This is a genomic window from Trichococcus flocculiformis (assembly GCF_900113645.1).
GTDB lineage: Bacteria > Bacillota > Bacilli > Lactobacillales > Aerococcaceae > Trichococcus > Trichococcus flocculiformis.
Map to the genome: position 1 here is coordinate 57672 of NZ_FOQC01000001.1, position 57671 is coordinate 115342.

Annotated in this window: 55 protein-coding genes (2 of these 55 cut by a window edge); 54 read left to right on the forward strand and 1 reads right to left on the reverse strand. The window is 46.0% G+C overall.

Annotated features, from left to right (window positions below; genetic code table 11):
* The 15 genes from BMZ71_RS00255 to BMZ71_RS00325 form a co-directional block, all read left to right on the forward strand.
* Window positions 1-167, forward strand: partial view of a V-type ATPase subunit gene (locus BMZ71_RS00255; RefSeq protein WP_086988407.1) — the 3' end only. Its footprint begins 841 nt before the window's first position; 167 of the gene's 1008 nt are visible here — the last part of the coding sequence; the start codon falls outside the window, past its left edge; its stop codon occupies window positions 165-167.
* Entirely contained in the window at window positions 157-468 is a 312-nt protein-coding gene (locus tag BMZ71_RS00260) for a V-type ATP synthase subunit F (protein WP_068562168.1), read from the forward strand. The genes BMZ71_RS00255 and BMZ71_RS00260 overlap by 11 nt, the downstream gene beginning before the upstream one ends.
* Before the next feature lie 16 nt (window positions 469-484).
* Window positions 485-2269, forward strand: coding sequence for a V-type ATP synthase subunit A (locus BMZ71_RS00265; protein ID WP_068562167.1), 1785 nt, complete (start codon window positions 485-487; stop codon window positions 2267-2269).
* Entirely contained in the window at window positions 2262-3638 is a 1377-nt protein-coding gene (locus BMZ71_RS00270) for a V-type ATP synthase subunit B (protein WP_086988408.1), read from the forward strand. Before BMZ71_RS00265 ends, BMZ71_RS00270 begins: the two co-directional genes overlap by 8 nt.
* Window positions 3639-3644: 6 nt before the next feature.
* Window positions 3645-4280, forward strand: a complete 636-nt coding sequence (locus BMZ71_RS00275) for a V-type ATP synthase subunit D (RefSeq protein WP_068562165.1) — start codon at window positions 3645-3647, stop codon at window positions 4278-4280.
* Between the two features lie 591 nt (window positions 4281-4871).
* Window positions 4872-5483: a guanylate kinase gene (gmk, locus tag BMZ71_RS00280; protein WP_068562164.1), complete on the forward strand. Its 612-nt coding sequence runs from the start codon at window positions 4872-4874 to the stop codon at window positions 5481-5483.
* Between the two features lie 6 nt (window positions 5484-5489).
* A complete protein-coding gene (gene rpoZ, locus BMZ71_RS00285) occupies window positions 5490-5705 on the forward strand; it encodes a DNA-directed RNA polymerase subunit omega (RefSeq protein ID WP_068562163.1) in 216 nt (71 codons plus the stop codon).
* 127 nt (window positions 5706-5832) lie between these two features.
* Complete coding sequence (gene priA / locus BMZ71_RS00290; protein ID WP_086988409.1) at window positions 5833-8253, forward strand: primosomal protein N'; 2421 nt, start codon at window positions 5833-5835, stop codon at window positions 8251-8253.
* 11 nt (window positions 8254-8264) lie between these two features.
* Window positions 8265-9218 (forward strand): methionyl-tRNA formyltransferase, encoded by a 954-nt coding sequence (gene fmt / locus BMZ71_RS00295; RefSeq protein WP_086988410.1) that lies wholly within the window; start codon window positions 8265-8267, stop codon window positions 9216-9218.
* Complete coding sequence (rsmB, locus tag BMZ71_RS00300; protein ID WP_068562193.1) at window positions 9208-10572, forward strand: 16S rRNA (cytosine(967)-C(5))-methyltransferase RsmB; 1365 nt, start codon at window positions 9208-9210, stop codon at window positions 10570-10572. The genes fmt and rsmB overlap by 11 nt, the downstream gene beginning before the upstream one ends.
* Before the next feature lie 27 nt (window positions 10573-10599).
* On the forward strand, window positions 10600-11367 hold the full coding sequence (locus BMZ71_RS00305) for a Stp1/IreP family PP2C-type Ser/Thr phosphatase (protein ID WP_068562160.1): 768 nt from the start codon (window positions 10600-10602) through the stop codon (window positions 11365-11367).
* The gene (gene pknB, locus BMZ71_RS00310; RefSeq protein ID WP_086988411.1) at window positions 11346-13388 is read left to right on the forward strand and encodes a Stk1 family PASTA domain-containing Ser/Thr kinase; all 2043 of its coding nucleotides are present in this window, start codon (window positions 11346-11348) and stop codon (window positions 13386-13388) included. The genes BMZ71_RS00305 and pknB overlap by 22 nt, the downstream gene beginning before the upstream one ends.
* Window positions 13389-13493: 105 nt before the next feature.
* Window positions 13494-14396, forward strand: coding sequence for a ribosome small subunit-dependent GTPase A (rsgA, locus tag BMZ71_RS00315; RefSeq protein ID WP_086988412.1), 903 nt, complete (start codon window positions 13494-13496; stop codon window positions 14394-14396).
* Between the two features lie 13 nt (window positions 14397-14409).
* Window positions 14410-15069 (forward strand): ribulose-phosphate 3-epimerase, encoded by a 660-nt coding sequence (gene rpe / locus BMZ71_RS00320; RefSeq protein ID WP_068562157.1) that lies wholly within the window; start codon window positions 14410-14412, stop codon window positions 15067-15069.
* A complete protein-coding gene (locus BMZ71_RS00325; protein ID WP_177187438.1) occupies window positions 15059-15721 on the forward strand; it encodes a thiamine diphosphokinase in 663 nt (220 codons plus the stop codon). The genes rpe and BMZ71_RS00325 overlap by 11 nt, the downstream gene beginning before the upstream one ends.
* A 103-nt stretch (window positions 15722-15824) precedes the next feature.
* On the opposite strand, the gene rpmB is transcribed toward BMZ71_RS00325, so the two are convergent.
* A complete protein-coding gene (gene rpmB, locus BMZ71_RS00330) occupies window positions 15825-16013 on the reverse strand; it encodes a 50S ribosomal protein L28 (protein WP_068562155.1) in 189 nt (62 codons plus the stop codon).
* A 339-nt stretch (window positions 16014-16352) separates the two neighbouring features.
* On the opposite strand from rpmB, the gene BMZ71_RS00335 reads away from it, so the two are divergent.
* From BMZ71_RS00335 to BMZ71_RS00525, 39 genes are all read left to right on the forward strand, one after another.
* Complete coding sequence (locus BMZ71_RS00335; protein WP_068562154.1) at window positions 16353-16715, forward strand: Asp23/Gls24 family envelope stress response protein; 363 nt, start codon at window positions 16353-16355, stop codon at window positions 16713-16715.
* Between the two features lie 45 nt (window positions 16716-16760).
* Entirely contained in the window at window positions 16761-18431 is a 1671-nt protein-coding gene (locus BMZ71_RS00340; protein WP_086988414.1) for a DAK2 domain-containing protein, read from the forward strand.
* 98 nt (window positions 18432-18529) lie between these two features.
* Complete coding sequence (gene recG / locus BMZ71_RS00345; RefSeq protein WP_086988415.1) at window positions 18530-20590, forward strand: ATP-dependent DNA helicase RecG; 2061 nt, start codon at window positions 18530-18532, stop codon at window positions 20588-20590.
* A gap of 27 nt (window positions 20591-20617) precedes the next feature.
* Window positions 20618-21658: a phosphate acyltransferase PlsX gene (plsX, locus tag BMZ71_RS00350; RefSeq protein ID WP_086988416.1), complete on the forward strand. Its 1041-nt coding sequence runs from the start codon at window positions 20618-20620 to the stop codon at window positions 21656-21658.
* Between the two features lie 111 nt (window positions 21659-21769).
* The gene (gene acpP / locus BMZ71_RS00355; RefSeq protein WP_068562150.1) at window positions 21770-22009 is read left to right on the forward strand and encodes an acyl carrier protein; all 240 of its coding nucleotides are present in this window, start codon (window positions 21770-21772) and stop codon (window positions 22007-22009) included.
* 209 nt (window positions 22010-22218) lie between these two features.
* Complete coding sequence (locus tag BMZ71_RS00360) at window positions 22219-23232, forward strand: ABC transporter ATP-binding protein (RefSeq protein WP_086988417.1); 1014 nt, start codon at window positions 22219-22221, stop codon at window positions 23230-23232.
* 1 nt (window position 23233) lies between these two features.
* A complete protein-coding gene (locus BMZ71_RS00365) occupies window positions 23234-24175 on the forward strand; it encodes an ATP-binding cassette domain-containing protein (RefSeq protein ID WP_068562148.1) in 942 nt (313 codons plus the stop codon).
* A gap of 2 nt (window positions 24176-24177) precedes the next feature.
* Window positions 24178-25125 (forward strand): ABC transporter permease, encoded by a 948-nt coding sequence (locus BMZ71_RS00370; protein ID WP_086988418.1) that lies wholly within the window; start codon window positions 24178-24180, stop codon window positions 25123-25125.
* A 119-nt stretch (window positions 25126-25244) separates the two neighbouring features.
* Entirely contained in the window at window positions 25245-26120 is an 876-nt protein-coding gene (locus BMZ71_RS00375) for an ABC transporter permease (protein ID WP_086988444.1), read from the forward strand.
* A gap of 14 nt (window positions 26121-26134) precedes the next feature.
* Entirely contained in the window at window positions 26135-27907 is a 1773-nt protein-coding gene (locus BMZ71_RS00380) for an oligopeptide ABC transporter substrate-binding protein (RefSeq protein WP_177187439.1), read from the forward strand.
* Between the two features lie 675 nt (window positions 27908-28582).
* Window positions 28583-29272 (forward strand): ribonuclease III, encoded by a 690-nt coding sequence (gene rnc / locus BMZ71_RS00385; protein ID WP_068562145.1) that lies wholly within the window; start codon window positions 28583-28585, stop codon window positions 29270-29272.
* A gap of 22 nt (window positions 29273-29294) precedes the next feature.
* On the forward strand, window positions 29295-32864 hold the full coding sequence (gene smc / locus BMZ71_RS00390) for a chromosome segregation protein SMC (protein ID WP_086988420.1): 3570 nt from the start codon (window positions 29295-29297) through the stop codon (window positions 32862-32864).
* Between the two features lie 14 nt (window positions 32865-32878).
* Window positions 32879-33691: a sugar-phosphatase gene (gene yidA, locus BMZ71_RS00395; protein ID WP_086988421.1), complete on the forward strand. Its 813-nt coding sequence runs from the start codon at window positions 32879-32881 to the stop codon at window positions 33689-33691.
* 32 nt (window positions 33692-33723) lie between these two features.
* Window positions 33724-34737 (forward strand): signal recognition particle-docking protein FtsY, encoded by a 1014-nt coding sequence (gene ftsY, locus BMZ71_RS00400; protein WP_086988422.1) that lies wholly within the window; start codon window positions 33724-33726, stop codon window positions 34735-34737.
* A gap of 222 nt (window positions 34738-34959) precedes the next feature.
* Entirely contained in the window at window positions 34960-35307 is a 348-nt protein-coding gene (locus BMZ71_RS00405) for a putative DNA-binding protein (RefSeq protein ID WP_068562141.1), read from the forward strand.
* Between the two features lie 20 nt (window positions 35308-35327).
* Complete coding sequence (gene ffh / locus BMZ71_RS00410; protein ID WP_068562140.1) at window positions 35328-36740, forward strand: signal recognition particle protein; 1413 nt, start codon at window positions 35328-35330, stop codon at window positions 36738-36740.
* A 92-nt stretch (window positions 36741-36832) separates the two neighbouring features.
* A complete protein-coding gene (rpsP, locus tag BMZ71_RS00415; RefSeq protein WP_068560440.1) occupies window positions 36833-37105 on the forward strand; it encodes a 30S ribosomal protein S16 in 273 nt (90 codons plus the stop codon).
* Window positions 37106-37118: 13 nt separating this feature from the next.
* On the forward strand, window positions 37119-37364 hold the full coding sequence (locus BMZ71_RS00420; protein ID WP_086988423.1) for a KH domain-containing protein: 246 nt from the start codon (window positions 37119-37121) through the stop codon (window positions 37362-37364).
* A 159-nt stretch (window positions 37365-37523) separates the two neighbouring features.
* Window positions 37524-38039 (forward strand): ribosome maturation factor RimM, encoded by a 516-nt coding sequence (gene rimM / locus BMZ71_RS00425; protein ID WP_086988424.1) that lies wholly within the window; start codon window positions 37524-37526, stop codon window positions 38037-38039.
* Entirely contained in the window at window positions 38039-38785 is a 747-nt protein-coding gene (trmD, locus tag BMZ71_RS00430) for a tRNA (guanosine(37)-N1)-methyltransferase TrmD (protein WP_068560449.1), read from the forward strand. The genes rimM and trmD overlap by 1 nt, the downstream gene beginning before the upstream one ends.
* Before the next feature lie 166 nt (window positions 38786-38951).
* Window positions 38952-39305 carry a 50S ribosomal protein L19 gene (rplS, locus tag BMZ71_RS00435; protein WP_068560452.1) on the forward strand — a complete coding sequence of 118 codons (354 nt, stop codon included), beginning with the start codon at window positions 38952-38954 and terminating at the stop codon, window positions 39303-39305.
* Window positions 39306-39431: 126 nt separating this feature from the next.
* Window positions 39432-39866: a hypothetical protein gene (locus tag BMZ71_RS00440; protein ID WP_232309292.1), complete on the forward strand. Its 435-nt coding sequence runs from the start codon at window positions 39432-39434 to the stop codon at window positions 39864-39866.
* A 40-nt stretch (window positions 39867-39906) separates the two neighbouring features.
* Window positions 39907-40716, forward strand: a complete 810-nt coding sequence (locus BMZ71_RS00445) for a Cof-type HAD-IIB family hydrolase (RefSeq protein ID WP_086988425.1) — start codon at window positions 39907-39909, stop codon at window positions 40714-40716.
* Between the two features lie 32 nt (window positions 40717-40748).
* Window positions 40749-41513 (forward strand): prolyl oligopeptidase family serine peptidase, encoded by a 765-nt coding sequence (locus BMZ71_RS00450; protein WP_086988426.1) that lies wholly within the window; start codon window positions 40749-40751, stop codon window positions 41511-41513.
* A gap of 58 nt (window positions 41514-41571) precedes the next feature.
* Window positions 41572-41916 (forward strand): metal-sulfur cluster assembly factor, encoded by a 345-nt coding sequence (locus tag BMZ71_RS00455; protein WP_086988427.1) that lies wholly within the window; start codon window positions 41572-41574, stop codon window positions 41914-41916.
* A gap of 129 nt (window positions 41917-42045) precedes the next feature.
* Window positions 42046-44667 carry an ATP-dependent chaperone ClpB gene (gene clpB / locus BMZ71_RS00460; protein WP_086988428.1) on the forward strand — a complete coding sequence of 874 codons (2622 nt, stop codon included), beginning with the start codon at window positions 42046-42048 and terminating at the stop codon, window positions 44665-44667.
* A gap of 153 nt (window positions 44668-44820) precedes the next feature.
* Window positions 44821-45423: an NfeD family protein gene (locus BMZ71_RS00465; RefSeq protein WP_068560468.1), complete on the forward strand. Its 603-nt coding sequence runs from the start codon at window positions 44821-44823 to the stop codon at window positions 45421-45423.
* Window positions 45420-46406, forward strand: a complete 987-nt coding sequence (gene floA, locus BMZ71_RS00470) for a flotillin-like protein FloA (protein WP_086988429.1) — start codon at window positions 45420-45422, stop codon at window positions 46404-46406. Before BMZ71_RS00465 ends, floA begins: the two co-directional genes overlap by 4 nt.
* A complete protein-coding gene (locus BMZ71_RS00475) occupies window positions 46403-47053 on the forward strand; it encodes a hypothetical protein (protein WP_086988430.1) in 651 nt (216 codons plus the stop codon). The genes floA and BMZ71_RS00475 overlap by 4 nt, the downstream gene beginning before the upstream one ends.
* Window positions 47054-47077: 24 nt before the next feature.
* Window positions 47078-47833, forward strand: a complete 756-nt coding sequence (locus BMZ71_RS00480; protein ID WP_086988431.1) for a sugar phosphate isomerase/epimerase family protein — start codon at window positions 47078-47080, stop codon at window positions 47831-47833.
* A gap of 185 nt (window positions 47834-48018) precedes the next feature.
* Window positions 48019-49164, forward strand: coding sequence for a tRNA guanosine(34) transglycosylase Tgt (gene tgt / locus BMZ71_RS00485; protein ID WP_068560477.1), 1146 nt, complete (start codon window positions 48019-48021; stop codon window positions 49162-49164).
* Window positions 49165-49241: 77 nt separating this feature from the next.
* Complete coding sequence (gene yajC, locus BMZ71_RS00490) at window positions 49242-49589, forward strand: preprotein translocase subunit YajC (protein ID WP_068560480.1); 348 nt, start codon at window positions 49242-49244, stop codon at window positions 49587-49589.
* A 34-nt stretch (window positions 49590-49623) separates the two neighbouring features.
* Complete coding sequence (locus tag BMZ71_RS00495) at window positions 49624-49905, forward strand: post-transcriptional regulator (RefSeq protein WP_086988432.1); 282 nt, start codon at window positions 49624-49626, stop codon at window positions 49903-49905.
* Between the two features lie 622 nt (window positions 49906-50527).
* Window positions 50528-53131, forward strand: a complete 2604-nt coding sequence (gene adhE / locus BMZ71_RS00500) for a bifunctional acetaldehyde-CoA/alcohol dehydrogenase (protein WP_086988433.1) — start codon at window positions 50528-50530, stop codon at window positions 53129-53131.
* A 266-nt stretch (window positions 53132-53397) separates the two neighbouring features.
* A complete protein-coding gene (locus tag BMZ71_RS00505; protein ID WP_086988434.1) occupies window positions 53398-54042 on the forward strand; it encodes a metal-dependent transcriptional regulator in 645 nt (214 codons plus the stop codon).
* 25 nt (window positions 54043-54067) lie between these two features.
* Entirely contained in the window at window positions 54068-55198 is a 1131-nt protein-coding gene (dinB, locus tag BMZ71_RS00510) for a DNA polymerase IV (RefSeq protein ID WP_086988435.1), read from the forward strand.
* 40 nt (window positions 55199-55238) lie between these two features.
* Entirely contained in the window at window positions 55239-56060 is an 822-nt protein-coding gene (locus BMZ71_RS00515) for a ZIP family metal transporter (RefSeq protein ID WP_086988436.1), read from the forward strand.
* A gap of 167 nt (window positions 56061-56227) precedes the next feature.
* Entirely contained in the window at window positions 56228-56908 is a 681-nt protein-coding gene (locus BMZ71_RS00520; RefSeq protein WP_086988437.1) for a metal-dependent hydrolase, read from the forward strand.
* A gap of 23 nt (window positions 56909-56931) precedes the next feature.
* Window positions 56932-57671, forward strand: the 5' portion of a protein-coding gene (locus tag BMZ71_RS00525) for a DRTGG domain-containing protein (RefSeq protein ID WP_068560499.1). 583 nt of this gene lie beyond the right edge of the window; 740 of the gene's 1323 nt are visible here — the first part of the coding sequence; it begins with the start codon at window positions 56932-56934; the stop codon falls past the right edge of the window.

A 57671-nucleotide genomic window follows, 5' to 3' on the forward strand; every position in this document is an offset into this window, starting at 1 on the left:
TGATTGCGGAAGGCTTGTACCAACCGTTCGGTCCGATTCCTTTGTTGGGTTATCTGTTTGCCAAAGAGAAGGAAGTCACTAATATCCGCTTGATTTTGGTAGGCAAAGACAATCAGATAGAGGAACAAATATTGAGAGAAAGGATGCGACCTATATATGGCTCATAATATTGCAGTTGTGGGAGACAAAGATTCCATCCTTCCTTTTAAGATTTTGGGTTTCGCTGTATTTGCATGCCATAATGCCCAGACTGCCCGTGAAACGGTAGATCGTCTGGCGATGGAGAATTATGGGATCATTTATCTGACGGAAGAAATGGCAAAAGAAATACCTGAGACAGTGAGCAGGTATGACAGCAGAGTCCAACCAGCCATCATTCTGATTCCGAACCATAAAGGTACGTTGAATATCGGAAAAACCCGCATTCAGGAGAATGTAGAAAAAGCAGTTGGACAGAATATCTTATAATTTGGAGGGGACTTTTTTGAAAAATGGAAATATAATAAAAGTTTCCGGACCTTTAGTTATGGCGGAAGGAATGGAAGAAGCGAATATCCAAGATATTTGCCGCGTCGGCGAATTAGGATTGATCGGTGAAATCATCGAGATGCGCAATGATGTTGCATCTATTCAAGTTTACGAGGAGACTTCCGGTATTGGTCCAGGAGAACCGGTAATCACGACAGGAGAGGCTTTATCTGTTGAATTGGGACCAGGTATCCTGTCGCAGATGTTTGACGGGATTCAGCGTCCTTTGGATACGTTCCGGGAAATCACCCAAAGTAATTATTTGGTGCGTGGAACGGATATTCCATCACTGAAAAGAGAGAACGTCTGGGAATTCAAAGCTACGAAGAAAGTCGGCGATTATGTCGTAGCAGGGGATATTGTCGGTACCGTGCAAGAAACGAAAGTGATCGAGCACCGAATCATGGTTCCGTATGGCGTCTCCGGTAAGCTGACTGCCATTCAGGACGGCAGTTACACGTTGGATGAAACGGCTTATGTCGTTGAAACCGAAAATGGCCCGAAAGAAATGACTATGCTGCAAAGATGGCCGGTACGACGCGGCCGTCCTTTCAAACAAAAAATGAATCCACACACACCAATGGTTACCGGACAACGGGTCATCGACACCTTTTTCCCGATCACTAAGGGTGGAGCAGCAGCTGTTCCAGGGCCTTTCGGAGCAGGAAAAACCGTTGTACAGCACCAAATCGCAAAATACAGTGATGTGGATATCGTCATTTACGTCGGCTGCGGTGAACGCGGTAATGAGATGACGGACGTATTGAATGAATTTCCGGAATTGATCGATCCGAACACAGGTGAGTCATTGATGGAACGAACAATCCTTATCGCCAACACCTCCAATATGCCAGTTGCGGCGCGTGAAGCATCGATTTATACAGGCATTACGATCGCGGAATATTTCCGTGATATGGGTTACAGTGTAGCGATCATGGCTGATTCGACATCCCGTTGGGCGGAGGCCTTGCGTGAAATGTCAGGCCGTCTGGAAGAGATGCCTGGTGACGAAGGGTATCCAGCCTACTTAGGAAGCCGAGTAGCTGAGTATTATGAACGGGCAGGGCGAGTATTGGCTTTAGGATCGGAAGATCGTGAAGGAAGCATTACGGCCATTGGAGCGGTATCGCCTCCTGGTGGTGACACCTCTGAGCCGGTAACGCAAAATACATTGCGCGTCGTCAAAGTATTCTGGGCGCTCGATGCCACTTTAGCACAAAAAAGACATTTCCCATCCATGAACTGGTTGACTTCCTATTCCCTTTACAATACCGAAGTCGGGGAATACCTGAATAATGCCTTACAGACAAAATGGTCTGAAATGGTTCAGCATGCGATGAACCTTCTGCAGGAAGAGTCGGAATTGGAAGAAATCGTCCGCCTGGTCGGTATCGAATCCTTGTCCGAGAAAGACCGTATGACGATGGCAATTGCGGAATCGTTGCGTGAGGATTACCTCCAGCAGAACGCTTTCGATGATGTGGATACGTATACTTCCCGCGAGAAACAATTGGCGATGCTGGATATGATTCTGAGCTTCGAAACAGAAGCACGTGAAGCAATGCGTTTAGGCGCGTACTTCAATGAAATCATTGAAGGTACAGTTGAATTGCGTGATCGGATTGCTAGAAGTAAATACATCAAGGAAGATAATCTTGCCGAAATGGAAAACATCAAGGCGGATATCAAAAAAAGATTGCATGAAATTGTTGCGGAAGGAGGGATGACGCGCCATGCTTAAGGAATATAAAACAGTAACCGAAGTTGTAGGCCCGTTGATGGTTGTTGAGCAGATCGAGGGAGTCAAATTCGACGAGTTGGTTGAAATACAAATGCAAGACGGCGAAATCCGTCATGGTCAAGTTTTGGAAGTCAGCAAAGATAAAGCGATGGTGCAAATCTTTGAAGGCCCAAGCGGTATCAACATTAAAGACACGAAAGTCCGTTTCCGTGGAAAACCTCTTTCCATAGCTGTTTCTGAGGATATGGTAGGTCGGGTCTTCGATGGAATGGGGAATCCGATTGATGGCGGTCCGGAAATCATTCCGGAAATGAGCCTGGACATCAATGGTCAGGCGATCAACCCCGTTGCGCGTGATTATCCGGATGAGTTCATCCAAACGGGAATTTCGGCCATCGACCATCTGAACACACTCGTAAGAGGTCAGAAACTTCCTGTGTTCTCCGGTTCAGGTTTGCCACATAAAGAATTGGCTGCTCAAATCGCTCGTCAAGCGACGGTGTTGAACAGCGATGAAAAATTTGCGGTTGTATTTGCAGCAATGGGGATCACTTTTGAAGAAAAAGAATATTTCATGGAAGATTTCCGCAAGACAGGAGCGATCGATCGTTCCGTCATGTTCATCAATTTGGCGAACGATCCAGCCATCGAACGGATTGCCACACCTAAAATGGCTCTGACAGTCGCGGAATATCTGGCCTACGAAAAAGACATGCACGTTTTGGTCATCATGACTGACATGACCAACTATTGTGAGGCTTTGCGTGAAATTTCGGCAGCACGTCGTGAAGTGCCGGGTCGCCGTGGTTATCCCGGATACCTGTATACGAACCTTTCCACCTTGTACGAGCGTGCAGGCCGTATCATCGGCAAAAAAGGTTCGGTGACTCAAATCCCGATTCTTTCCATGCCGGAGGATGACATTACGCATCCAATCCCGGATTTGACGGGTTACATTACGGAAGGCCAAATCATTCTTTCACGTGAATTGAACAACTCAGGCATCAAGCCGCCGATCAACGTGTTGCCTTCGCTTTCACGTCTGAAAGACAAAGGTACGGGTGAAGGCAAGACAAGAAAAGACCATGCTCCAACCATGAACCAGTTGTTTGCGGCTTACGCAAAAGGAAAACAAGCTAAAGAATTGGCTGTCATCCTTGGAGAGTCCGCCTTGTCCAAGACGGACAAACTGTATGTGCAGTTCACAAAGCGTTTCGAAGAAGAATACATCAGTCAAGGGTTCTATACGAACCGCACAATTGAAGAGACTTTGGCTTTGGGCTGGGAACTGTTGTCCATCCTGCCGGTAACGGAACTTAAGAGAATCAAGAGCGATATGATCGATGAGTTTATGCCGAAGGGAGAGTGATCGTCCATGGCAAGATTGAATGTAAAGCCCACCCGGATGGAACTGTCCAACTTGAAATCGCGTCTGGTGCTATCCACCCGCGGCCATAAACTGCTGAAGGATAAGCAAGATGAATTGATGCGTCAATTCATCAATCTGATTCGCGAAAACAACATTCTGAGGGATGAAGTCGAAAAAGAATTGACCGCCTCGATGCGTTCTTTCGTGGTAGCGAAGTCGCTTCTGAATGAGGCTTTCATTGAAGAACTGTTCGCTGTACCCGCTACGGCGGTTGAGTTGGACATTCAAGAAAACAACATCATGAGCGTCGTCGTTCCCCAAATGAATTTTTCAATGGTTGATCAAGACGATAAATCCACAGATTTACAGTACGGTTACGTCAACTCGAACGGTGAACTGGATGATGCGATCAAAAAGATTGAAGACATCCTTCCGAAATTACTTAAATTAACGGAAATCGAAAAAACATGCCAACTTCTTGCCGATGAGATCGAAAAAACAAGAAGGCGTGTAAATGCATTGGAATACAAAATGATTCCGCAATTGCAGGAGACGATCCGTTACATCCAAATGAAGCTCGAGGAGAACGAACGGTCGAGTATCGTCCGCATGATGAAAGTCAAAGACATGGGCGTTTCTTGATGCTTCCAGAACAAGACAGGGATACCCTTGTCTTGTTCTTTTTTGACATATAGGAATTTATAAAATTTTCCAGAGTGAAAAGTGCATCACTGTAGGTGTTTCACAATTTTGTAAAATGTTTCATGCATCTAAAATGATGTCCAGCTTCACGGGTTAGCCCTTCGGAAAAAAGAATAAGGAACCTCTTGTCTCTGCGAGCCAAGACATACTGTTCGACTAATCTGCTGACGCAGAAAGTCTCTCAGCAATTGCGCTCTACGATGCTCATTTGCATGGGACTCTTAGGGATTCATCCCTTAGAGTCCCAGTACAAGGTGACCGTAGGGAACGTTGCGAGGCCAGATTTCCTAAATTTCTTTCAGGGCTGAACGAACCCGTTCAGCTTTTCTTGTCTTTCCGGCGCTTGTGAGAGGCGAGCGCATTCCATCCAAGGGGTGCAGTTGTTGGAAACGGTAACTAATAAAATGTTGGCGGAAGACTCCGGTAAAGGTTTTAACCTTGATGAAATTGTGTTAAACTATGAAATAATAAACAGAACGCCGCATTAGGCTGTACGATGCTATAATAATATAATTGGATGGTGGGCATTAAATGACAGAAAAAGGATTGTTGATTGTCTTATCCGGACCTTCGGGAGTAGGCAAAGGGACTGTGAGACAAGCAATTTTTTCTCGTGGTGAACGGGAGTTCATCTATTCGATTTCCGCTACGACCCGCAAAGCGCGTGAAGGGGAAGTGGATGGCAAAGATTACTTCTTCAAGGAAAGAGAAGAATTCGAGAGAATGATCGCCGATAATGAACTGTTGGAATATACCGAGTATGTGGGGAATTACTATGGTACGCCAATCGACTATGTAAGAAGAACATTGGACACAGGAAAAGATATTTTTCTGGAGATCGAAGTTCAAGGCGCCATGCAAGTGAAGGAACGGATGCCGGAAGGGATATTCATCTTTTTGACGCCTCCTGATATGACGGAATTGGAGTCACGGATCGTAAATCGTGGTACGGATGAATCGCCGATCATCAAACAAAGAATGGAAAAGGCTATTGAAGAGCTCAGTTTGATGCGGTATTATGATTATGCGGTAGAAAACGACACAGTAGAGAACGCGGTCCAGAAAGTGCTTGGCATCATCCAAAGCGAACACTTGAAAGTCTCACGGATTCTGGATACCATCTGTGCGGATGAAAGGGAGTAAAATAATATGATGTTATATCCTTCGATCGATAAATTGTTGGAGCAAGTGGATTCAAAATATTCAATGGTCATTCTTTCAAGCAAAAGAGCGCATGAATTGCATGGTCGCTCAGAACCTTTATTGGATCATTACCAGTCATACAAGAATGTCGGACGTGCGCTGGAAGAAGTAGTTGCCGGCGAGTTGGAAATCGATCCGAATTCCATCATCCCTGAAAGATAACCGAATAGGAATGAAAAAAGACTACTGTTTTTGAACTTCAAAATCAGTAGTTTTATTTTTTTGATGCCGAAAAAATCCGAGAAGACTTTATCGGTATAATTTAGTAAGATAGTGGTTAGAAAAAGGAATGGGAGGGTTTTACGTGCAAATTGCAAAAGTGATTGTGGATATACCTGCCATGCAGACCAATCGTCCCTTTGATTATGCGATCCCTCCTGCTATGGAACAAAAGTTGGGCAAAGGGATGCGCGTTGAAGTGCCTTTCAACACTCGCGTCATCCAAGGGTTCATAACGGAAATTTCTGATCACACCGATTTTGAAGGGGAACTGAAAGAAATCATCCAACCATTGGATATCGAGCCGGCATTGACCGAAGAGTTGCTGCTGTTGGGCGAGGAAATGGCGGAAACCGTTTATGCCTATCGGATCCATTGTTACCAGACGATGTTGCCGCCTTTGATGAAGGCGAAGTACGAAAAAGAAATTGAGGTTGTCGATGAATTGGACGAGGAGACTTTCTACGGACTTTTTCAAGGGAAAAGCAAAATGAGTTGGGAAGATGCCGTCGACCGCGGCATTTTGCCGCAACTGATCGAATTGAAGCGAGCCGGGAAGATTGAAGTCAATTACATCCTCAAAAACCAGGCGAAGGCAAAAACGGTGCAGGTTTATTATTCCGATCTGGAAATGGGCAGTCTGGAAGATGCATACCACAGCCTGAAAAAATCAGCCAAGCAACAGCAAGCCCTGTTGGCGGCAATCATGTCCATGAACGGAACTCCGCTGACATCGAAAGAATACAAGGAACAATTCGATATCGGGCCAAGCACGATCCGGACAGGAGTGGAAAAGGGGTGGCTTAAATCAGCGGACCGGGAAATTCTCCGGGATCCATTTAAGAATAGACAGTTCAAGCAAACGGGAGCGTTGCCCCTATCCGATGAACAAACGGCAGCTTTCCGGATGATGGCTGCCAGCATCAGAGAAGAACGGCACGAAGTTTTTTTGTTGCAAGGCGTTACGGGAAGCGGTAAGACCGAAGTCTATCTTCAACTGATTGCTGAAGTGATCAACCAAGGCAAGACGGCCCTGATGCTTGTGCCCGAAATTGCTTTGACTCCGCAGATGGTCAACCATTTCAAGAGCCGCTTCGGAAACCGCGTGGCCGTGATGCACAGTGCGTTGTCATCGGGAGAGAAGTACGATGAGTGGCGCAAAATTCACCGCGGTGATGCCGATGTCGTTGTCGGCGCGCGTTCTTCCATTTTCGCCCCGGTTCAGAATCTTGGCATCATCATTATGGACGAGGAACACGAGAGCACCTACAAACAGGACGAAAACCCGAAGTACCATGCCCGGAATGTAGCGATTTGGCGTGGGCAGCATAACCGTTGTCCGGTTGTTCTGGGTAGTGCGACGCCTTCATTAGAGTCGCGGGCCAGGGCACAAAAAAAGGTATACACCTTGGTCGAATTGAGAGGGCGTTTCAACCAACGCGCATTGCCTCAAGTCGAAATTGTCGATATGCGTGATGAGTTCAAAGCGAACAACCGCAGCAGCTTTTCCATGCTGCTGCAGGAAAAGATTACGGATCGGCTACAGAAAAAACAGCAGATTGTGCTGATGCTGAACAAAAGAGGTTATTCCTCTTTCATCATGTGCCGAGATTGCGGCTTTGTCCTTGAGTGCCCGAATTGTGACATCAGTCTGACTTTGCATATGGACAGCAAAACGATGAAATGCCATTACTGCGGCCACGAAGAAGCAATCCCCAACACCTGTCCGAAATGCAAAGGCCACAATTTTCGTTATTACGGAACAGGAACCCAGAAAATCGAGGAAGAACTGCAGACGCTCTTTCCGGAGGCGCGCATTTTGCGCATGGATGTGGACACCACCCGCAAGAAAGGCGGCCATGAGGCTATCCTCTCGGCTTTCGGGAGAGGCGAGGCCGACATCCTGCTAGGTACGCAGATGATTGCGAAAGGATTGGACTTTCCGAACATCACGTTGGTTGGTGTCATCAACGCGGATACTTCATTAGGATTACCTGATTTCCGGTCTTCGGAAAGGACGTTCCAACTGTTGACTCAAGTCAGCGGTCGTGCGGGCCGCGCCGAATTGTCCGGGGAAGTAATCGTACAGTCGTTTAATCCGGATCATTACGCCATTCTGTTTGCCCAACAGCACAACTACGAAGGCTTTTACCGTACTGAGATGTCGCTTCGTCATAAAGCAGGGTATCCACCGTATTTTTATACGGCGCTCATAACTGTCAGCAACCCCGACGAAAAGAAAGCGCAGAAGAAAATTTATGAAATCCATGAGATCCTTCAAAAAAAACTTGAGCCTGACACGATCATGCTTGGGCCATCAAAGAGATCGATCGCGCGAGTGAACAATCGGTATTATTTTCAGATATTAGTGAAATATAAACAGGAAACTAAACTACATCCGGCATTGAAACAGATTTTGGATGAGTCACAAAAAGAAAATGCACGCGGTCTCTATATTTCGATCGATTCAGAGCCGGTCAATTTCTTCTAGGAGGTATACAAATGGAAAAAATCATTTTTATGGGCACCCCGGAATTTTCAGTGCCCATTTTAGAGGCCTTATTGCAGCATGAGTATGATGTGATCGCAGTTGTCACACAACCGGACCGCCCGGTAGGCAGAAAGAAAATATTGACACCGTCTCCGGTGAAGGAAGCCGCGCTGAAGCATGGCCTGCCGGTTTATCAGCCAGAAAAAATTTCTGGCTCGCCAGAAATGGAAGAGCTGATCGCCTTGAATCCTGACCTGATTGTGACGGCGGCTTATGGGCAGTTTCTCCCGGTCAAACTGCTGAACGCTCCGCGTTTCCGCTCCATCAATGTGCATGCTTCTTTATTGCCGAAATATCGCGGCGGCGCACCGGTCCATTACGCCATCATCAACGGGGAAATAGAGACCGGAGTCTCCATCATGTACATGGAGAAGAAAATGGATGCAGGGGCTGTGTTGGCGCAGAGAGCCATCCCCATCACCGAGCAGGATGATGTCGGGACGATGTTTTTGAAGTTGAGCGAACTCGGCAAGAATCTTTTGATCGAAACGTTACCTGATTTTTTCCAAGGCAATCTCGTGCCGCAAGAGCAGGATGAATCCACAGCCACTTTTTCGCCGAACATCAAGCGCGAAGAGGAACGCATCGATTGGTCCAAAACGGCTGCACAAGTGGCCTTCCAAGTCCGTGGCATGCGTCCGTGGCCAGTGGCGCATACGCTTTTGGATGGGCAAAGGATCAAAGTATGGGCTGGACAAGCTGTCGAAAATAGTACGACCCATGACTCGGGAACAGTATTCGCAACAGACAAGGAAGCTCTCTATGTGGCATGTGGGGAAGGCACCGTCTTCAAAATGACGGAACTCCAACCTGCCGGGAAAAAACGCATGTCAGCGGCAGACTACCTGCGGGGCAGCGCCTGCGAAATTCATGAAGGCACAAGGTTTGAAACGGATGGACAATAAACTGAAAAATAAAATCAAACACACAGTCCGTTACCTGGCTGTCGATATATTGGAGAGCGTGGAGAATGAGGGTGCGTATTCCAATCTTCTGCTGAATAAAGTCATTCTATCCGAAAAGTTGTCGCCTAAGGATGCCGGCCTGTTGACCGAGATTGTCTACGGCGTCATCCAGCGGAAAATGACCTTGGATTATGGTCTTTCGTCATACATCAAAGATCCCAAAAAACAGCTTTCTTGGCTCAACAACTTACTGCGTGTCTCCGCCTATCAAATGGTCTATTTGACGAAGATTCCGGATCACGCTGTCCTTTTCGATGCCGTAGAAATAGCGAAAGTTAAGGGCCATGCCGGCATCGCCAGTTATGTGAACGGCGTGCTGCGGAATGTGCAACGCAATGGGCTTCGCGACTGGAAAACAATCAGCAACGCCAAGAAGCGCATCAGCGTAGGGGCCAGCATGCCGAAATGGCTCGTCGCTTATTTCATCGAAAGGATCGGTATCGAGGAAACCGAAAAGATGGCGTTCTCCTTATTGGAGGATCCGTTTGTCTCACTCAGGTTGCAGTCAAATGAAATCTCACGGGAAGAGGCTATAGGACTGCTCAAAGCGGAAGGTTATGATGTGGTCGCGAGTCCTGTTTCTCCTGTGGGCATCCGGATCCACGGTGGGAAAATCGTTGACTCCCCGCTATTCAAAGACGGCATGCTTACGATTCAGGACGAATCTAGCCAATTGGTCGCACCGGTCGGGGAACTGGAAAAGGATTTTCTGGTTTTGGACAGCTGTGCCGCACCGGGTGGAAAAACGACGCACATGGCCAGTTACCTCTCGGCTTCGGAAAACGGCAAAGTCATCGCTTTGGATATGTATGAGCATAAGATAAGCTTGATCAACCAAAATGCCGAGCGTCTGCATGTGTCCGATCGCATCGAAACCCATGTTCTGGATGCGAAAGAAGCAGTTCACGCATTCGCACCAGAATCCTTTGATGTCATTTATGTTGATGCACCTTGTTCGGGGCTGGGATTGATGCGCCGGAAGCCGGAAATCAAATATGTGAAAAATGCACAGGACTTTTTGGATTTGCATCAAGAACAAATTCTGATTCTGAACTCGGTCAGTTCGTTGTTGAAAAAAGGTGGACGTTTAGTATACAGTACATGTACACTGACTACAGAAGAAAATCAAATGTCTGTACGGACATTCCTTGAAAATCATGCTGAATTTGCAATTGTCCCGATACGCTCCGAATATTTGGATAAAAAATCTTTCACTGCTGAAGGATTCGTGCAAATTTATCCGCATGATTATGGAACTGATGGATTTTTCATCAGCTGTATGGTAAAAAGGTAAATGATAAGAAAGAATTGAGGGGAAAGAATGCAGATAGCCTTCAAAAGTGATAGAGGCCTAAATAGAGCAATCAATCAAGACTATGTTAGTTATTTCATGAATGAAGCCGGACAACCGCTCATGATCGTATGTGATGGTATGGGTGGCCATAAGGCTGGTGACGTCGCCAGTGAAATGGGGGTATCCCATCTGGGAGCAGCCTGGAAAGGGTCCCGTTTCACGAACAGCGAAGAATTGTCCCGTTGGTTGATTGCCAACATTCAGCGGGTAAATGATCTTGTTTTTCAAAAATCATTGGATTACAGCGATCTGGACGGGATGGGAACGACTTTGGTAGCCGCAGCCATCGTAGGCAAGGAAATCGTTTTTGCTAATATCGGGGATAGCCGGGCTTATGTCTACAGAAATTATAAACTCCGCCAAATTACAGAAGACCATTCTTTGGTGAATGAGTTCATCAAATCAGGTGAAATAACCCCGGAAGAAGCGCAGCATCATCCAAGAAAGAACATTTTGACGCGATCGTTGGGTGTTTCCAGGAAACTGGATATCGATATCATCGCCATGCCGCTTGTGCAGGGGGACCTGTTATTGCTATGTTCCGATGGACTGACCAACATGATGGATGATGAAGAGATCGCCCAAATGCTGAAGGAATGGCTTCCTCTTGAAGAAAAAGTCCTTTCCTTGGTCGATAAAGCGAATGCTGCTGGCGGCCTGGACAACATCACAGTGCTTTTGGCTGATTTTACGGATAGAGAGGGGGAACCGTTGTGGAGGCAGGAAAGAAATTAGGCGGCCGCTACAAAATTGTCAGGCATATCGGAAGCGGTGGGATGGCAAACGTTTATCTGGGACACGATCTGATTCTGGATCGGCCAGTAGCCATCAAAGTGTTGCGATTTGACTTCCGTAACAACACGGACGCTCTACGTCGTTTCCAGCGTGAAGCTCTCTCGGCCACGCAATTGATTCATCCGAATATTGTAGGTGTATATGACGTAGATGAAGAAGATGAATTGCAGTACATCGTGATGGAATTTATCGATGGCACGGATCTGAAAAAATACATCGACATCCAAGGACGTGTTTTGCCGGAAAAAGCGATCCATATCATGCACCAAGTTTTGTCGGCTGTGGCGTTGGCACATAAAAATCGGATTATTCACAGGGACATCAAGCCACAAAATATTCTGATCGATAATCAGGATCGCATCAAAATTACTGATTTTGGTATTGCGGTCGCGTTGTCGGAAACATCAATCACTCAGACGAATACGCTGTTGGGATCCGTTCATTACTTGTCCCCGGAGCAGGCCAGAGGCAGTATGGCCACTTCCAAATCGGACATATACGCTTTGGGCGTGGTGTTGTATGAATTGCTCAGCGGATCAGTTCCTTTCGATGGAGAGTCGGCTGTCAGTGTCGCTCTGAAGCATTTTCAAGAACCGATGCCATCCATCAGGGAAAGTCATCCGGAAATACCGCAGAGCCTTGAAAATGTTATCCTGAAGGCCACAGCCAAAGAACCGCTCGATCGTTACGCAACTTGTGAAGAAATGATGGCGGACCTTGATACCTGTTTGAGAGAGGAGCGTAGAAATGAAGCACCTTTTATGCCGGTATCGCTGTTGCAGGAAACCAAAGTGCTTACGCCTTTATCAGCTGAAGTAGTGGCTAAAGCGGATATCGAAAAAACGATCATTTCGCCACCACAGAGCGTTAAAACTGAAGCAATCCACGAATTCGAGCCAGGGCGAGAAGCAGCTGGAGGCAAGAAAAAACGAAAGAAGTGGCTATTTTTTCTTTTTACGGTGTTCCTCTTGAGCCTGATCGGCAGTTTTTTCCTTTTCTTTTACAATAACCAGGAAGCAGATGCCGTGACTGTGCCGGATGTGTCAAACATGGACCAAGCTAGTGCGCGCCTTGCTTTGGAAGATGTCGGGTTGGTATTAGGAAATATAACGGAAGAATACAATGAAGAAATAGAAGAAGATGCTGTCATTGAAACATCACCAAAAATCGGTTCATCCGTTGCAGCCGGTGATGAGATCGATCTTATCATCAGTCTGGGCGAGGAATTGTTCACTCTTCTCGATTATGAGGGCCAAGAATATGAACGTGTATTCGAAGACTTGCGTAAAGAAGGCTTTACGATCGAAAGGACTCATGAATTCAGCAGCGAAGTAGCAGAAGGCAATATCATCAGCCAAAACATTGAGCCTGGCACGGAGGTAAAACCCGGTGAAACTACGCTGTCATTTCTGGTGAGCGATGGAAATGAATCCTATACGATGCGCGATTTATCGGGATACACGAGAAAAAGCGTCGAGGATTATGCAGGGCAATACGGGCTTTCGTTGACGATCACGGAAGCTTATTCAGACACGATTGCAGCAGGTCTGGTTGTAAGTCAAAGTCTTGCCGGCGGATCTGCGTTTGTATCCGGTGATGCCTTGAGTGTGGTGATTTCAAAAGGCCCTGAAGAACCACAAGTGGTTTCCTTCAGCCGTACCATCACAATTCCCTACCTTCCGGCAGCCGTATCGGAATCCGCTTCTGAGAGCAACAATGGTCAAGGTAGTGAAAATGCCAACAGCAATGCGAATGTCAGCAGTACTTCCAACGAGCCGAACCATATAGTCATTTATGTGCAGGATGAAGATCATACACTCAGTGACGTATTCCGTGAGTTCGATATTTCAGCAGATGAAGTTGTGACATTAAACTTCCGCATTCTGGAAGGCAGCTCCGCTTCCTACCGGATCGAAAGAGATGGCGAAGTCATCAGCGAAGCTTCTGAATTGACGCAATAGAATTGTATAGGTTACAAAAAATGACAAACATCAAAATGGTTTGTCATTTTTTTGTAGAACAGTGTAGAATAGAGAGAAAGAATCAAACTAGGAGGCGTTGTCGATTTGCAAAAAGGACAAGTCAGGAAAGCAATAAGCGGATTTTATTATGTGTATGTGGATGGTCAAACGTATCAGACGAGAGGGAGAGGAAACTTCCGCGTAAAAAACATGGCTCCGCTTATTGGGGATTTTGTCGATTTCGAAAGTGACAACTTAACGGAGGGCGTTCTGTTGGATATCTACCCCAGGAAAAATGAATTGGTTCGTCCGACGGTGGCGAATGTCGATTGCGGTGTCATTGTGATGTCGGCGATCGAACCCGATTTTTCTTCCTATTTGGTGGATCGTTTCTTGGTTTACCTGGAAGCAAATAATATCATTCCCATCATCTACGTTACAAAAATAGATCTGTTGGACGACAAGGCTAAAGCTGACATGCTTCAGTATAAAACCTATTATGAAGCAATCGGCTATACGATGATTCTATCGGATTATCCGGATGCATCTTCTTCTTTGGATGAACTGGTCCAGACCATGGGTAAAGGGATGGCTGTTTTTATGGGCCAATCAGGCGCCGGGAAATCAACTTTGTTGAACCAACTGATGCCCGAATTGGATTTGTTGACAGGTGAAATCTCGACCGCTTTGGGCAGGGGCCGCCATACGACGCGGCATGTCGAGTTGCATCCGGTTGGGGAAGCGCTGATTGCCGATACCCCTGGTTTCAGTACAATCGACTTGATCGACATTGAAGCGGTCGATCTGCCTTCTTTTTTCCCGGACTTTGAAGCGCTGCGCGATCAATGCCGATTCGCCGGCTGCATGCACATCAACGAGCCGAATTGCCGGGTGAAAGAGGCTGTTGCATCCGGAGAAGTGGCTCCGTACAGATACGAACACTATCTGCAGTTCCATGAGGAAATTGTAGGCCGCAAACCGATGTACATAAAAAAAAATAAGAGATAAGGTGCGTGTGAACATGAAAATTGCTCCATCCATATTAAGTGCTGATTTTGCGAATTTAGAAAGAGATGTCAAGTTAGTCGAACAAGCGGGTGCCGATTACATTCATATTGATGCAATGGACGGTCAATTTGTCGCCAACTTAACTTTGGGTCCAAATATTGTACAGGCAATCCGACCGCATACAAAATTACCGTTGGATTGTCATTTGATGGTGAGTACACCTGAAAAATTGATACCGGCTTTCGCCAGAGCCGGTGCCGATATCATAACGATCCACGTGGAAGCTACTGACCATATCCATGGCGCAATCCAGATGATCAAAAATGAAAATATAGCAGCTGGTGTCGTCATCAATCCGGGAACAAGCGTAGAAGTCATAAAACCCGTTTTGGGCGATGTTGATATGGTGCTCGTCATGACTGTCAACCCGGGCTTCGGTGGCCAAAGCTTCATCGAAAGCACCTTGGGTAAAATTGAAGAGTTAGCTACCTTGCGCGAAAAACATGGCTATCATTACGAAATCGAAGTCGACGGCGGGATTACCCACGAGACGATCGTCAAATGCATCAAAGCAGGGGCTGATGTATTCGTAGCGGGTTCTTACATCTATGACGATGAAAATCCATCCGCTGCCATCAGTAGACTAAAGGATGCCTGCCACAATGCAGTCTGAGAAAGTTGTGATCGTGGTCGGTGGTGACCTGACGGATGTCGCAGCTTTGGTCCGCCGTTATGCGACAAGTCATCGGATGGTGGGCGCAGACCGCGGAGCTTTGAAGCTTGCCGAACTGCTCCCGCATTTTGATGCGGCAATCGGTGATTTTGATTCTGTTACCCCTTCAGAAATGGAAGACATCAAAAAGAAAAGTCTTGTCTGCCGTGTACTCCCGGCACAAAAAGATGAGACGGATACTGAGGCGGCTATTGCTTATGCGATTGAAATGTTCAATCCGGAGGAAATCATTCTTTTGGGAGCTTTCGGAGGGCGTCTGGACCATCTGATGAGTAATTTGTGGTTGGCATTCCATCCACTTGTGAAACAGATGACGGGTAAGGTCAGTTTAATCGACCGCCATAATACGCTGCGATTTTATCTGCCGGGTAATTATGTGCTAAAGAAAGAAGAGGGGAAAAAATACTTGTCGTTCATCGGCATGACTCCGATCAAAGCACTGAAGCTGACTGGAGTTGCCTATCCGTTGAACGGAAAAGATTACGAGTACCCGATAGCTTTGGTCAGTAATGAATTCAAGGACACAGAGATGACGTTTTCTTTTGGATCTGGCCTATTGGCGGTCATCCAAAGCTCTGATAAGCGCGAATAAGGAAAGTGGCCACAACAATTGCGGCCACTTTCCTTAATTTTAGGATGGGAAATAAAAAAAGATGAGCTGGAATCATGACATGGTCCCGGGCTCATCTATATTTTTATACTCTTTCAACTTTACCAGATTTCAAAGCTCGAGCAGAAACCCAAACTTTTTTAGGTTTTCCATCGACTAAGATACGAACTTTTTGTAAGTTTGGTTTGAAAGTACGTTTTGTGTAGTTCATAGCGTGGGAACGGTTATTACCTGAACGGCTTTTACGTCCTGTTACGAAACATTCTTTTGACATTTTCTTTCCTCCTTTGCTGTTACAGAAGCAAAGCTTCTTTCCAATTCATACACTTGATTAATTTATCATAATTTAAAAGTGAATGCAACTGTTTTAAAGGAAAAATACTTGACAGCTGTTTTTTTAATGATGTCATCACCAAATGTCTGTACTATGTTGTCATTGAAAAGGCACTAGTGCTGGATAAGAAAATTGGAAAACAGTGGGAAATCAATAAGAATTGCCGCAAATCGACCGTAAATGAGAAATTTAATCGCAAAAAGTTATTTCTTTTGTATAAAATATGCTATCATAATTTATAATTACGATTGTGTGCATACATTAAGGAGGCTATTATAAATGGCAGTTAAAATCCAAACACAATATGGAATGGTTGACTTATCGAACGACGTGATCGCTACGGTAGTGGGCGGAGCCGCGACAGATAATTATGGAGTTGTCGGCATGGCGAGTAAAAATCAAATCAGAGATAATATCAGTGAAATATTGAAAAAAGAGAACTACTCACGCGGTGTCGTTATTCGTCAAGAAGATAATGGAGTTGCTGTTGATGTTTATATCATTGTACTCTACGGCACTAAAATTTCAGAAATTTGCCGGAATGTGCAAACGCAGGTCAAGTACAACCTTGAAATGATGTTGGGATTTTCCGCAAATACAGTGAATGTGTTCGTCCAAGGCGTAAGAGTTTTAAAGGACTAAAGATTACAGATCACCATTTGTTATATGGTGAAGGAGGATTATAAGGTGAAGAGAACTGAATTAACAGCGGAAGACTTTAAGGCGATGGTCGCAATCGGCGCCGAACGCCTTAGCGAGAATGCAGAATATGTGAATTCTTTGAATGTGTTCCCTGTTCCGGACGGAGACACAGGCACAAACATGAATCTATCATTCACATCTGGAGCTGAACGCGTAAGGCTGTCGAATGCTGCGACAATTGATCAATTAGGAGCGGACTTGGCTAAAGGTTTATTGATGGGGGCGAGAGGGAACTCAGGCGTCATTTTATCTCAGCTATTCCGAGGATTTTCAAAAGCGATCGAAGGCAAAAAAACTTTGAGTACAATTGATTTTGCGGAGGCCTTTTCCCACGGCGTCGAGACAGCTTATAAAGCGGTCATGAAACCTGTGGAAGGCACCATTTTGACGGTTGCGCGCGAATCCGCAAAAGCCGGTATGAAAAAAGCAGAACATACGGATGACATCATCGAATTGATGGGAACAGTCCTCAAGGTGGCGCAGATTGCGTTGGATAAGACACCCGATCTGTTGCCTATACTGAAAGAAGTAGGCGTGGTCGACAGTGGCGGACAAGGGCTGGTGTACATTTACGAAGGATTTATGGAATCGTTGACCGGAGAAAAAGTGAAGTCAGCTGAAAAGGTTGTCTCACAAGCGGATGTCACCGAAATCGCTCACCAAGAAAATTATCATAACGTTTCGCACGCAATTGCGTCAGAAGATATTCAATTCGGTTATTGTACAGAAATCATGGTCAAATTAGGCGAAGGTGAAACCGTTACGGACACTTTTGATTATGACACATTCCGTAATCATCTGAACGAACTTGGAGATTCCTTATTGGTCGTAGCAGACGAAGAAATCGTGAAGGTTCATGTACATACCGAATACCCTGGGGAAGTCATGAACTACGGCCAAAAATTCGGCTCACTGATGAAAATAAAAGTGGACAATATGCGCATGCAACATGATGCAGTCCTTGAAAAAGCCGATACGCCTGCCAAAAAACTTGAAAAAATTCCTTATGGCGTGATAGCTGTTGCTGCCGGCGAAGGTGTGCATGCCCTGTTCAAGAGCATGGGTGTCACCACAATCATCAATGGCGGACAAACGATGAACCCAAGCACGGAAGATATCCTCAAGGCGATCGAAAGTACAAATGCCGAAAAAACAATCATTTTGCCGAACAATAAAAATATTTTCATGGCTGCAGATCAGGCTGCCGAAGTTTCTGATGCGGATGTTGTAGTAGTGGCTTCAAAAACGATCTCGCAAGGTCTGACAGCTATGCTTGCCTTCAATGAATCAGAAGACTTGGAAACCAATAAAGCCAACATGACTGCCGAACTGGAAAATGTTGTCAGCGGGCAGATCACGAATGCCGTGCGCGACACAGTCATAGATGGATTGGCCATCACCAAGGACGACTTCATGGGAATCGTCGACGGGAAAATCCTGACGGCCGACAAGGACAGAAAAGCCGCAACGATAGCAACCCTGAAAAAAATGATCACGGATGACAGCGAAATCGTGACCATCATTTTCGGGGCAGACAGCGATGAGAACGAAAGCAAAGAGATTGCAGCGGTCATCGAAGCGGAATATGACTTCTTGGAAGTCGAAGTGCAAGAAGGAAATCAACCGGTATACAGTTATCTTCTTTCTGTAGAATAATCTGAAAAAGCTGAACGAGTTTCTCTGTTCGGCTTTTCTTTTTCAAAAAACGGTTGATCTGAGAAATGTCCTGCTCCCAGAAGAAAGGAGGCGAACGGATGGAAGCGGAAGACAACAAGCAATTGGATATTTATGATCCAGTCGGGGAGTTGCCCCATGTAGGACCGAAGAGGGTTGAGGCGCTGCATTCGTTGGGCATTGATACGATCTATGATCTGATCACACACTTTCCTTTCCGTTATGAGGACATAAAAGTCAAAACATTGGACGAAATCGAAGATTCGGACAAAGTGACGCTGAAAGGACAAGTCGTGACGGCTCCGGTCGTCCACCATTACGGTTTTAAAAAAAGCAGGCTATCATTCAAATTAGCCATCGAAGATGCCATCATATCGGTTACCTTCTTTAATCAGCCTTACCTGAAACAAAAAATCATGCTTGAGGATGAGGTTGCGATTTTCGGTAAATGGGAACGCGCACGCCAAACTTTGGCAGGGATGAAGATCCTCGGCAGTTCGAACGGACAGGATGATTATGCCGCCATTTATCATGTCAACAAGACGATCAAACAGCAGACCATCCTGAATCTGATCAAACAGGCGATCGAACTTTATTCCTCGGTCATTCCCGAGATACTTCCGCAGCATTTGCAGCAGACTTATCACCTGATGACCCACAGGGAAGCCATCCGGGCGATGCACTTTCCCAAAAATGATGAAGAATCCGAGCAAGCGAGACGGCAAATCATCTATCAAGAGTTTTTCCTTTACCAAGTGCGCCTGCAGATGCTGCAGCGGAGCCGCAAAACGAATAACCGAGGCATTCCGATCCTTTATGACGTGGACAAGCTCAAGGGATTCATAGCGACTTTGCCGTTCGAACTTACGGATGGGCAAAAGAAGGTCGTCAACGAAATATGCCGGGATCTGCGCAAACCTTATGAAATGAACCGTCTGTTGCAAGGGGATGTCGGCAGCGGCAAGACGATCGTAGCGGTAATCGCCCTGATGGCTACCGTCCTGGGCGGATACCAAGGGGCTTTCATGGTTCCCACTGAGATTTTGGCGGAACAGCATTATCGCACCTTGCAGAGTCTGTTCGAATATACTGATGTCTCCGTCGCCCTGCTTACCGGCAGCACGAAGGCAAAGGACCGAAAAGAATTGTTGAACCGGCTTGTATCAGGGGACTTGCATATCCTCATCGGGACGCACGCACTGATCCAAGAAGATGTCGTTTTTGCCGACCTGGGCCTGGTCATCACCGATGAGCAGCATCGTTTCGGTGTCCAGCAAAGGCACAAGCTGAATGAAAAAGGGAACAACCCGAATGTTTTGTATATGACTGCTACGCCGATCCCGAGGACGTTGGCGATAACCACGATGGGCGAAATGGATGTTTCAGTGCTTGACCAGATGCCTGACGGCAGAAAACCGATCAAAACGATCTGGAACAAATCGGACAAGATCGAAAATGTACTTGAGTTCATTCGAAAACAGATGGATAATGGACAACAGGCGTACATCATCACGCCTCTGATCGAGAAATCCGAATCGCTGGATGTCAAGAATGCGGAAGATGTGCATCAAGCCGTGACGGCCTATTACAAAGGAACATACCAAATCGGTCTGTTGCACGGCCGTCTCAAGTCCGAAGAAAAGGATCAGATCATGCGCAGTTTCCAAAACAACGAGCTGCAGATCCTGGTATCGACAACAGTCATCGAGGTCGGCCTGAACGTGCCGAATGCGACAGTGATGGTCATCCAAGATGCCGACCGATTCGGATTATCGCAACTCCACCAATTGCGTGGTCGAGTGGGCCGGGGAGACAAAGAATCCTATTGCGTGTTGGTTGCCGATCCGAAAACCGATAACGGCAAGGAGCGCATGCGCATCATGGTGGAGTCGACTGACGGTTTCTACCTGAGCCAACGGGATTTGGAACTGCGCGGACCGGGTGATCTTTTCGGAAACAAACAATCAGGCTTGCCCGATTTCAAATCCGGAGATATTGTACGTGATGCCGTCATCCTGGATATTGCGCATAATGACGCTATCCAAATCACACGCGAACCAGACTTTGAAAGCAATCCAAACTACTTAAGTTTGCGGGAAGCAGTCGAACGCGAAAAAGAGAAGTTGAAGAGACTACAGTGAAACTAACAAAAGTGAGGGATACGATTTATGAAAATCGCTGTCGATGCGATGGGCGGGGATTTTGCGCCACAAGCAATAGTAGAGGGCATTTTAATGGCCAGCAAAGAATTTAATGATCTGGAGTTTTTGCTTTTTGGCGACGAAGCCAAAATACGTAAGGCTTTAGGGGATCAATATGCCGAAGGTGGAAAAATCACAATCGTGCATACGACCGAAAAGATCGAGAGCGATGACGAACCCGTCAAAGCAATCCGTAGAAAAAAACAAGCTTCGATGGTGCTTGCTGCTCAAGCAGTCAAGAACAAGGAGGCCGACGCTTTATTTTCGGCAGGGAATACCGGTGCGCTTTTGGCAGCCGGATTATTGATCATCGGCCGCATCAAAGGGATCGACAGACCTGGCTTGATGCCGATTCTGCCAGTCATCGGGAAAGAAAATGGACAATTCCTTTTGATGGATGCTGGCGCAAACGCTGACTGCAAACCGGAGAATATCTACCAGTTCGGCCTTTTGGGCTCGTATTATGCCAAGTTTGTGCAAGGCATCGAAAATCCAAGAATCGCTTTGTTGAACAATGGTGCCGAAGCAACGAAGGGCAGCGAACTATCCAAAAAAGCCTATGTATTGTTGGAAGAGGACTCTGAACTCAATTTCACAGGTAATATCGAGGCACGGGAAATTTTGCTTGGCGCTGCGGATGTTGTCGTGACGGACGGATTTACAGGGAATGCAGTTCTAAAAACAATGGAAGGTACGGCAATGTCCTTGCTGAAGTTGATCAAAACCCAATTGCTTTCAGGCGGTCTGAAGACTAAAATCGGCGGTATGCTGATCAAGGATTCCTTTTCGGAGATCAAAGATACGATGGATTATTCGAAGCACGGAGGAGCTGTGCTGTTCGGATTGCGGGCGCCTGTCGTCAAGACACATGGATCTGCGGACAAAGTCGCTGTCTACCACACAGTGAAACAGATCCGCAAAATCATCAGTTCCCACGTCATTGATGATGTCGTGAAGCACTTTGATGCAATGAATGACAAGTCCGTAAACCAAATCCAGCCAAAATAAAAAAATGTAGACAAAAGATTGGCATATGGGTAGAATAGATGTGAGCCTTTACAAAATATTTCCAGTAAATATTTTGTAATTGGTTATGGAACGATAATGGAGGTGTAACGCTTGGCAGATACAACTACTTTTGAGCGAGTAGCCAAGATGGTTATTGAACGATTCGGTGTCGATGAAGCAAAGGTTACGAGAGAGTTGACTTTCCAAAACGACCTTGGAGCAGACTCATTGGATATTGTTGAACTAGTTATGGAGCTGGAAGATGTCTTTGCTGTGCAGATTTCCGATGAAGATGCTGAGAAGATAATCACAGTAGGGGATGCAGTTGACTACATCGATTCTCAAAAATAAGGATCGCAATAATTTAACGACAAAAGCAACATTGACGGTTCTCCAATGCCAATGTTGCTTTTTTTTCAGGCCAAGATGGATGATTATGGCAGAAATATGAAATGAATTAAAAATGGATGAAATGGCGGTTGTTTTTGGATGTGCTTAAACGTATAATGTTAGAAGATATTTCCTCAAGTTTGTTATATAGGTATGAGAGGGGGCGCACGATGGGAAATGGAAGACCTTTGTTGGAGATAAATGCTTTGCATACTGCATTCCATATGCAGGATAACTATTATGATGCAGTCGACGATGTTTCCTTCAGTCTGGAAAAAAATGAAATTTTAGCGATTGTAGGAGAGTCCGGCTGCGGGAAAAGTACCCTCGCAACAACGATCGTCGGACTCCATAATAAGGTGAATACGCGGATTTCGGGAGAGATCATCTATCAGAACCTGAATCTCATCGATCTGAATGAGACGCTCTACAATCGCATAAGAGGAAACGACATCGGGATGGTTTTTCAAGATCCTCTATCGGCCCTCAATCCTTTGATGACGGTGAGCGAACAGATAGAAGAAGTGCTGCTTTATCATTCCAAGATGACAAAAGAGGAGCGTGAGCTGCGTGTGTGCGAACTATTGACCCAAGTTAAGGTGGATGATCCGAACGCAACGGCCGCTCGCTACCCGCATGAGCTGTCTTGGGAAGCGCGCCAGCGGGTTGGAATCGCCATCGCAATTGCTTGTGAGCCTCCAATCATCATCGCAGATGAACCGACGACTTCTTTGGATGTAACTGTGCAAGCTCGAATATTGGATTTATTGAGCGAGGTGAGGGACGAAACGGGTGCCGGAATCATCTTGATTACCCATGATTTGGGTGTCGTAGCCGAGATTGCGGATAGGGTCGCTGTCATGTACGCAGGGCAAATTGTTGAATCGGCCGGTGTTGTCGATCTTTTTACGGATCCAAAGCATCCTTATACCCGATCTTTGTTGCGCTCGATGCCGCAAATGAACGAGACGTGCGATCCGGATGCTGGAGAACTCTATGTGATCCAAGGGGATGTTCCATCTTTGCAACAGTTGCCAAAAAAGGGCTGCCGTTTTGCCGAGCGAATTCCTTGGGTCCCGTTTTCTGCACATGAGGAGTCACCAAAAATGCATGAGGTTTCCAAAGGTCATTTTGTCAGATGCACGTGCCATGAGTCCTTCCAGTTTGAAGGGGAGAGTGATTAAGATGGGACACTTGGAAATCAAAAATTTGAAGGTTCATTACCCGATCAAGAGCGACTTCTTATTCAAGAAAAAGAGCCTTGCAGCAGTTGACGGCATTAGTCTGTTGATGGAAGAAGGGAAAAATTACGGTTTAGTGGGGGAATCAGGGTCCGGCAAGTCCACAGTCGGAAGAGCGATTGTCGGGTTGGAGCGGATCACTGCCGGTCAAATCATTTATGAAGGCATTGACGTGACCGCTGCAATAAGAAAAAGAAAATCGCCCCACAAACGAAATATCCAGATGATTTTTCAGGATTCGAGTGCAAGCTTGAACCCCAAAAAATCAATCGGACAAATCATTTCCGAACCTTTGCATAATTTTGAGCAGTTTTCCCTGCAGGAGGAGAAGAAACGGGTCCTGGAACTACTGGAAATGGTAGGTTTGCCGGAAGATGCACTGCAAAGGTATCCTCACGAATTCACCGGGGGTCAAAGACAACGCATTGCGTTGGCACGAGCGGTTGCGCTGCGGCCAAAATTTGTCATAGCTGATGAACCCATTTCAGTATTGGACCTGTCCGTTCAGGCGCAAGTGCTGAATTACATGAAACGCATCCAGGAAGAGTACAAACTCAGTTATCTTTTCATTTCCCATGACCTTGGCGTCGTGAAACAGATGTGTGATGAGTTGGCAATCATGTACCGAGGAAGGTTCGTGGAATACGGAGACAAGCAAGACATCTATCGAAATCCTCAACATATCTATACGAAAAGACTCCTTTCCGCAATTCCGAATTTGGATCCAGGCAATCGGGAGTTACATAAGCGTCTACGGCGGGAAATAGAATCAGAATACGAACAAAGTATGGCGAGCTATCTGGCAAAGGACGGTCGTATCAGCGACTTGGTCCCATTTTCGGAAACGCATCGGGTTGCCGTTAAACCATCGAAGGGGGAGTGGTAGCCATGTGGAACAAAATTCTGAGACGCTCCTTGCTTATCATTCCGCAATTGCTGGCGTTCAGCTTGTTGGTGTTTGCGTTGGCACAATGGATGCCAGGAGATCCGTTGACTGGGCGCATCATCCAGGGGATGGATCAGGGCAGCATGACCGCAACTCTGGGTAACCCTTGGTATGTTCGTTATCTGCAGTGGATCGGGAATATGCTCAACGGGGATTTTGGCCTCAGTTATACCTACTTGATGCCTGTGGAAGTTCTGATAGGCGCGCGGCTGAGTAACACACTTTTTTTAGCAACGGTCTCTCTTTTGTTGTCTTACTTGATCGCAGTTCCGCTTGGCATTTATGCAGGACGTTCTAATGACTCCATGGGTGATAAAGTCATTCGGTTATTGAACAGCATCAGTTTTGCCTTGCCCATTTTTATTGTAGCCTTGGTGTTGGTTTGGCTTTTTGGATTCAAACTGGAATTATTTCCGACGCGGGGGATGCCGTTGTTGCCGGAATCTCAGAGTGCGATTGTCTCTATTTGGAACAGGCTCTATCACGTAGTCTTACCGGCATTGACTTTTGCCCTCTCGGCATCCGCAGGCAATATCCAACGGTTAAGATCAGGCATCATCGAAGCCAAACAAGAAGATTATGTACTGACAGCCCGCTCGAAAGGCGTTCCGGAGAGCATGGTTTATCGGAAGCACATTTTTAGGAAAGCGAGTATGCCGGTAACGTCTCTGTTCGGCTATGACATTACCGGTTTCATTGGGAGCAGTATTTTTATCGAGTACATCTTCTCCTACCCGGGGATTGGCCGATTGTTCATCAGTTCTTTAGAATCACGCGATTTCAGTGTCATCGTTGTCTTGTTGCTGACTTATGGGCTGGCTGCTTTGGTTGGCACCTTAGTATCTGACATCATTTTGACCATTGCGGATCCGCGCGTCAGGATGAGGTAGTAAAAGTAAAAAGGGGGGATATGTTGAATACGGAGGAAGAAAAGAAAGCAGGAAGAATGGAAGAGCTGAAGACGGAGATAGCTTCCTTTGCGGCAGGAGAGAACCGTTCGAGCCACGAAATGAATGAGGAAACAAGGACGGTTGTCGATTTCCGCAGTTTGCTGAAAGAATTCCGAAAAGATAAGTTGGCGGTTATTGCTTTAGGAACGCTCAGTTTACTCTTGCTACTGGTTTTTGTGGGATCCATTTTTTTTGATGCGAGCCAAGTCATGCAGGTAGATCTATTGAACAGGTACGCCTCACCGGGCAAAGGACATCTGTTGGGTACGGACGAAGCGGGACGGGATGTGCTGGGGCAGCTGTTGCTGGGAGCCCGCACCTCACTGATGGCGGGCACCGCTGTGACAGCCCTGAATGGATTCATCGGAATCGGATTGGGTCTGCTTTCCGGCTATTACGGCGGTTTATTGGATAGACTGCTCATGCGCTTTATAGATTTCATCATGGTACTCCCGGCAAGTGTGCTGGTTCTCGTGCTGATGACCACCCTATCGGAGTACAATCTCTTTACGTTCATTTTACTTATGAGCGCATTTAGTTGGGCAGGGAAATCAAAGGTTTTTCGAAACCGAACGCAATCTGAAACCAAACGTGACTATGTGCGGGCATCCAAAACAGCAGGGACAAACGACTTGCTGATCATGTTCCGTGAAATCTTGCCTAATTTTGGTTCACTTGTCATCATCAACACGACTATGTCATTGGCAAGGAATATCGGGATGGAAACAGGTTTGAGTTTTTTGGGTTTTGGGTTGCCGTCAACCGTGCCAAGCCTTGGCAATTTGTTACGTTATGCAATCTCTCCGACCGTCTTTGAGAACTACTTATGGGTATGGTTACCAGCATCCACATTCATCTTTGCAATGTTGTTGTGCATCATTTATGTCGGACAGGCATTGCGGCGTGCGGCCGATGCTAAACAAATGCAAGCATAATAAGGAGGATGAGAATGCTTAATAAAATGATTGTATCGTTCTTCTTGGCTGCGTTGCTGGGTGGTTGCGGAAATGAGAACATTCTATCGGAAACGGATGGGAACGTGTCCGATTCATCCGTTGTCATACAGGAATTCGACACTGTCATGAACAACGACGATCCTGCCATCACCGGAGGAATGTTGAAATACGCGCTGGTTGCTGAATCTTCCTTCCAGGGTATCTTCAACCCGGTTTTTTCTGAAGATTCTTATGACGAGGAACTAATGGGCTTATCACATGAATCCATCTTTTCTTATGATGAGGATTTCCAGCTTACCCAGGCCGGCATGGCCACTTTTGTTGTAAATGAAAATTTAAAAACAGTGTCGATCACTTTGCAGGATAATCTGAAGTGGTCTGACGGAGCGGCACTCACGGTAGATGATATTCTTTATGCCTATGAAGTAATCGGGCATCCGGACTATCCCGGTTCTCTTTATGGAGAGGCCTTTGCGAATGTTCTGGGCATGACCGAGTATCATGAAGGTACGGCTGATGCGATCAGCGGAATCGAAGTTTTGGATGATACGCACCTCACCATTGCTTTTAAAGAATTGAATCCATCCATTTTTCAGGCCGGAGGAGCCTTATGGAGTCAACCGCTGCCGAGGCACCAAATTGAAAGTATCCCTGTTTCGAAAATGGCTGGCTCCGCTCAACTGCGTGAACAACCTGTTGGGACAGGTCCATTTCGGGTCAAAGAAATCGTTCCGGGAGAGTCGGTCCTTTTTGAAGCCAATGAATATTATTGGAAAGGGAAACCGAAGTTGGATCATATCCTCGTGGAAGTTGTGGGTTCGGCGACGATTGTATCCGAAATGGAAGCGGGGAATTATGACGTCGCAATCATGCCGACGAGTTCTTACGAAACCTATAAAGATTTTGATAATATAACCTTGCTGGGCAGAGAAGAATTGGCGACAACCTATATCGGGTTCAAATTAGGATCCCGAGATGTTGAAGCCGGCGACAACAGCCTGAATCTGAGTTCCAAAATGGCGGATGCGGCATTGCGGCAAGCGATGGCATATGCGCTCGATAACGAATTTGTCGCTGCGGTCCTTTTCGATGGGCTGCGGCAACCGGCAAACGGTATGATTCCATCCGTATTCGAAGGCGTCAGTGCTGATGAGGCGGTTGGCTTCAGTTATGATCCGGAGAAGGCTGCAAGTCTGTTGGATGAGGCTGGCTATCTGGACAATGACGGCGATGGTTTCCGGGAAACGCCGGAGGGAGAGCAACTCGAAATCAACTTTGCGGCAGTTTCAGGGGGAGATGCGGCTGAGACCGTTGTTGCTTACTATATCCAACAATGGCAAGAAATCGGTTTGAATGTCTCGCTCGCCACGGGTAGATTGATTGAATACCAGAAGTTTCATGATATGCTTGCCTCCGATGATTCGTCTATTGATGCCTATCAGGCAACTTGGGACATAGGCATGGATCCTAATCCGACCGAAATGTTCAGCGGCACAAGTGCTCTCAACTACACCCGCTGGTCCAGCGAAAAGAATGATTTTTTGGTAGATCAGCTCAACGTTGCGGGTGCTTTGGATAAAAATGCGCGTATGCGGATCTACCGACAATGGCAGGCGTTGCTGTTCGAGGAAGCACCTGTCATCCCTACTTTCTGGCAGACACAGATTTTTGCCGTCAACAACCGCGTAAAGAACTTCAATATCCGTTATGGTGCAACCAGAGGATGGGAAACCATCGAACTGACATCGGAAGAACCTGTCCGGTAATGTGCATGCAAACAAAATTTCTTAAATGAGCAAGGGCCGGACTTTTGTCCAGGCCTTTTTTTTCAGCATGGAGGAATTTATAAAATTTGTTCAACTCAAAAGTGCATCACCGTAGGTGTTTCACAAGTTTGGAAAATGTCTCATGCATCAAAAATGATGTCCAGCTTCACGGGTTAGCCCTTCGGAAAGAAGAACAAGGAACCTCTTGTCTCTGCGAGCCAAGACATACTGTTCGACTTGTCATGGTTCTTGCCATCTTTGATGGCTTAGAAACATGATACAACTGACCGGTACGGTCACGTTGATTCCTTTGTTTCGGAAGTCTCTCAGCAATTGCGCTCTTCGATGCTCAGTTGCATGGGACTCTTAGGGATTCATCCCTTAGAGCCCCAGTACAAGGTGACCGTAGGGAACGTTGCGTGGACAGATTTCCTAAATTGTCATGACTCTTGCGATTTCAATCGCTTAGAGGCATGATACACTTGACCGATTAGGTCACAGTGTTTCCTTAATCAGGGCTGAACGAACCCGTTCAGCTTTTCTTAGTTACGGGTGGACTTTCCGGAAACTAAATTTTCGTGCTAATAGTACACATTTGTCGTATAATCAAAAAGGATGCTATTTTCAAAAGTACTTTGATAATAATGAGTCCATTCAAGGAAAGGAGGGAATGAATTGGAAAAAATAGTCAAACAAATAGCAACTGATTTCTCCATTGTTTTCAGGAACGAGAAACTTTTGCATGAAGCATTTACCCATTCATCTTATGTGAATGAGCATCGTCATCTGGCATTGCAGGACAATGAGCGGTTGGAATTTCTGGGAGACGCGGTCCTGGAAGTCATCATCTCCGATTATTTGTTTCATACTTATGACACGTGGCATGAAGGCAAAATGACCCGTCTGCGGGCGCAAATCGTCTGCGAACCTAGTTTATCTGCTTTCGCGAAGGATTGTCACTTCGACTCTTATATCCGTTTGGGTAAAGGGGAAGAGAATATGGGCGGAAGGCAACGACCAGCGTTGCTGTGCGATGTATTCGAAGCGTTCATTGGGGCCGTTTACCTTGATCAAGGAATCGAAGCCGCCAGAAAGTTCATTAGCCAAGTCATGATCACCAAGTTAAACGAGGATGCTTTTTCACATGTGATGGATTATAAGACCGGCCTCCAAGAAGAACTACAAAAAAACGGGGATGTGGATATCCAATATATTCTTCTGAGTGAAGACGGGCCCGCACATGCAAAACAGTTCGATGTGGAAGTGCGGGCATTCGGAAAAGTGATGGGTCAAGGTCAAGGCCCTAGCAAAAAAGCAGCTGAACAAAAAGCGGCACAAAACGCTTTGGAATCTCTAAAAAAATGAAAAGCAAGTTTCACCGGAAAGGATGTTTTCTTTGCATCTTGAAAGAATAGAAATGTCGGGTTTCAAATCATTCGCCGACAAAACCGTAATCGAATTTGATGAAGGTGTGACAGCGGTAGTAGGACCGAACGGAAGCGGCAAAAGCAACCTTTCTGAAGCTGTCCGTTGGGTATTGGGGGAACAATCCGCAAAAAATCTGCGCGGCAAAAAAATGGATGATATCGTGTTTGCCGGGTCGCAGACACGCAAGCCTGTCAACATTGCCGAAGTTACCCTCATCCTGAACAACGAGGACGGATTTCTGCCGCTGGAATTCAGCGAAGTAAGCATCACCAGAAGATACAACCGCAATGGCGACAGTGACTGTTTCATCAATAAAAAGCCATGCCGATTGAAAGACATAACGGAATTATTGATGGATTCAGGCATCGGAAAAGATTCTTTTTCCATGATTTCGCAAGGGAAAGTGGAACAGATTTTTCAGAACAAACCTGAGGACAGAAGAGTCATATTCGAAGAGGCTGCCGGAGTAGCCAGATACAAGAATCGTAAAACGAGTGCTGAACGAAAGCTGTCCCAAACGGAAGAACATCTGAATCGGGTTGAGGACATCCTGCATGAAATCAACAGCCAACTCGCTCCTTTGGAAATCCAAAGAAAAACAGCTTTGGATTTCCAGGAGAAAAAAACGTTATTAAGCGAGATTGAAATTGCTTTGACCGCTTCTGAAATTGAGAGGCTGAATGCGCAGTGGCAAATGAGCAAACGCGAGCTGGCTGATTATGACCGAAAAATCAGCATGGAAGAACAATCGCTTGCGGTCACGCAGGCTGCCTTGAAGAAACTCAAGCAAAAGCTGGATGCTTGCGACGAACAGTTGGAAACACTGCAGACCGGCTACGTAACAGTCATCCAGAAATTGGAACAGCTGGAAGGTCAAAAGCAGATTTTCCAGCAACGGGCAATGTACTCATCTAAGAATCAAGAAGAGCAAGCCCAAATCATCGCTGAAAAAGAGGCACTGATCAAGACCGAAAAAGCCAATCTGGCAGCTTTACGGACTGAACTTGCGGCGAAAGTGGAAGTAAGGAAAAATCTCTCTGAAAAAAGAGCGAGCCTTTTCGAAAAGGAAGCACAGCTGACGCAAAATAAGGCGGAGCTTGTCCAACAACTCCGGAATGATTACATCAACAAGCTGCAGGAACAATCCAGCAACCGCAACACAACCGTCCATCTTGAAAAAGAAATGACGCTCGCAACCGAACAAGAGCACCGTTTCCTTTCGAAAGGCGACGAACTCAGGAAGCATCTGCGCCAACTAAAAGCGAAACAGCAAGCGTTGAATGAGGAATACGTCACGTTTGTTGAAGAGAACGCCAATCTGGAATCGGAACTGCAGGACTGCAAACAGAATAGCTTCCAGCTCGTATCCAAACTCCAACAACTGAATGCGGAGTTGGATACCGTAACCCGGAATCTGCAGCAGGCGGAAGCAAGGCGTGAGAGCCAGCAGGAGTTGGACGACAGCTATGCCAGTTATTATCAAGGCGTAAAGGAAATGCTGCGGAGAAGGGAAAGTGTTCCGGGTATCCGTGGTCCCGTCGCCGAATTGATCCAAGTTCCAGAAAAATACACCTTGGCCATAGAAATTGCACTGGGAGCCACTATGCAGCACATCGTAGTAGCCGATGAACGCACTGCATCGCAGTGTATCGGCATTCTGAAAGCCCAACACTTAGGGCGCGCCACTTTTCTGCCGATGACAGTCATCCAGGGCAAGTCCTTGCCCGCGTCTGTGCGGGCGACATTAGAAGCCAGCCCCGGATATATCGGCATCGCGAATGAGCTGATCGGTCATGAGGAAATGTACAAAGCGATCGTCAGCAGTCTGTTGGGGACAACGATCGTAGCGTCAAATATCCAGGACGGCCTTCAGATTTCCAAAAAATTGCAGAGCCGTTATCGGATCGTAACCCTGGAAGGGGATGTCATCCATGCCGGTGGATCGATGACGGGTGGCGCGACGAGGCGTCAACAAGAAGCGTCCTTATTGGCCCGCAAAAATAATCTGAATAAGCTGACCGAATACGTGCAACAGCTGTCCGTACAATACAATCAGCTGAAACGGGAGCAAGAAAAATGGTCGCTGCAGCAACAAAGCTTGCAGGAACAATTAGATGACAAACGCCAAAAAGCGACAATCAAACAGTTTGAACTGCAGCAAAGGGAATCTTCCCTGCAGCAAGTGACAGCCGAAATTGCGACGAAAGAAAAAGAATCGGCTGCGCATGAATATGAAAAGCGCATGTTTTATGAAGAGCAAGAAGATAGACAAACGCGATTGGCTCAAGCCCAAAAAAATTTGCTTATCCTTAACAAAGAAATCGATCAGCTTCAAAAGGATATAGCGGAATCCAGCTTGAATGAAGAGGAACGCTTGAAACTGCTGCAGGACGTTCAGGTGAACCGCCAGCAAGCAGATCAGGAGCTTGCTGTCCTGCAAGAGCAGGAAAAGCAATTGCGGCGTGATGTGAAACGGTCGACCGAACGCATCCAAACGGAACAGGAAGCCATCAGCTCATTGAAGGGCAAACAAGATCAAGTCGCTAAGCTGGCCGATACGGAGACGCTCACCATCCAAGAGATCACAACGCAGCTGAAGTCCGCCAGTGCAGAAAAAGAGCGATTCGATGCAGAATTAAGACAATTACGGGAGCAAAAAAAACAAACCGAACAAAATCGTGCTCTTCAGGAAACCGAACAGAACGAAAAAAATAAAAACCTCCAAAAACTATGGAGTGAGCACGCCAAACTGGAGACAAACGCTGGACGCTACGAAATCGCCATCGACCACCACCTTGCGCACTTGAGCGAGGAGTACGGTCTCAGCTTCGAAGCTGCGAAACAAGACCATCACTTGACCCAAGAGCCCGAAGAGGCAGCCCGACAAGTTAAAAAGCTGAAAAAAGACATCGAGGAGTTGGGTCCGATCAATATGGGGGCGATTGAGGAATATGATCGCATTTCCGAAAGATTCATTTTCCTTTCGGAACAGCAAACGGATCTGCTTTCTGCCCGAGGGAATCTCCTGAATACGATGAACGAAATGGACGATGAAGTCCGGTTGCGTTTCAAGGAGACTTTCATCCAGATCAAAAAGCAATTCGAAAAAACCTTCCCGAAATTATTCGGCGGCGGCAAAGCGACGTTGGAGCTGACTAATCCGAACGACCTGTTGGAAACTGGAATTGAAATTGTGGCGCAACCGCCAGGCAAAAAACTTCAGCAACTCAGTCTGCTCTCAGGAGGGGAAAAAGCCTTTACCGCGATCGCACTCTTGTTCGCCATCATCGAGGTCAAACCGGTACCATTCTGTATTTTGGATGAAGTGGAGGCTGCCTTGGATGAAGCGAATGTGTCCCGTTTCGGGAAATACTTGGCGGCATCCACCGAATTGACCCAGTTCATCGTGATTACCCACCGCAAAGGCACGATGGAAGAAGCGGATGCATTGTACGGTGTGACCATGCAGGACTCCGGCGTATCCCGCTTGGCATCGGTAAAATTTGAAGATTACGAAGACATAGGTTAAGGGGATGAAGATAAATGATTAAATTGATAGCACTTGACTTGGATGGCACATTGCTGAATCCTGACAAAAAAATCAGTGAAGCGAACAAACTAGCAATCCATCGTGCCAGGGAAGCAGACGTGAAAATCGTCCTTTGTACCGGACGCCCACTCATGGGCATCAAAGCTTACGTGGACGAACTGGACTTGCTTCAAGCAGAAGATTACTCGATCACTTATAACGGCGGCTTGGTTCAAAAAAATAAAACATCGGAAATCATTTCCCAAAAAGTGCTGAACTACGGTCAAATCGTGGAACTCTATGATCTGAGCAAGGAACTGAACATCCCGATGAACATGCTGGATCTGGAATTCGTATACGAACCGGAATACCCGCAAGGCAGGGAGTCCTTGTACAAGAGCCTGCAGAGTTCAAGCTTGCCGTTCGTTGAGAAGAAAATCGAAGACTTTCAGGAACAGGATGCGTTCAATAAAGTAGTTTTTTGCATCGCACCTGCTGTACTGGATGAAGCAATCGCGAAGATACCGGCGTACTTCTACAGCAAGTATTCGATGATGAAATCGCGCCCGCTTCTGTTTGAAGTCATGCATCCTGAAGTTGATAAAGGCAACGGTATCGCAGCTTTATGCGATCATCTTGGAATCACTGCCGATGAGGTCATGGCTTGCGGAGATGAAGAGAACGATTTGGCGATGCTGGATTTTGCGGGTGTAAGCGTCGCGATGGGCAACGCACCAGATAAAATCAAAGAACGGGCTAGTTTTATCACGAAAACAAACGGGGAAGATGGCGTTGCACACGCCATCGAAACGTTCGTCTTTGCGTAATTTCAGACTGGCATAAGAGAGGAAGTGTTCAAATGGGATTATTCGATCGAATAAAGCGCGCATTTACAGGTGAAGATGTTGTTCAGATACCGGTAACTGAAGAAAATAAGATTGTCATCGATAAATTCGATAAAGGCATGGAAAAGACACGCAAAAGCTTTTCAGAGAAGATGAATGAACTATTCGCCGGTTTTCGGGAAGTAGATGAAGAGTTTTTTGACGATTTGGAGGAAACGCTGATTTCCGCAGACGTCGGGTTTGATATGACGTTGGCACTATCGGATGTACTGCGTGATGAAGTCAAGATGAAGAACGTGCGCACGGGAGAACAAGTGAAGAATGTCATCATCGAAAAAATGGTCGAAATCTATGAAAAAGGCCAGACGGAATTGCCTACCATCAAAATAAATGAAAATGGGCCGACCGTCATTCTTTTTGTGGGCGTAAACGGAGTGGGGAAAACGACTACCATCGGAAAATATGCTTACCAGTTGAAGAACCAAGGGAACAGCGTCTTGTTGGCGGCCGGGGATACTTTCCGAGCCGGAGCTATCGAACAGCTGGAGGTTTGGGGGCAACGTGTAGGCGTGCCGGTTGTGACAAGCGATGCAAAAAGCGATCCGGCTTCCGTCGTATATGACGCCCTGAAGCAAGCCAAAGAAGAAAATTATGACTACTTATTGATCGATACGGCAGGAAGACTCCAGAACAAAGTGAACCTGATGAAGGAATTGGAGAAAATCAATCGGATCATCGCAAGAGAAATACCCGGCGGCGCAACCGAAACATTGCTGGTGTTGGATGCCACGACCGGTCAGAACGCTTTGATACAAGCGAAGCAATTCAAGGAGACGACCGATGTCACCGGTCTGATTCTGACGAAATTGGACGGAACGGCGAAAGGCGGGGTCATCCTGGCGATTCGTCAAGAAATGGACATCCCCGTCAAATTCGTCGGGTTGGGTGAAGGCCTGGATGATCTGCAGCCCTTTGATCCGGAGCAGTATATTTACGGATTGGTAAAGGATCTGCTTGAGAAAAAATAAGGAAATAGATCGTCCTGCCTCGTAAGGCACGTTTCATAGTAAGTGCCGACAGAAGCATGGTCAGGCCGGCAATCGCATCGGGATTGCCGGCCTGATTTTGCTTTTTGTTGTGGTGACACTGCTTCAGTGCAATTTATGGTTGACTAAGCTTGGCAAAATCGGTAATCTAATGAAGTGTAAAGATTTTTTCTTGACAATCCGTACGAGAAGGAAGGTATTCTGATGGAACTGGAAAAAACCAATAATATGAATACTCTTTATGAATTCTATAATGTCCTGTTGACAAACAAACAGAAAGGCTATCTTTCTTTGTATTATGGTGATGACTATTCGTTGGGCGAAATCGCTGAAGAGTTCGAGGTCAGCCGGCAGGCAGTGTACGACAACATCAAGCGCACCGAAAAGATTCTGATGGATTATGAACAGAAGTTGAAGCTGGCGCAAAACTATAGACTCCGGAATAAAAAGTTGGATGAATTGGCGAATTACGCCGAAGAAAAATATCCCGACGACAGATCCTTGCAAAGGCTGATCGCAAATCTGGAAGAACTGGATGACAAAGATGAATAAACAGTAAGGAAGTGGAAAATATGGCATTTGAAGGATTGTCTGAGCGTCTCCAAGGCGCGATGACCAAAATCGGCAAAAAAGGCAAGATTACGGAAGCCGATCTTAAGGAAATGATGCGTGAAGTACGTCTGGCTTTACTGGAAGCCGACGTGAATTTTAAAGTAGTAAAAGATTTCGTCAAAAAAGTGAATGAGCGAGCGTTGGGCTCTGATGTGCTCGAGTCACTTTCACCGACACAACAAGTCATCAAAATCGTCAACGAAGAGTTGACGGAATTGATGGGTGGGCAGCAGGAACCGTTCCAATTTTCTGCTAAACCTCCAACCGTCGTGATGATGGTCGGCTTGCAGGGTGCAGGTAAAACCACAACTGCCGGAAAGCTTGCCAACTACATGAAGAAAAAAGAAAATAAGCGCCCGATGCTGGTAGCAGCCGACGTTTATCGCCCGGCAGCGATCAATCAATTGCAGACTTTAGGCAAACAATTGGATTTCCCGGTTTATGCGTTGGGAGCGGAAGCGAATCCGGTCGATATTGCGAAGCAGGCCGTTGAACAAGCCAAACTCGATGGCCGCGATCTGGTCATCATCGATACGGCGGGACGATTGCACGTGGATGAAGTATTGATGACAGAGTTGAAGAACATCAAAGCTGCCGTCAATCCTACCGAGATCCTATTTACCGTGGATGCGATGACGGGGCAAGATGCCGTCAACGTAGCAAAATCTTTCAATGAACAGCTCGGCATAACCGGTGTCATTTTGACTAAATTGGATGGAGATACACGCGGGGGGGCTGCGCTGTCAATCCGATCGGTAACCGGAAAGCCAATCAAATTTACGGGTCAAGGTGAAAAGCTGGAAGATTTTGAACCATTCTACCCTGAACGCATGTCTTCCAGAATTTTGGGTATGGGCGATCTGATGACATTGATCGAACGCGCGCAACAAGATTTTGATGAGACGAAAGCAGCAGAAATGGCTGCAAAAATCCGCGAGAACACTTTCAATTTCAATGACTTCATCGAGCAGATGGATCAGGTCACCAACATGGGGCCGCTTGAGGACCTACTGAAGATGATTCCGGGCATGAGCAATGTTCCCGGATTGGATCAAATGAAGATAGATCCGAAAGATGTAGCCCATATGAAGGCAATTGTACTTTCGATGACGCCCGCTGAACGCGAAAACCCTGAAATTCTTTCACAGAGCAGACGCAGACGGATCGCGAAAGGTTCTGCAAGATCATTGGCGGAAGTAAACCGTCTGATCAAGCAATTCAACGAATCCAGAGACATGATGAACAAGATGTCCAAAGGTAATTTTGCAGGTATGGAAGGCCTCCTAGGACAAGGCCCTAAAGGCAAAATGGGCAAGCTGGCCATGCAGCAAATGGCCAGACGGATGAACAAAAAGAAGAAAAAGAAAAAATAATTCCAAGTGTAAAGAGAAAACACTTTACAAGCAAATGGAAAACTGGTAATATATAAAAATGTGAGATATAGATATATGGAGGTGTTATATAAATGGCAGTTAAAATTCGTTTAAAACGTATGGGTTCTAAAAGAAACCCGTTTTACCGCGTCGTTGTAGCTGATTCACGTTCTCCACGTGATGGACGTTTCATCGAAAAAGTAGGTACATACAATCCAGTTGTTGAACCAGCTGAAGTTAAATTTGACGAAGAGTTAGTTTTGAAATGGTTAGCTGAAGGTGCACAACCTTCTGATACAGTTCGCAACTTACTTTCTCAACAAGGTATTATGAAAAAATTCCACGACTCTAAGTTAGCTAAATAAAAGGGTGGTTTAAATGCCTGAAATTTCAGATTTAATCCTGACAATTGTCAAACCTTTGATCGTCCACGATGATAAGATGTCCATCGAAATCAAAGAGACAAGTGAGTTCATGGAATATCATTTGCATCTTGATGCCGAGGATGTCGGCCGTGTGATCGGCAAACAGGGACGTGTCGCCAGAGCGATCCGTACAATTGTATACAGTGTCAGAACCAAAGGCACAAAACGTGTCCGCCTTGTGATCGAAGGGTCCGAATAATCTGCTCTAATTGCGGATTCGGTCGTTTCCGATTGGTGGATGCCTAACTTAATAGCGAATAGATAGAAGCGGATGATGATACAGTAGTAGCACTTATCCCTTCTATTTTATTATGTACAGAAATGTTGACAGTACGATTTATGTAAGGAGAGGTGAAAAATGGAAAAATTTTATGATGTCGGAAAAGTTGTGAATACCCAAGGCCTAAAGGGTGAAGTGCGTGTCATTTCCAGCACTGACTTTGCGGATGAACGCTACAAGAAAGGGTCTACGCTTTACCTGTTCCGCGACAACAGTGAGCCGATTGCTCTGAAAGTAGCCAGCCACCGGGTGCACAAGAATTTCAATATGCTGACATTCGAGGGCTACAACCGGATCGAAGAGGTCGAGCCGTTCAAAGGCGGAACCCTGAAAGTTTCGGAAGCGCAGTTGGGGGACCTGCCGGATCATGAGTTTTATTATCATGAAATCATCGGATTATCCGTCGTAAGTGATGCCGGTGAAGAATTGGGTACAATAAAAGAAATTTTGCCGTTAGGGGCTAATGATGTTTGGGTTGTATCCAGACCAGGCCAAAAAGATTTATTGGTTCCGTATATCGCATCGGTAGTGGAAAAGGTATCTTTGGAGGAAAACAAGGTTACCATCCACCTGCTAGAAGGAATGATGGACTGATGAAGATAGATGTATTGACGTTGTTTCCGGCGATGTTTGAAGGCCCTATGTCCGAGTCGATTATCGGAAAGGCCATTGAGAGTGGCCGTGTTTCGATCACTTGCACGAACTTCCGCGATTATTCCGAAAACAAACACAATTCCGTCGATGATTATCCCTTCGGAGGCGGCGCAGGCATGTTGTTGCGCGCGCAACCGATCGTCGATGCGTTGACGGACATCGAGGTTCATTCGCCCGAAACCAAAAAAAGAATTGTCCTTTTGGATCCGTCCGGAAAAACCTTCAATCAGGATCTGGCGGAGGAGTTCGCCGAGGAAGAGCACCTAGTCTTCATCTGTGGTCATTACGAAGGTTTCGATGAGCGCATCAAGCAGCATGTGACAGATGAAATTTCAATCGGGGATTATGTTTTGACGGGTGGCGAACTCGGCGCAATGGTCATGATCGATGCGACGGTCCGCCTCTTGCCTGCGGTATTGGGCAATGAACAGTCGAACAAGACCGATTCCTTCTCGACCGGTTTGCTTGAGCATCCCCAATATACGAGACCCCGCGATTTCCGGGGAGATGTCGTCCCTGAAGTGCTTTTCAGCGGCAATCACCAGAAAATCGCTGATTGGCAAGAAAAAGAATCTTTGCGCAAAACTTGGCTGAGACGTCCGGAAATGCTGGAAAAGATCACCTTGTCGAAAAAACAGCAAACCTGGTTGGCTGAAATTCTTCTCGAAGAAAAAGCTGACAATTAAGCGCAATCGTGCGCCTTGAAATTTAAACAATGTAAACGAGAAATACTTTACACGTCAAAAATATTGTGGTAGAATTTTACAGGTGAGCAGAGAGACTGCTCCATAATACGATATTCCGCTGTGCAGAAGGATTGTGTATGAATGTCGGTTGGAAGGAGAAAAAAACATGAGTCAATTACCATTGATCGAAGCAATAACACAAGGACAATTACGTAGTGATATCCCTGCATTCCGTCCTGGAGACACTGTTCGCGTCCACGCTCGCGTAGTCGAAGGAACAAGAGAACGTATCCAATTATTCGAAGGCGTAGTCATCAAACGTCGCGGATTCGGAATCAGCGAAACGTATACAGTACGTAAAATTTCCAACGGTGTCGGTGTGGAACGTACATTCCCATTGCACACTCCTCGTGTAGCTCAAATCGAAGTTGTTCGCTTCGGTAAAGTGCGTCGTGCAAAACTTTACTACTTGCGCGCATTACACGGAAAAGCTGCTCGTATCAGAGAAAAACGTCGTTAATATCCCGCATGACATATGGAAAGGTCTGGACTTCGGTTCCGGACCTTTTTTGTATAGTGCGATAAGCATAATTCTTGGGGGAAATGTGCTATACTTGTAGCACCATATACGAAAAGAGTGATAGTTTTGACGATATTAGCCGCGCTTGATCAAAAATTCCAAGAAAAAGGCATGCCACTGAAAAGTCATCCCATCCAAAATGGCCAGTATTTGTATCAAGGGAAATTCAATCTCGATAAGGACCATTCTCTGCCGTTCGGTGTAGTCATCGCCAAAGATGAGGCAGAAAGTGATTTTCAGATCAGCTACAGAAAATTAGCTTATCTGAATAATTATGCTGATAAAGTGAAGCTTTTGGAACTGATCAATGAATTGAACCAAACCAAGACTTTTTATTATACACTTTGCCTGGCGGGCGATGGAGAGATTTTCCTTCGGCTTTTGGGCCGCTCGACAACAGATGTCAAACCACTATATGAAATGCTTGTGATCGGATCGAACATCGCAAAGGTCATGACGGCAGAATTAAAAAGTAAATTTCCGTCGCTGGGAAGCGAATAAGTAAGGGCTCGAATGTCAGGCGGAAACTGCAGGAGGAAATATGAAACAAAAATTAATCGCTTTAGATCTAGACGGTACCACGCTCAACAATCAGTCGTTGCTGAGCGTTCGGACCAAAAATGTGTTGGCACGGTTGCAAAAAGATAACCATCTGGTCATGATCGCAACTGGTCGTCCATACAGAAACAGCAAAGAATTTTATGAGACACTCAAGATGACTACCCCGTTGGTGAATTTCAACGGTGCCCTATGCCATAATCCAACCGACAGTAATTGGCGTAATTACTACCATAAAACACTCAATAAAGATTTCGCGATGGATCTCATCGAACAGCGTGAAGAGATGGGCATCGATTTTATCTGCGTAGAAGGCAAGGAGACGCTTTTCGCATCCACCGCCACGTTGCCATCGAACGAATATTTCCCGAAAAATTTGCTGGCGACGCAGATCACTTCTAAGGACAAGTTGTCGGAAAATCCGACTTCCATGAATGTATTTTCCGAGGAACGGAATTTGCATGCTATCCGTGACCGGATTTTGGCGCGTTATGGGAATTCCATTGAAATCCGTACATGGGGCGGTACGATGCCTTGCCTCGAAATCGTATCCGCTGGTGTCCAAAAAGCGCTTGGCGTGGAAGTGGTCGCGAATAATTACGGTATCAAGCGGGAAGATATTCTTGCCTTCGGTGACGAAGACAACGATATGGAGATGATTCGTTTTGCGGGACATGGCGTTGTTATGCAAAATGGTATTGGGGCATTAAAGCGCATTGCAGATGATGTAACCACGCATACGAATCATGAGGACGGCTTGGCAATCTACCTGGAAAAATATTTTTGCCTGTAACAGCCGATCAGAGCTGAAAAAGAGGGATAAATGTGATTTTGATCGAAAGAAAAATCATAAATGATATACCGATTCTGGAAATCGTTGAAGAAGACAAGAAACAAGAAACGACTCCGCTCGTGTTCTTTTATCATGGCATCACAAACCAAAAGGAGAGAGGTTTGGAGCCCGGATATGCATTAGCCAGCAACGGCATGCGGGTGATCATCCCCGATGCCTATCGTCATGGTGAACGCAAAGAGGAAGCCTATGCTGGCGAACCGGCAGCAGAATTCTGGTCGGTAGTCCTGAAAAATATAAAAGAGCTTCCTGACATTGTGGAAGCCTATGTTGAAGCGGGATTGGCAAAAAGAGAAACTGTTTCGGTCACGGGCCTTTCGATGGGAGGCATCACGACCTGTATCGCTTTGACGCAATATCCATGGATCCATTCGGCAGCCTGCTTGATGGGCAGTCCGGATCCGATCGGGTTGTCCCATTGGGCCCTGCAGTCCCGCTGGGCGGAAGGTCTGCCTCCGCTCGATGACGAGAAGGTCAATGCGTTGATGGCGCCTTTTGAAAACCTGAGCCTCAAAGAACATCCGGAATCGCTCGTTGACACGCCGTTTTACATCTGGCACGGTACCGCCGACGAGAGTGTGCCGTACGAGCAGATGGAGCAGTTCGTCAACTCCATCAGCGGAGAAGCCTATGCAGATAACATTTGTTTCCGGTCGACAGAAGGTGCCGGACACCGGGTTCCTTACGCTATTTTTGAGGAAATGGCAGTATTTTTAGGTAACGTATATTCGCATTGAATTTCTATGCACAAACTGTTATTATCTAATTAATCCAGAAAGGTAAGAGGTGATTGCAATGACTGAAGAGACAACTCCCCAATTTTCGCAAGAAGAATTGGAAAGCATAAAAGAACGCGTCTTAGCGGCGCTTGAGCAAGTGATAGATCCGGAATTAGGAATAGATATCGTCAATTTAGGTTTGATTTATGAAGTGGAACTGGAACAGGATGGATTCTGCCTGATCAAGATGACACTCACAACGATGGGCTGCCCATTGGCGGATGTCATCACCGATGAAATTCATCGTGCTTTGAAAGACGTTCCTGAAGTAACCGAAACACAAGTGAAATTGGTGTGGTATCCTGCCTGGACGACAGACAGAATGTCCCGATATGCACGCATCGCGTTAGGGATCCGATGATAAGAAGAGCAACAAAGGAAATCACCTTTGTTGTTCTTTTTTTCGGGTTATCATTTGACCAATTCTGACCATGGTCGTATACTTGTCCTATGAAAGATATATCAATAGATTTTTTGAGGAGGTCCTAGCATGGAAATGGAAAAAATGACGACAGCCCTGCAGCAGGCAATCGCAGAAGCGCAACGTATCGCCATGGTGCGCAAGCACCAGACCATCGATGTCGCCCATCTGTGGAAAATATTTCTGCAGCCGGATAGTTTTGCGCGCAATTTTTATATCGATTCAGGAGTGGCAATCGATGCATTTGAATCAGCCGTTGATAAGGAACTGGATAAATCAGTGGTGATTGAGGGCACTTCCGTCCAGTACGGGCAAACATTCAGCCAGAATCTGTACAATCTCTTTCTGGAAGCAGACCGCAAGCGGTCGGAGTTGAAGGATGATTTCATCGCCACTGATACGGTGCTTTTGAGCTTGATGACACTGAAAAATCATCCATTGACCAAATTTTTGGTTAATCTAGGCCTGACGGAAAAAATCATCGCGGAAAAAATCAAGGATATGAGAGGGGGAGACCGAGTGACTTCGCAGAATCAGGAAGATCAGTATGAAGCATTGGAAAAGTATGGCATAGACCTCGTGCAAGCGGTGCGTAGCGGAAAACAAGATCCGGTAATCGGCAGGGACGAAGAAATTAGGGATGTCATCCGCATTTTGTCGCGGAAAACAAAAAATAATCCGATCCTGATAGGTGAACCTGGCGTAGGCAAGACCGCCATTGTGGAAGGTTTGGCTCAACGGATTGTGAAAAAAGATGTACCGGATAATTTGAAAGACAAAACAATTTTTTCGTTGGATATGGGCTCATTGATTGCGGGAGCTAAGTACCGTGGGGAATTCGAGGAACGCCTTAAAGCGGTATTGAAGGAAGTGAAGAAAAGCGACGGCCGCATCATCCTTTTCATTGATGAGATCCATACGATCGTCGGGGCAGGAAAAACCGAGGGAAGTATGGATGCCGGCAATCTGCTGAAACCTATGCTGGCCAGAGGCGAATTGCACTGCATCGGAGCGACCACTTTGGATGAATACCGTCAAAATCTGGAGAAGGATAAGGCCTTGGAGCGAAGATTCCAAAAGGTGTTGGTGAAAGAACCGACAGTTTCTGATACAATCAGCATCTTGAGGGGGTTGAAGGAACGGTATGAGATCCACCACAGCGTCAACATCCATGACAACGCTCTTGTTGCGGCTGCGACCTTATCCGATCGTTACATCACTGACCGGTTTCTGCCGGATAAAGCGATCGATCTTGTCGATGAGGCTTGCGCGAACATAAAAGTGGAAATGAATTCGATGCCTACCGAGTTGGATCAGGTGAGCCGCAAATTGATGCAACTGGAGATAGAAGAGGCGGCCTTGAAAAAGGAATCCGATGATCAGAGCAAGAAAAGATTGGCGGCTCTGCAAGTCGAGTTGGCTGATCTGCGCGAAGAATCAAATGAGTTGCGCATGAAATGGGGTAACGAAAAAGAAGAAGTCGAAAAGCTGCGTGCCAAACGGGAGGACCTGGAGGACGCGCGCAGACAATTGGAGGATGCCGAGGCCAATTATGATTTGGAACGGGCGGCGGTTTTGCGCCACGGCAGTATCCCTCAGATGGAAAAGGAATTGGCGGCTCTTGAAAAAGAAAATGCGACCCGAAGGAATAAAGCAGGCAATCTAGTCCAGGAATCGGTCACCGAGAACGAAATCGCGACAGTGGTGGGGCGGATGACCGGCATCCCTGTGACGAAGCTGGTTGAAGGTGAAAGGGATAAACTCCTGAAATTGGAGGAAACGCTGCACAAGCGTGTCATTGGCCAAGAAGAAGCAATAGAAAGTGTCACGAATGCCGTTTTGCGTTCGCGTGCTGGCCTCCAATCGCCGAACCGTCCGATTGGGTCCTTCCTTTTCTTGGGACCGACAGGAGTCGGGAAAACGGAGTTGGCCAAAGCCTTGGCGGAAAATTTGTTCGACTCCGATGAACATATGGTTCGGATCGATATGAGCGAATACATGGAAAAATTTTCGGTTTCTCGACTCATCGGGGCACCCCCTGGCTATGTCGGCTACGAAGAGGGCGGCCAATTGACGGAAGCGGTCCGCCGAAGCCCCTATACGATCATTCTATTGGATGAAATCGAGAAGGCGCACCCGGATGTCTTCAATATTTTACTCCAAGTATTGGATGATGGACGTTTGACCGATTCGAAGGGACGTCTGATTGATTTCAAAAACACCGTCCTGATCATGACCAGCAACATCGGGTCGCAGCTCTTGCTGGAAGGCGTCCATCCCGACGGCACCATTCCGGATGCTGTTGCGAATGAGGTCATGAAAGTATTGAAGAGTTCGTTCAAGCCGGAATTTTTGAACAGAATCGATGACACCATTCTGTTTACGCCTTTAAGCAAAGAAGATGTCAAAAAGATCATCGTCAAAATGGTTAAGGAGCTATCCAGCCGATTGGTGGATAAACAGATTCAGCTTTCTGTTTCTGATGAGGTGACGAGTTGGATAGCGGAAAATGCTTACGATCCGATTTATGGCGCGCGGCCGCTCAGAAGATTCATTTCAGCCGAAATCGAAAATCCCTTGGCGCGGGCCATCATAAAAGGGGAAATTCATGAAAATCAGTCTGTGACGGTAACTTTGGTAGGGAATCAGGTCGGATTCCAGACCATCGATTTCGATGAATTTCAACAATAATTTGACATGTCTACAAACAGAGAGGAAGTCCTGAAAGGGATTTCCTTTTGTTATTTCTGTATTTGCGGTAAAATGATAGTATAAATTTTCTTATTTTTATGCGTACGACCGTTTGTTGTTTCTTTCGGAACAAAGCAGAAGGAGGCGTTCATATTGCTGTTTTTGGTCATCGGATTTTTGTGTCTGGTTTTTATGCTGTTCACTTCGAAGTATTATCTCTTCGGAGCTGCGGCGATCCTGAGTTTTTTGTTGTATTTCCTGTATTTTGGTAGTGGGAACTGGCTGACGTTGCTACTGTTCCTGTTTGGAATCATGTTATTGGTTGTTGAATTGTTCATACCTGATTTCGGTCTTGTAGGAGTCGCGGGTTTCTTGATGGTCGTAGCCGGCCTGTTTTTGAACAATGAACGCATTTTGGAAAGTGTACTGGACGTAAGCTTGGCAATCATCATTTCCGGTGTGGCCACGTCAGTGCTTTTGAAAAAAGGTTATAAATTCTTGCCGGATCGCAGTAAATTAATTCTGGACACGTCTCTGAACCGGGAGCGCGGGTATTCGTCCAGCAAAGACTATTCCGAATTCTTGGGAATGATCGGAACAGCCACGACGACGCTGCGGCCAGCCGGAAAAGTGGCAATCGGAGGTGTGGTGCTCGACGTAGTCAGTGACGGAAAGATCATATTTGAAGGAAAACAGATTCGGGTTATCCAGGTTGAAGGGGTCAAAATTACAGTTAAGGAGTTGGATGAAGAATGACAGAAGGCTTGATAGGACTCATCTTTATTGCATTGTTTGTCGTACTGGTTTTATCTTTGTTTTTCCGCTTTGTGCCGGTCGGTCTATGGATCACAGCCTACTTTTCGGGAGTGAAAGTCAAAATTTCAAATTTGGTCGGGATGCGCTTGCGGCGAGTGGTTCCTTCCATGATCGTACAACCGATGATTAAAGCGACAAAAGCGGGGCTGGTCATTGATATAAATGAATTGGAGGCGCATCATCTTGCTGGTGGAGATGTCAATATGGTCATCGATGCGCTGATTGCGGCGCAACGTGCCGATATTGATTTAGGTTTTGAAAAAGCGGCGGCCATCGATTTGGCTGGTCGTAATGTGTTAGAAGCAGTGAAAATGAGCGTCAATCCAAAAGTCATCGAAACACCGATCATCGCGGGTGTTGCCATGAACGGGATTGAAGTAAAAGCCAAAGCGAAAGTAACGGTACGTGCCAACATTGAGCGTTTGGTCGGTGGTGCTGGCGAGGAAACAATCATCGCCCGTGTCGGCGAGGGGATTGTCACAACCGTCGGCTCTGCCAAGATGCATACTTCCGTCTTGGAAAATCCGGACTCCATTTCCCAAACAATCCTGAAAAAAGGGCTTGATTCGGGTACCGCTTTTGAGATACTGTCCATTGATATCGCCGATGTTGATGTCGGCCGTAACGTAGGCGCCAAATTGCAGGCGGAACAAGCAGAGGCGGATAAGCGGGTTGCGCAAGCCAAAGCAGAAGAGCGCCGCGCTTTTGCGGTCGCAGAAGAACAGGAAATGATCGCAGAGGTGCAAAGGATGCGGGCGAAAGTGGTCGAAGCCGAGGCGGAGGTGCCGTTGGCGTTGGCTGAAGCACTGCGCAACGGAAATATAGGCGTGATGGATTATTATAAAATGAAAAATATCATAGCGGATACTGAAATGAGGAGCAGCATTTCAGAGTTTCCGGCAGATAGAAGCGAACCGGAATGACTAGCCTAACCTTTCTTTTACCGATCTTGTTGCCGATTCTTTTCCTGGTGTTCTTTCTCTCTGTGCTCACATCGATAGTTAAACGGATAAACCGTTTGGCGGAGAATGCCAGACTTCGAGCTGGAACTTCCCAGGCAACTGTCTTGCCTCAGACAGTTCGCCAGTCATTTGATGGTGCCGGAAATGAGAATGCGAAGCAACTGATCAAAAAAATGGCTACATTGAAGCCTGAGCAGGTCTATGGCTTTTTTCAGGAGCGTTTGCCCGAAAAATATTTGCGGGAAGTCAGCCGGATTTTGACCCACAGAAATTGGCGGAGGGAAATCCTGATTTTCGTAAACCGCGAAAATTTGTGGGAGTTGCTGTTGCGGACGAATCCGTCAAAAAAAGGCAGCGACCACAATGGTGCGAAACCTGCAGCTGAAATCGATGGGGAAGAAGCGTTTACGGACTATAATATGGATCCTACCGTGGGGTTGGCTGATGACTTCACCGTCTTTTCTGAAGATGCTAAAGAATTGAAAACTGCTAAAAGAATGGAGAAATCCACTATTCAGAACAGGAAGAAACGTTCCAGCAATCAAAAAGCATTGATGCGAGCTGTCATTGCCAAAGAAATACTCGATAGGCCGGACTTTGACCGCTAATAGGAAAGTGAAGGAGACAGATGGATGCCCAGAGAAATCGGATTGAACACTTTAGCATACATGCAAAAAGCTGCAGACAATAAAGTGGAACAAAAAGAAATATTGAAGGAAATCAAGGAAATGGGTTTCCCTTTTGTGGAAGTCAGAAGAGAATACATTTTGTCCGGTAAAACGGAAATGAAGGAAATAGCCCAGCAAGCCGCTGACCTGAACTTGAAGGTGTTCTATTCCGTACCAGCAGAACTATTTACAGCAGGCGCGCTGAATGCACAACTAGGCAGCTATTTTGAGGAGGCCGCTCTTTTGAACGCAGTCCAGCTGAAACTGACTTTAGGGGAATTCCAAGGACTCACATCCGTGCTGGCTGAAAAATTACGGGAATTGTTAACGAATTTTTCAGTCCATTTGACAGTCGAAAATGATCAATCCATTGGGAAGGGCAGCCCTGATGTCCTGATGGCGTTTATTGCTGAAGCCCGTAAAGCATCATTGGACATCGGATTGACTTTTGACACGGGTAATTTCGTGTATATCGACATCGATCCCTTCGTTGCAGCGAATGCAATGAACGAAGCGGTAACCTATATACATATCAAAAATGTTGGCTATGCAGCTGAAGGGATCGTTTTGTCCGGGCTGGAAACCGGCTTGGTGGATATGCGCCGTCTTTTGTCGTGTTTTCCGGATTCAGTGCCGGCCAGCATCGAATATCCATGTGGAGGCGGCGAAGAAGCAACTGAAACCATGCGCGCTGACCGCAATAAGCTCCGCTCTTGGTGACGCACTTCGACTAAACCGTTAGGGACGTTTCGAGGGGTGGGTGAAAGTCATCCGTGAGTCGTGCGAATAACGAAAAAATGCAATCCGGAAGCTTCGGATTGCATTTTTTAATAGTGAACACAAGAAAATAGTGTGTGACTATGGTATACTGATTGCCGGATATCTATAAGAAAGAAGTGAATACATTGACTGAACCAGCGATTCGTTATCGCCTTATCAAAAAAGAAAAACATACAGGTGCGCGTTTGGGAGAGATCATAACGCCCCACGGTACTTTTCAGACACCTATGTTCATGCCGGTAGGCACTTTGGCCACCGTAAAGACAATGTCTCCTGAAGAATTAAAGACAATGGGCTCCCAGATCATCCTGAGCAACACGTATCACCTTTGGCTCAGACCGGGCTCCGATTTGGTGGAAGAAGCAGGAGGCCTGCATAAATTCATGAATTGGGACAGAGGGATCTTGACCGATTCAGGTGGCTTCCAAGTCTTCTCGTTAAGCCAGAACAGACAGATCACCGAGGCCGGCGTACATTTCCGCAATCATCTGAATGGTTCGAAAATGTTTCTGTCACCCGAAAAAGCGATCCACATCGAAAATCAGCTAGGTGCCGATATCATCATGAGCTTTGACGAGTGCCCTCCTTACAGCGAAAGCTATGATTACATCAAAGCGTCTGTCGAAAGAACGACAAGATGGGCAGAGCGAGGCCTCGAAGCCCACAAAAAGCCCGATCAACAAGGCTTGTTCGGCATCATCCAAGGTGCAGGTTACAAGGATTTAAGGCTGCAGAGCGCCAGAGAACTGATTTCTTTGGATTTTCCAGGTTATTCGATTGGTGGACTTTCGGTCGGCGAAACGAAGGAAGAGATGAATGGTGTGCTGGATTACCTGACGCCAGTCATGCCGGAGAACAAACCGAGGTATCTGATGGGCGTAGGTGCACCGGATTCCTTGATCGATGGAGTCATCCGCGGAATCGACATGTTCGACTGTGTGCTTCCGACTCGAATAGCGCGAAATGGTACTTGTATGACAAGCAGCGGCCGTTTGGTCATCAAGAATGCGAAATATGAACGGGATTTCCGACCATTGGATGAAAAATGCGATTGCTATACATGCAAAAATTATACACGTGCGTACATTCGTCATTTAATCAAAGCTGATGAAACATTTGGCTTGCGCTTGACCTCTTATCATAATCTCCATTTCTTGATAAACTTGATGAAAAATGTGCGCCAAGCCATCATGGATGATAATCTATTGGAATTCAGGGAAGCATTCGTGGAAGAGTACGGCTTCAACGTTGAAAATCCGAAGAAGTTTTAGATTTTGGGTGGTAGTCTAACTTAAAGTTTGGTAAAGTGGAGGATAGATAGAAATAATCCACAGATGGAGGAAAATATATGGATACAGTAATCATGATTGCCTTTTATGGGGTATTGTTCGGCGTAATGTATTTCATCCTGATCAGACCACAAAAGAAACAAGCACAAAAAACACAGGATATGCTGAGTCAAATCAAGCCAGGGGATAAAGTAGTCACCATCGGCGGCTTGCACGGAATTGTTGAAGAAATCAATTCTGCTGATAACACAGTCGTATTGGATTGCGAAGGGATTTTTCTGACTTTTGAAAAACGCGCTATTTCACGCATTTCGAAGGTTGCCACAATCACAACGGATGATGCGATTGTCGAAGATTTCACAGCAACAGAAACAGAGCAAACACAAGAAGACAATAACGAAGAGTAAAGCGATTTGATCCATCGGAAAGGAGGGGCGGCGATTGCCTGCTATATCAGAGAAACAATATGATCAATTGGAGCCATGGTTCAAATTGAAAGCAACTGAGTTCAATAAACTGGGCTACGAAAACATCCAAGTCGACGATATCTATCGCTATTTCAAGGAATTTTCTTGGAAGCATACTGTCCCTCCACATTATTACCAGCAGATCCGGGATATCATGAAAACGACGGTAAACCATTACTTTGATTTTGTTGCTTTAGAAGCGCAAGTCTATAAGGTCTCTTCATTAGATGAAATCAATTTTGATGATTTCCTATAAATCGTTTCCCGTAAAAAGCACAATACTGCAGAGTATTGTGCTTTTTTGAATACCTGATTTTCTAGCGATCGCTAGTAACCTTGATTTAGTTAAGCGGAACAAGGATGGATGATTCGGAATGCCGGGCAAATTTTCGTATAATGGTCTTGCGAGGTGATTGAATTTTTTGATGACATCATCAAGTCGGGACATTTTTGGTCCTGTGAAATAAACAAAAATTATTTTTAGCGCTCATATATGAATCTCTAATGACAAAAAAGAAGGTTTGGATTATTAGCAGGCGGATTTATTCGGTTCAGCGGTCTCGGAATGGCGCAAATTAATTAGATAGGGACGTCTAACGACCACGTCGTTTTTCGCTGCGGAAAAAAATTCAAAAAAATTTTTTTCGGATAAAATCCGAACAATGATAATTATTTCACAATAAGAAAGTTGAGATGAAGACTGTTTCCATAAACTATTTGTGAAAACGAGCAGAGGCATAAAAACCTATTGAACACGCTTACAATGGTTGTTTCGGAAATAAGTGAAAAATATCACATTTATCCGCTTTACAAACAAAATTCCATGAAATATAATAAGCATGTGAAAAGGATAACATATATTTTTAGGAGGATCTCACATGAGTAAAGAAAAAGTAGTTTTAGAGGAGAAAAAACCCATGATGACTGCCAAAGAAGAAATCAGCAACTACACTGCAAAAGCCCAAAAAGCTTTGACTCTGTTTGAAGATTATACCCAAGAACAAGTCGACCACATCGTCCACGAAATGGCATTAGCTGCAATGGAGCAACATATGCCACTTGCAAAAATGGCAGTTGAAGAAACAGGCCGTGGCGTTTATGAAGATAAATGTATCAAAAATATGTATGCCGCTGAAAATATCTGGCACTCAATCAGAAAAAATAAAACAGTCGGTATCATCGAAGACAACAAAGTAGATCAAATCATGAAAGTTGCTGCTCCTGTAGGTGTTGTTGCCGGTATCATCCCAACAACCAACCCAACTTCGACAACAATCTTCAAAGCGATGATCTGTATGAAAACAAGAAACCCGATCATCTTCTCTTTCCACCCAAGCGCAGAAAAATGTTCAGCTGCAACTGCAAAAGTTGTTTACGATGCTGCCATCAAAGCGGGCGCACCTGCTGACTGTATCCAATGGGTAGAAGGCGTATCAATGGAAAAAACAGCTGAATTGATCAACCATCCAGAAGTTGCTGTCGTATTGGCTACTGGTGGAGCTGCAATGGTTAAAGCTGCTTATTCTACAGGTAAACCAGCATTAGGCGTTGGCCCTGGTAACGTTCCAGCTTACATCGAAAAAACAGCAAACATCAAACGTGCTGTAAATGACATCATCGTTTCAAAAACGTTCGATAACGGTATGATCTGTGCTTCAGAGCAAGCTGCAATCGTCGACAGCGAAATCTATGATGAAGTCAAAAAAGAATTCCAACTGCACAACGTATACTTTGCTAAACCTGAAGAAATCCAACAATTGGAAGATGTCGTGATGAATGATGCCAAAACTGGCGTAAGACCGAATGTTGTCGGTATGCACGCTCGTAAGATTGCTGAATTGGCTGGATTGAACGTTCCTGCAAACACTAAAATGCTAGTCGCTGAATTACCAGGTGTCGGAGCAGAATACCCAATGTCAAGAGAAAAATTATCTCCAGTATTGGCTATGATGAAATCAGACAGTACAGAGCATGGTATCCAACTGTGCAAACAAATGCTTGATTTGGGTGGCTTAGGTCACTCGGCTGCACTGCATACTCGCCGCAATGACTTGATCGAGCGATTCGGAAAAGAAATGAAAGCTTGTCGTGTGCTTATCAACTCTCCATCTTCTCAAGCCGGTATCGGTGACCTGTACAACAATAACATCGCTTCATTAACTTTGGGTTGCGGATCTTACGGCAGAAACTCAGTTTCTCATAACGTTTCTGCATTAGATTTGTTGAACGTGAAAACTGTTGCTAAAAGGAGAAATAATATGCAGTGGATTAAATTACCAGAGAAGGTTTACTTCGAAGAAAATTCAGTTAGATACTTACGTGACATGAAAGATGTCGAAAGAGTCTTCATCGTCTGCGACGACGGCATGGTCAAATTCGGCTATGTGGATGTAGTCATCGAACAATTGAAGCAACGCAACAACAAAGTATCTTACGCAATCTTCTCGGATGTTGAACCTAACCCGACAACAAACACTGTAAACCGTGGTACTGAAAAAATGCGTGACTTCCAACCGGATACAATCATCGCCATCGGCGGGGGTTCTCCTATGGATGCTGCCAAAGCGATGTGGTTGTTCTATGAGCACCCAGAAAGTGACTTCTTCGGCGCTAAACAAAAATACTTGGATATCCGCAAACGTACTTACAAGATCAAGGATATGGAAAAAGCGAAACTTGTCTGCATCCCAACTACCTCAGGTACTGGTTCGGAAGTAACGCCATTCGCGGTTATCACAGACAGCGAAACACACATCAAATACCCATTGGCTGATTACGCATTGACTCCTGATATTGCTATCGTGGATCCACAATTCGTATACAGTGTTCCTAAATCTGTAACTGCAGATACCGGTATGGACGTATTGACGCATGCCATCGAATCTTTTGTTTCCGTATTGGCAAACGACTACACTAAAGGTTTGAGCTTACAAGCCATCAAACTGGTATTCGAAAACCTTAGAAACTCATACAACTACGGCGATCAAGAGTCTCGCGAAAAAATGCACAATGCTTCTACTATGGCTGGTATGGCCTTCGCGAATGCGTTCCTGGGTATTTCCCACTCGATCGCACACAAAATCGGCGGACAATGGGATCTGATCCACGGCCGTACGAACGCTATCCTGTTGCCGCATATCATCCGCTACAATGCAATCGATCCTCAAAAACATGCGTTGTGGGCTAAATACGAGTACTTCCGTGCAGACGAAGACTACGCTGAAATCGCTCGCTACCTAGGCTTCAAAGGCAATACGACTGCTGAGTTGGTCGAAGCTTTAGCGACTGAAATCACTAAATTAGGTCAAGACATCGGCATCAAGATGAACTTCCGTGATCAAGGCATCACTGAAGAAATGCTTGAACGCGATGCAGACCGCTTAGCTGAATTGGCATTTGAAGACCAATGTACAACAGCTAACCCTAAACAACCATTAATCTCAGAATTGAAAGAAATCATCTACGCAGCCTACAAAGGTTAAGAGAATATAATGAAAAAGCCGGGACGCGCTCCTGGCTTTTTTGCTTACAAAAAATAACTTGGCATTACGGAGTCCGTCGAAATATAAGGGCTTGTCCATCTTGCCCAATGGGTTCCGCTGATTTGTCGTCCATCATCCTTACTAGGTTTTCAAGCCTAATATATACTGAAATGGAAGGGCTTATTTTAAGTTTTAGCCTTGCAATCGATCCAATTAGTCGTATAATATGAAATATAGTTTAGGTTAACCTAAAAAGGAGGGGGCGTATGACGCCGCACAAAGAAGATTATTTGAAAGTAATCATGGAATTAGGTGGAGACAAACAGCTTGTCAATAATAAACAAATTGGGCAGGCCTTATCCGTTTCTGCCGCTTCTGTTACCGAAATGTCAGTCAAATTACTCAAGGATGGCCTGATCAGCCACATCCCGTATCAGGGTGTGCAGATCACCGAAAAGGGACAATTGATAGCAAATAAGCTGATTCGGAAACATCGACTTTGGGAAGTATTCCTCTCGGAAAAATTGGATTTTAATTGGGACGAAGTGCACGAAGAGGCCGAACTGCTTGAGCATGTATCCTCAGATCGACTCGTCGACAGACTGGATGCTTATTTAGGATTTCCTAAATATGATCCGCATGGGGGTGTAATCCCCGACAAAGAAGGGCGGATTGAGGTTTATGAAAGCAAACCATTGACCGAATTGGAAGTCGGTACCCGCTTTATCATCAGGGAAGTGGATGACGATCAAGAATTTCTGGCGTATTTGCTCCAAAAGAATGTAAAGTTAAGCGTACCTTATCTGCTGACAAATGTGGAGCCGTATGAGGGTCCTTATAGCTTTGAGACGCAGAATCATCAGTCCCACCAAATCAGTTTCAAAGCAGCAAGTAAAATTTATGTGCAATGAATCCGGCTAAAGTAAGGAGAACAGTATGCAGATTGGGATCTTGACATTTAAGGAGCCCGAAAATGATAAAACCAGGAAGATCATCCATGTGGATATGGATGCCTTCTACGCTTCGATTGAAGAAAGGGACCACCCGGAACATCGCGGTAAGCCGATTGTCATAGCGAATCACCCAAGAGAAACCGGTCGCAAAGGGGTAGTGACCACGGCTAACTATATCGCCAGGAAATTTGGAATCCATTCGGCTATGAGTGCGCAAAAAGCATTTGAACTCTGCCCTGAAGCGATCTTTATTTCTCCGCGAATGAATCACTATAAAATGATTTCCCGACAGATCAGAGGCATATTTGCGCGCTATACCGATTTGATTGAACCTTTGTCATTGGATGAAGCCTATCTGGATGTCACCCAGAATAAGCAGAATCTGTCGAGTGCGACTGTGATTGCCCGAAGAATTCAAAGGGAAGTCTGGCAGGAAACCGGTCTTACTTGCTCGGCAGGGGTTTCCTACAATAAATTCATCGCAAAGATTGCTTCCGATTATCAGAAACCGGCTGGCTTGACTGTGATCACACCGGACGAGGCCGCCCGTTTTTTATGGGAGTTGCCCATCGAAAAGTTTTATGGCGTCGGCAAGAAGACCGTCGAAAAGATGAAACTGTTGGGTATTCATGCCGGAGAGGATCTTTATCTTTTTGATCAAAGTGAATTGATTTCACAATTCGGCAAGCATGGATATGTCCTCTATCAACGGGTCAGAGGCATCGACAACCGAGCCGTGGAGCCCGAAAGGGAAAGGAAATCGATCGGGAAAGAACATACTTTTATACAGTTCCTGTCTGATGAGGATCAGGTCAGGGTGGAGCTGAAACAAATCGCTCAGGCTGTCCATGTTGCGCTGCATAACAGCAAGCTGCACGGTCGGACGATGGTATTGAAAATCCGCTACGCCGATTTCGATACCCTAACGCGCAGAAAAACTCGGGTCGATCATTTTTCCCAAGCTAAGGATATTTTTCAACACGCCTGGGAACTTTGGCTGGACCATGGCACCATAGAACGGCATGTACGTTTATTGGGGATCACCATCACTCAGCTCGATCCTATCCATTACGAGAACATCCAGTTGCCGTTATGGAATACAAAGCACTTATAGCGGAAAGTAGTTATTACATTATAAAGGGGAGATAAAAACCATGTTAGAGTCATTCAGTCAATTAAATCCAATCATGCAAGCGTTCATAGCAGGCTTGTTCACTTGGGGGTGTACCATCATCGGCGCCTCATTTGTATTTTTTTTCAAATCTGTTAACCGAAAAGTCCTTGATGTCATGAGCGGTTTCGCTGCAGGAGTCATGATCGCAGCGTCGTTCTGGTCATTATTGGCCCCATCCATCTCTCATGCAGAAGAGAATGGCTACGGAGTTTGGTCATGGGTCCCGGCATCAATCGGATTCCTTTTGGGGGGCATATTCCTGCGCATGACCGATAAAATCGTTCCCCATCTGCATTTGGGTGAACCGATGGAAAACCGCGAAGGGCCCCAGACACAGGCTTCCCGAAATCTGTTGCTGTTCCTTGCCATCACAATCCATAATATCCCGGAAGGATTGGCAGTTGGAGTGGGGTTTGGAGCGGTTGCAGCCGGTATATCCCAAGATAACACGTTATTGAGCGCCGTTGGATTGGCGATCGGTATCGGAATCCAGAACATACCCGAAGGATCTGCTTTGTCCATGCCGATCCGAGCCGATGGAAACAGCAGGCTGAAAGCCTTTAATTACGGCCAACTTTCTGCTATCGTTGAACCGATTGCGGCCGTTATCGGAGCCGCCGCCGTCATATCGATGAGCGCGATTTTACCGTATGCGCTCGCATTTGCAGCCGGAGCCATGATCTTTGTTGTCGTCGAGGAACTGATTCCGGAGTCGCAAACGAACGGAAACAGCGATATTGCAACGATGGGACTTATGGTCGGATTTACGGTCATGATGATTCTTGACGTTGCTCTAGGATAATGAAGTATACATTAAAAGGCCTTCCAAATAGAAGGCCTTTTAATGTATACAAAACAAAATGACATCGCTCGCTTGTAGTTGTATTAATACACTGTTTCATGATACGATGAACAATGAATAATACAGTTTTTATCAGATTTTTCTACAGAGAAAGGTGAGCAACCGCAATGAGGATATCTTTTCACGGGCAATCTTGCGTATGCATTGAAACAGCGGAAGGGAAGCATTTACTGATCGATCCGTTTATAACTGGAAACCCACTTAGCGACCTGGATCCGGACACGGTTCCTTGCGACGTGATCCTGTTGACGCATGGACACGGTGATCATATCGGTGATACAGAGCGGATCGCGCACAGAACACATCCGCTGATCATTTCGACAGTTGAACTAGCAGACTACTTTTCCGAAAAAGGATTCCGCACCCATGGCATGCAACCCGGAGGAGGGCATTCGTTCGATTTCGGCTATGTGAAACTGACGCAAGCAATCCATGGGTCGGCCTTGCCTGTCAATGGCTTGCCGTATACGTTTGGATTGGCAAGCGGCATCCTCCTGCATGCTGAAGGGAAGACAATCTATCATGCCGGCGACACAGCACTGTTTTCCGATATGAAGCTGATAGGGGAAGATTATCCGATTGATGTGACGTTTCTGCCGATAGGGGACAACTACACAATGGGGCCGAAAGACGCCGCCAAAGCAGTTACGTTTTTGAAACCCCGAATTGCGGTACCAATCCACTACAACACTTTTCCGTTGATCGAACAGGATCCGAATGAGTTCCTCACCCTTCTGGATGATGGGGTCGGCCTGATAATGCAACCTGGGGAATCCATTTCACTATAATTGAGAAAGTAAGGGAGTAGACTATGGCAACGAAACATGAGCAAATCATTCAATACATCGAAACGATGCCGGTCGGAGAAAAGCTTTCCGTCCGTACGATAGCTAAAAATTTGAACATGTCTGAAGGGACAGCTTACCGCGCCATCAAAGATGCCGAGAACATCGGATTGGTTTCAACAATCGAACGGGTAGGCACCATCCGGATCGAACGCAAATCGAAAGAAAACATCGAAACGCTAACTTTCGGGCAGATCTGTAAAATCATCGATGGTGATATTTTGGGCGGCAAGAAAGGCCTTGATAAGACCTTGAGCAAGTTCATCATCGGTGCGATGCAACGCGAAGCGATGGAGCGATACATTTCACCAGGATCGCTTATGATCGTCGGTAACCGGAATGATATCCAGGAATTCGCGTTGGAAAAGGGCGCAGCCGTCCTTATTACGGGGGGGTTCGATACAGATGAGAGCATCGTCCATTTGGCGGATCAGGTCGAAATGCCGATACTGCGTACGACCTATGACACTTTTACCGTAGCGACGATGATCAACCGCGCCATGACGGACCAGCTGATCAAAAAAGAAATTATGCTGGTGGAGGACATCTACACGCCGATTGATGAGACGAAATTTCTTTCATTGGATGATACTGTTTTCCAGTATCGCAACCTCAATACAGAAAGCACCCATTCACGGTTCCCGATCGTCAATCACAACATGCGACTTGTGGGCATCATAACTGCGAAGGATATCCTTGGAAAAGC

Coding starts and splice junctions, on each gene's coding strand:
- BMZ71_RS00260 (WP_068562168.1), top strand. CDS start 157: ATGGCTCATAATATTGCAGTTGTGGGAGACAAAGATTCCATCCTTCCT.
- BMZ71_RS00270 (WP_086988408.1), top strand. CDS start 2,262: ATGCTTAAGGAATATAAAACAGTAACCGAAGTTGTAGGCCCGTTGATG.
- BMZ71_RS00275 (WP_068562165.1), top strand. CDS start 3,645: ATGGCAAGATTGAATGTAAAGCCCACCCGGATGGAACTGTCCAACTTG.
- gmk (WP_068562164.1), top strand. CDS start 4,872: ATGACAGAAAAAGGATTGTTGATTGTCTTATCCGGACCTTCGGGAGTA.
- rpoZ (WP_068562163.1), top strand. CDS start 5,490: ATGATGTTATATCCTTCGATCGATAAATTGTTGGAGCAAGTGGATTCA.
- priA (WP_086988409.1), top strand. CDS start 5,833: ATGGGAGGGTTTTACGTGCAAATTGCAAAAGTGATTGTGGATATACCT.
- fmt (WP_086988410.1), top strand. CDS start 8,265: ATGGAAAAAATCATTTTTATGGGCACCCCGGAATTTTCAGTGCCCATT.
- rsmB (WP_068562193.1), top strand. CDS start 9,208: ATGGACAATAAACTGAAAAATAAAATCAAACACACAGTCCGTTACCTG.
- BMZ71_RS00305 (WP_068562160.1), top strand. CDS start 10,600: ATGCAGATAGCCTTCAAAAGTGATAGAGGCCTAAATAGAGCAATCAAT.
- rpe (WP_068562157.1), top strand. CDS start 14,410: ATGAAAATTGCTCCATCCATATTAAGTGCTGATTTTGCGAATTTAGAA.
- BMZ71_RS00325 (WP_177187438.1), top strand. CDS start 15,059: ATGCAGTCTGAGAAAGTTGTGATCGTGGTCGGTGGTGACCTGACGGAT.
- rpmB (WP_068562155.1), bottom strand. CDS start 16,013: ATGTCAAAAGAATGTTTCGTAACAGGACGTAAAAGCCGTTCAGGTAAT.
- BMZ71_RS00335 (WP_068562154.1), top strand. CDS start 16,353: ATGGCAGTTAAAATCCAAACACAATATGGAATGGTTGACTTATCGAAC.
- recG (WP_086988415.1), top strand. CDS start 18,530: ATGGAAGCGGAAGACAACAAGCAATTGGATATTTATGATCCAGTCGGG.
- plsX (WP_086988416.1), top strand. CDS start 20,618: ATGAAAATCGCTGTCGATGCGATGGGCGGGGATTTTGCGCCACAAGCA.
- BMZ71_RS00360 (WP_086988417.1), top strand. CDS start 22,219: ATGGGAAATGGAAGACCTTTGTTGGAGATAAATGCTTTGCATACTGCA.
- BMZ71_RS00365 (WP_068562148.1), top strand. CDS start 23,234: ATGGGACACTTGGAAATCAAAAATTTGAAGGTTCATTACCCGATCAAG.
- BMZ71_RS00370 (WP_086988418.1), top strand. CDS start 24,178: ATGTGGAACAAAATTCTGAGACGCTCCTTGCTTATCATTCCGCAATTG.
- BMZ71_RS00375 (WP_086988444.1), top strand. CDS start 25,245: ATGAATGAGGAAACAAGGACGGTTGTCGATTTCCGCAGTTTGCTGAAA.
- BMZ71_RS00380 (WP_177187439.1), top strand. CDS start 26,135: ATGCTTAATAAAATGATTGTATCGTTCTTCTTGGCTGCGTTGCTGGGT.
- smc (WP_086988420.1), top strand. CDS start 29,295: ATGTTTTCTTTGCATCTTGAAAGAATAGAAATGTCGGGTTTCAAATCA.
- yidA (WP_086988421.1), top strand. CDS start 32,879: ATGATTAAATTGATAGCACTTGACTTGGATGGCACATTGCTGAATCCT.
- ftsY (WP_086988422.1), top strand. CDS start 33,724: ATGGGATTATTCGATCGAATAAAGCGCGCATTTACAGGTGAAGATGTT.
- BMZ71_RS00405 (WP_068562141.1), top strand. CDS start 34,960: ATGGAACTGGAAAAAACCAATAATATGAATACTCTTTATGAATTCTAT.
- ffh (WP_068562140.1), top strand. CDS start 35,328: ATGGCATTTGAAGGATTGTCTGAGCGTCTCCAAGGCGCGATGACCAAA.
- rpsP (WP_068560440.1), top strand. CDS start 36,833: ATGGCAGTTAAAATTCGTTTAAAACGTATGGGTTCTAAAAGAAACCCG.
- BMZ71_RS00420 (WP_086988423.1), top strand. CDS start 37,119: ATGCCTGAAATTTCAGATTTAATCCTGACAATTGTCAAACCTTTGATC.
- rimM (WP_086988424.1), top strand. CDS start 37,524: ATGGAAAAATTTTATGATGTCGGAAAAGTTGTGAATACCCAAGGCCTA.
- trmD (WP_068560449.1), top strand. CDS start 38,039: ATGAAGATAGATGTATTGACGTTGTTTCCGGCGATGTTTGAAGGCCCT.
- rplS (WP_068560452.1), top strand. CDS start 38,952: ATGAGTCAATTACCATTGATCGAAGCAATAACACAAGGACAATTACGT.
- BMZ71_RS00445 (WP_086988425.1), top strand. CDS start 39,907: ATGAAACAAAAATTAATCGCTTTAGATCTAGACGGTACCACGCTCAAC.
- BMZ71_RS00455 (WP_086988427.1), top strand. CDS start 41,572: ATGACTGAAGAGACAACTCCCCAATTTTCGCAAGAAGAATTGGAAAGC.
- clpB (WP_086988428.1), top strand. CDS start 42,046: ATGGAAATGGAAAAAATGACGACAGCCCTGCAGCAGGCAATCGCAGAA.
- floA (WP_086988429.1), top strand. CDS start 45,420: ATGACAGAAGGCTTGATAGGACTCATCTTTATTGCATTGTTTGTCGTA.
- BMZ71_RS00475 (WP_086988430.1), top strand. CDS start 46,403: ATGACTAGCCTAACCTTTCTTTTACCGATCTTGTTGCCGATTCTTTTC.
- BMZ71_RS00480 (WP_086988431.1), top strand. CDS start 47,078: ATGCCCAGAGAAATCGGATTGAACACTTTAGCATACATGCAAAAAGCT.
- yajC (WP_068560480.1), top strand. CDS start 49,242: ATGGATACAGTAATCATGATTGCCTTTTATGGGGTATTGTTCGGCGTA.
- adhE (WP_086988433.1), top strand. CDS start 50,528: ATGAGTAAAGAAAAAGTAGTTTTAGAGGAGAAAAAACCCATGATGACT.
- BMZ71_RS00505 (WP_086988434.1), top strand. CDS start 53,398: ATGACGCCGCACAAAGAAGATTATTTGAAAGTAATCATGGAATTAGGT.
- dinB (WP_086988435.1), top strand. CDS start 54,068: ATGCAGATTGGGATCTTGACATTTAAGGAGCCCGAAAATGATAAAACC.
- BMZ71_RS00515 (WP_086988436.1), top strand. CDS start 55,239: ATGTTAGAGTCATTCAGTCAATTAAATCCAATCATGCAAGCGTTCATA.
- BMZ71_RS00520 (WP_086988437.1), top strand. CDS start 56,228: ATGAGGATATCTTTTCACGGGCAATCTTGCGTATGCATTGAAACAGCG.